This window comes from Streptomyces tamarix (assembly GCF_032423885.1).
GTDB lineage: Bacteria > Actinomycetota > Actinomycetes > Streptomycetales > Streptomycetaceae > Streptomyces > Streptomyces tamarix.
Genome location: NZ_JAWCTQ010000033.1, coordinates 1 through 56501 on the forward strand (window position 1 = coordinate 1; position 56501 = coordinate 56501).

At 73.7% G+C, this 56501-nt stretch carries 51 protein-coding genes (1 of these 51 running past the window's edge); 32 read left to right on the top strand and 19 right to left on the bottom strand.

Translation table 11 applies throughout. The features are described 5' to 3' along the window. Window positions 1-94: 94 nt before the first annotated feature. From RND61_RS22860 to RND61_RS22880, 5 genes are all read right to left on the bottom strand, one after another. On the bottom strand, window positions 95-1240 hold the full coding sequence (locus tag RND61_RS22860; protein WP_315879926.1) for a DUF475 domain-containing protein: 1146 nt from the start codon (window positions 1238-1240) through the stop codon (window positions 95-97). A gap of 100 nt (window positions 1241-1340) precedes the next feature. Then, window positions 1341-1916, bottom strand: a complete 576-nt coding sequence (locus RND61_RS22865) for a TerD family protein (RefSeq protein WP_315879927.1) — start codon at window positions 1914-1916, stop codon at window positions 1341-1343. Window positions 1917-2054: 138 nt separating this feature from the next. Beyond that, window positions 2055-2630 carry a TerD family protein gene (locus RND61_RS22870; protein ID WP_315879928.1) on the bottom strand — a complete coding sequence of 192 codons (576 nt, stop codon included), beginning with the start codon at window positions 2628-2630 and terminating at the stop codon, window positions 2055-2057. A 218-nt stretch (window positions 2631-2848) separates the two neighbouring features. Then, entirely contained in the window at window positions 2849-3307 is a 459-nt protein-coding gene (locus RND61_RS22875; RefSeq protein ID WP_315879929.1) for a peroxiredoxin, read from the bottom strand. Between the two features lie 103 nt (window positions 3308-3410). Further along, a complete protein-coding gene (locus tag RND61_RS22880; protein WP_315879930.1) occupies window positions 3411-3848 on the bottom strand; it encodes a DUF3052 domain-containing protein in 438 nt (145 codons plus the stop codon). 410 nt (window positions 3849-4258) lie between these two features. Here RND61_RS22880 and aceE point away from each other — a divergent pair, with 410 nt between their 5' ends. Together aceE and RND61_RS22890 are read left to right on the top strand one after the other, a co-directional pair. After that, the gene (gene aceE / locus RND61_RS22885) at window positions 4259-7006 is read left to right on the top strand and encodes a pyruvate dehydrogenase (acetyl-transferring), homodimeric type (protein WP_315879931.1); all 2748 of its coding nucleotides are present in this window, start codon (window positions 4259-4261) and stop codon (window positions 7004-7006) included. A gap of 75 nt (window positions 7007-7081) precedes the next feature. Beyond that, window positions 7082-7933 carry a potassium channel family protein gene (locus RND61_RS22890; protein WP_315879932.1) on the top strand — a complete coding sequence of 284 codons (852 nt, stop codon included), beginning with the start codon at window positions 7082-7084 and terminating at the stop codon, window positions 7931-7933. Here RND61_RS22890 and RND61_RS22895 read toward each other — a convergent pair. From RND61_RS22895 to RND61_RS22905, 3 genes are all read right to left on the bottom strand, one after another. Continuing rightward, window positions 7914-8306, bottom strand: a complete 393-nt coding sequence (locus RND61_RS22895) for a peptidase inhibitor family I36 protein (RefSeq protein ID WP_315879933.1) — start codon at window positions 8304-8306, stop codon at window positions 7914-7916. The two genes, RND61_RS22890 and RND61_RS22895, sit on opposite strands and share 20 nt — an antisense overlap. A gap of 210 nt (window positions 8307-8516) precedes the next feature. Further along, window positions 8517-10127 carry an MFS transporter gene (locus RND61_RS22900; RefSeq protein WP_315879934.1) on the bottom strand — a complete coding sequence of 537 codons (1611 nt, stop codon included), beginning with the start codon at window positions 10125-10127 and terminating at the stop codon, window positions 8517-8519. 68 nt (window positions 10128-10195) lie between these two features. Further along, window positions 10196-10480 carry a hypothetical protein gene (locus tag RND61_RS22905; RefSeq protein ID WP_315879935.1) on the bottom strand — a complete coding sequence of 95 codons (285 nt, stop codon included), beginning with the start codon at window positions 10478-10480 and terminating at the stop codon, window positions 10196-10198. 307 nt (window positions 10481-10787) lie between these two features. On the opposite strand from RND61_RS22905, the gene RND61_RS22910 reads away from it, so the two are divergent. The 6 genes from RND61_RS22910 to RND61_RS22935 all read left to right on the top strand — a co-directional run bounded on the left by RND61_RS22910 (window position 10788) and on the right by RND61_RS22935 (window position 17558). Beyond that, window positions 10788-12002 carry an alpha/beta hydrolase gene (locus RND61_RS22910; RefSeq protein ID WP_315879936.1) on the top strand — a complete coding sequence of 405 codons (1215 nt, stop codon included), beginning with the start codon at window positions 10788-10790 and terminating at the stop codon, window positions 12000-12002. Window positions 12003-12088: 86 nt separating this feature from the next. After that, the gene (locus RND61_RS22915; RefSeq protein ID WP_315879937.1) at window positions 12089-12949 is read left to right on the top strand and encodes a DUF4429 domain-containing protein; all 861 of its coding nucleotides are present in this window, start codon (window positions 12089-12091) and stop codon (window positions 12947-12949) included. A gap of 278 nt (window positions 12950-13227) precedes the next feature. Next, window positions 13228-14475 carry a sensor histidine kinase gene (locus RND61_RS22920; protein ID WP_315879992.1) on the top strand — a complete coding sequence of 416 codons (1248 nt, stop codon included), beginning with the start codon at window positions 13228-13230 and terminating at the stop codon, window positions 14473-14475. A gap of 19 nt (window positions 14476-14494) precedes the next feature. Next, window positions 14495-15175: a response regulator transcription factor gene (locus RND61_RS22925; protein WP_315879938.1), complete on the top strand. Its 681-nt coding sequence runs from the start codon at window positions 14495-14497 to the stop codon at window positions 15173-15175. A 161-nt stretch (window positions 15176-15336) separates the two neighbouring features. Then, window positions 15337-16368 (top strand): alpha/beta hydrolase, encoded by a 1032-nt coding sequence (locus RND61_RS22930; RefSeq protein ID WP_315879939.1) that lies wholly within the window; start codon window positions 15337-15339, stop codon window positions 16366-16368. Continuing rightward, a complete protein-coding gene (locus RND61_RS22935) occupies window positions 16365-17558 on the top strand; it encodes an acyltransferase family protein (protein ID WP_315879940.1) in 1194 nt (397 codons plus the stop codon). Before RND61_RS22930 ends, RND61_RS22935 begins: the two co-directional genes overlap by 4 nt. Before the next feature lie 17 nt (window positions 17559-17575). Here the strand turns inward: RND61_RS22935 and RND61_RS22940 are convergent, their stop codons facing one another. Both RND61_RS22940 and RND61_RS22945 read right to left on the bottom strand, forming a co-directional pair. Continuing rightward, complete coding sequence (locus RND61_RS22940) at window positions 17576-18595, bottom strand: aldo/keto reductase (protein ID WP_315879941.1); 1020 nt, start codon at window positions 18593-18595, stop codon at window positions 17576-17578. Next, window positions 18592-19062, bottom strand: coding sequence for a MerR family transcriptional regulator (locus RND61_RS22945; RefSeq protein ID WP_315879942.1), 471 nt, complete (start codon window positions 19060-19062; stop codon window positions 18592-18594). The genes RND61_RS22940 and RND61_RS22945 overlap by 4 nt, the downstream gene beginning before the upstream one ends. A gap of 67 nt (window positions 19063-19129) precedes the next feature. On the opposite strand from RND61_RS22945, the gene RND61_RS22950 reads away from it, so the two are divergent. After that, on the top strand, window positions 19130-19957 hold the full coding sequence (locus tag RND61_RS22950) for a serine hydrolase domain-containing protein (RefSeq protein WP_315879943.1): 828 nt from the start codon (window positions 19130-19132) through the stop codon (window positions 19955-19957). Here the strand turns inward: RND61_RS22950 and RND61_RS22955 are convergent. Next, entirely contained in the window at window positions 19954-20637 is a 684-nt protein-coding gene (locus tag RND61_RS22955; protein ID WP_315879944.1) for a pirin family protein, read from the bottom strand. The genes RND61_RS22950 and RND61_RS22955 overlap by 4 nt on opposite strands. A gap of 57 nt (window positions 20638-20694) precedes the next feature. On the opposite strand from RND61_RS22955, the gene RND61_RS22960 reads away from it, so the two are divergent. From RND61_RS22960 to fabF, 5 genes are all read left to right on the top strand, one after another. Further along, entirely contained in the window at window positions 20695-21879 is a 1185-nt protein-coding gene (locus tag RND61_RS22960) for a PucR family transcriptional regulator (RefSeq protein WP_315879945.1), read from the top strand. 90 nt (window positions 21880-21969) lie between these two features. Further along, window positions 21970-22893, top strand: a complete 924-nt coding sequence (locus RND61_RS22965) for an ACP S-malonyltransferase (protein WP_315879946.1) — start codon at window positions 21970-21972, stop codon at window positions 22891-22893. Between the two features lie 23 nt (window positions 22894-22916). Beyond that, window positions 22917-23918: a ketoacyl-ACP synthase III gene (locus RND61_RS22970; RefSeq protein ID WP_315879947.1), complete on the top strand. Its 1002-nt coding sequence runs from the start codon at window positions 22917-22919 to the stop codon at window positions 23916-23918. An 83-nt stretch (window positions 23919-24001) separates the two neighbouring features. Continuing rightward, window positions 24002-24250, top strand: coding sequence for an acyl carrier protein (locus tag RND61_RS22975; RefSeq protein ID WP_010475373.1), 249 nt, complete (start codon window positions 24002-24004; stop codon window positions 24248-24250). A 65-nt stretch (window positions 24251-24315) separates the two neighbouring features. Continuing rightward, a complete protein-coding gene (gene fabF, locus RND61_RS22980) occupies window positions 24316-25578 on the top strand; it encodes a beta-ketoacyl-ACP synthase II (protein WP_315879948.1) in 1263 nt (420 codons plus the stop codon). Between the two features lie 511 nt (window positions 25579-26089). On the opposite strand, the gene RND61_RS22985 is transcribed toward fabF, so the two are convergent. Next, entirely contained in the window at window positions 26090-26584 is a 495-nt protein-coding gene (locus RND61_RS22985) for a DUF3145 domain-containing protein (RefSeq protein WP_315879949.1), read from the bottom strand. A 310-nt stretch (window positions 26585-26894) separates the two neighbouring features. On the opposite strand from RND61_RS22985, the gene RND61_RS22990 reads away from it, so the two are divergent. Continuing rightward, the gene (locus tag RND61_RS22990; RefSeq protein WP_391653967.1) at window positions 26895-27767 is read left to right on the top strand and encodes an SGNH/GDSL hydrolase family protein; all 873 of its coding nucleotides are present in this window, start codon (window positions 26895-26897) and stop codon (window positions 27765-27767) included. 10 nt (window positions 27768-27777) lie between these two features. Beyond that, window positions 27778-28716 (top strand): aldose epimerase family protein, encoded by a 939-nt coding sequence (locus RND61_RS22995; protein ID WP_315879950.1) that lies wholly within the window; start codon window positions 27778-27780, stop codon window positions 28714-28716. Between the two features lie 20 nt (window positions 28717-28736). Here the strand turns inward: RND61_RS22995 and RND61_RS23000 are convergent, their stop codons facing one another. Beyond that, entirely contained in the window at window positions 28737-31169 is a 2433-nt protein-coding gene (locus RND61_RS23000; RefSeq protein ID WP_315879951.1) for a beta-glucosidase family protein, read from the bottom strand. A gap of 282 nt (window positions 31170-31451) precedes the next feature. Here RND61_RS23000 and RND61_RS23005 point away from each other — a divergent pair, with 282 nt between their 5' ends. From RND61_RS23005 to RND61_RS23015, 3 genes are all read left to right on the top strand, one after another. Then, a complete protein-coding gene (locus RND61_RS23005) occupies window positions 31452-32033 on the top strand; it encodes a TetR/AcrR family transcriptional regulator (RefSeq protein WP_315879952.1) in 582 nt (193 codons plus the stop codon). A 72-nt stretch (window positions 32034-32105) separates the two neighbouring features. Further along, window positions 32106-33425, top strand: a complete 1320-nt coding sequence (locus tag RND61_RS23010) for a pyroglutamyl peptidase (RefSeq protein ID WP_315879953.1) — start codon at window positions 32106-32108, stop codon at window positions 33423-33425. A gap of 94 nt (window positions 33426-33519) precedes the next feature. Further along, entirely contained in the window at window positions 33520-34242 is a 723-nt protein-coding gene (locus RND61_RS23015) for a carbon-nitrogen hydrolase family protein (protein WP_315879954.1), read from the top strand. Here RND61_RS23015 and RND61_RS23020 read toward each other — a convergent pair. Further along, a complete protein-coding gene (locus RND61_RS23020) occupies window positions 34239-35060 on the bottom strand; it encodes an EI24 domain-containing protein (RefSeq protein ID WP_315879955.1) in 822 nt (273 codons plus the stop codon). The genes RND61_RS23015 and RND61_RS23020 overlap by 4 nt on opposite strands. A 72-nt stretch (window positions 35061-35132) precedes the next feature. Between RND61_RS23020 and RND61_RS23025 the strand changes: the two genes are divergently transcribed. Further along, window positions 35133-36278 (top strand): serine hydrolase domain-containing protein, encoded by a 1146-nt coding sequence (locus tag RND61_RS23025; RefSeq protein WP_315879994.1) that lies wholly within the window; start codon window positions 35133-35135, stop codon window positions 36276-36278. 195 nt (window positions 36279-36473) lie between these two features. On the opposite strand, the gene RND61_RS23030 is transcribed toward RND61_RS23025, so the two are convergent. Further along, the gene (locus tag RND61_RS23030) at window positions 36474-36896 is read right to left on the bottom strand and encodes an organic hydroperoxide resistance protein (protein ID WP_315879956.1); all 423 of its coding nucleotides are present in this window, start codon (window positions 36894-36896) and stop codon (window positions 36474-36476) included. A gap of 63 nt (window positions 36897-36959) precedes the next feature. Next, window positions 36960-37979: an NADP-dependent oxidoreductase gene (locus RND61_RS23035; protein ID WP_315879957.1), complete on the bottom strand. Its 1020-nt coding sequence runs from the start codon at window positions 37977-37979 to the stop codon at window positions 36960-36962. Window positions 37980-38069: 90 nt separating this feature from the next. On the opposite strand from RND61_RS23035, the gene RND61_RS23040 reads away from it, so the two are divergent. After that, window positions 38070-38507, top strand: a complete 438-nt coding sequence (locus tag RND61_RS23040; protein WP_315879958.1) for a MarR family winged helix-turn-helix transcriptional regulator — start codon at window positions 38070-38072, stop codon at window positions 38505-38507. 18 nt (window positions 38508-38525) lie between these two features. Here RND61_RS23040 and RND61_RS23045 read toward each other — a convergent pair whose 3' ends face one another. Then, window positions 38526-39344, bottom strand: a complete 819-nt coding sequence (locus tag RND61_RS23045; protein WP_315879959.1) for an SCO2400 family protein — start codon at window positions 39342-39344, stop codon at window positions 38526-38528. A 681-nt stretch (window positions 39345-40025) separates the two neighbouring features. Between RND61_RS23045 and RND61_RS23050 the strand changes: the two genes are divergently transcribed. From RND61_RS23050 to RND61_RS23060, 3 genes are all read left to right on the top strand, one after another. Further along, window positions 40026-41069 carry a rod shape-determining protein gene (locus RND61_RS23050; protein WP_315879960.1) on the top strand — a complete coding sequence of 348 codons (1044 nt, stop codon included), beginning with the start codon at window positions 40026-40028 and terminating at the stop codon, window positions 41067-41069. A gap of 115 nt (window positions 41070-41184) precedes the next feature. After that, the gene (locus RND61_RS23055; protein WP_315879961.1) at window positions 41185-42657 is read left to right on the top strand and encodes an acyl-CoA synthetase; all 1473 of its coding nucleotides are present in this window, start codon (window positions 41185-41187) and stop codon (window positions 42655-42657) included. Continuing rightward, a complete protein-coding gene (locus RND61_RS23060; RefSeq protein WP_315879962.1) occupies window positions 42650-43990 on the top strand; it encodes a carboxyl transferase domain-containing protein in 1341 nt (446 codons plus the stop codon). Before RND61_RS23055 ends, RND61_RS23060 begins: the two co-directional genes overlap by 8 nt. A 34-nt stretch (window positions 43991-44024) precedes the next feature. Here the strand turns inward: RND61_RS23060 and RND61_RS23065 are convergent, their stop codons facing one another. Continuing rightward, window positions 44025-44603, bottom strand: coding sequence for a MarR family winged helix-turn-helix transcriptional regulator (locus RND61_RS23065; protein ID WP_315879963.1), 579 nt, complete (start codon window positions 44601-44603; stop codon window positions 44025-44027). A 99-nt stretch (window positions 44604-44702) separates the two neighbouring features. Here RND61_RS23065 and RND61_RS23070 point away from each other — a divergent pair, with 99 nt between their 5' ends. After that, window positions 44703-45116 (top strand): organic hydroperoxide resistance protein, encoded by a 414-nt coding sequence (locus RND61_RS23070; protein WP_315879964.1) that lies wholly within the window; start codon window positions 44703-44705, stop codon window positions 45114-45116. 93 nt (window positions 45117-45209) lie between these two features. Here the strand turns inward: RND61_RS23070 and istB are convergent, their stop codons facing one another. Beyond that, window positions 45210-46472 (bottom strand): IS21-like element helper ATPase IstB, encoded by a 1263-nt coding sequence (gene istB / locus RND61_RS23075; RefSeq protein ID WP_391653969.1) that lies wholly within the window; start codon window positions 46470-46472, stop codon window positions 45210-45212. Window positions 46473-46788: 316 nt separating this feature from the next. Here istB and RND61_RS23080 point away from each other — a divergent pair, with 316 nt between their 5' ends. From RND61_RS23080 to RND61_RS23110, 7 genes are all read left to right on the top strand, one after another. After that, on the top strand, window positions 46789-49203 hold the full coding sequence (locus RND61_RS23080) for an AfsR/SARP family transcriptional regulator (RefSeq protein ID WP_315879966.1): 2415 nt from the start codon (window positions 46789-46791) through the stop codon (window positions 49201-49203). A gap of 364 nt (window positions 49204-49567) precedes the next feature. Next, the gene (locus tag RND61_RS23085) at window positions 49568-50797 is read left to right on the top strand and encodes an MFS transporter (protein ID WP_315879967.1); all 1230 of its coding nucleotides are present in this window, start codon (window positions 49568-49570) and stop codon (window positions 50795-50797) included. A 9-nt stretch (window positions 50798-50806) separates the two neighbouring features. Then, window positions 50807-52360, top strand: coding sequence for an L-tyrosine/L-tryptophan isonitrile synthase family protein (locus tag RND61_RS23090; RefSeq protein ID WP_315879968.1), 1554 nt, complete (start codon window positions 50807-50809; stop codon window positions 52358-52360). Next, window positions 52357-53805, top strand: coding sequence for a hypothetical protein (locus tag RND61_RS23095; RefSeq protein WP_315879969.1), 1449 nt, complete (start codon window positions 52357-52359; stop codon window positions 53803-53805). The genes RND61_RS23090 and RND61_RS23095 overlap by 4 nt, the downstream gene beginning before the upstream one ends. 4 nt (window positions 53806-53809) lie before the next feature. After that, window positions 53810-55120, top strand: coding sequence for an aminotransferase class I/II-fold pyridoxal phosphate-dependent enzyme (locus tag RND61_RS23100; RefSeq protein WP_315879970.1), 1311 nt, complete (start codon window positions 53810-53812; stop codon window positions 55118-55120). A 95-nt stretch (window positions 55121-55215) separates the two neighbouring features. Further along, complete coding sequence (locus tag RND61_RS23105; RefSeq protein ID WP_315879971.1) at window positions 55216-55932, top strand: TenA family transcriptional regulator; 717 nt, start codon at window positions 55216-55218, stop codon at window positions 55930-55932. Between the two features lie 29 nt (window positions 55933-55961). Beyond that, window positions 55962-56501 carry the start of an O-succinylhomoserine sulfhydrylase gene (locus tag RND61_RS23110; protein ID WP_315879972.1) on the top strand. The gene runs 660 nt beyond the window's last position, so 540 of the gene's 1200 nt are visible here — the first part of the coding sequence; its start codon is at window positions 55962-55964; its stop codon lies beyond the right edge, outside the window.

Consider the following 56501-nt stretch of genomic DNA (forward strand, 5'->3'; position numbering starts at 1 on the left):
CTCCGGGGGGGGGCGGCGGGGCGCTCCCGCCCGCCCCGCTCAGAAGCGTTCCGCATTGCCGGAGCGGTCACACCCCGGTCTCACGCGGTGGTCGTCACACCCCGGAGGAGACCCCGGCCTTCTCGCCGGGGCCCCCCGCACCGCCTTCGGCCGCCTCGATGCGCTTGTTGCGGCGGACCGAGGAGAGGAAGGAGGCGGCGATGAGGAACACGCCGATGAAGCCGGTGATGAGCTCGCTGATCTCGTGCTGGATGGTGATCAGGAGGATCACGGCGAGGGCGCCGATGGCGTAGTGCGCGCCGTGCTCCAGGTAGACGTAGTCGTCCAGCGTGCCCTGGCGGACCAGGTAGACGGTGAGCGACCGGACGTACATGGCGCCGATGCCGAGGCCGAGCGCCATCCAGAAGATGTGGTTGGTGATGGCGAAGGCGCCGATGACGCCGTCGAAGGAGAACGAGGCGTCGAGGACCTCGAGGTACAGGAAGAGGAAGAACGCGGCCTTGCCGGCGAGGCCGACCGCGGAGACCTGCTTGCCCTCCCGCTTGGCCTTCTCCTCCTCCTCGTGCTCCCGCTCCTCCTCCTCTTCGAGCTTGTTCTCGAAGTAGCCGGAGAGGCCGCCGACGACCAGGTAGGTGATCAGGCCGGCGACGCCGGAGAGCAGTACCGTGGCGGACTTGTCGACGTGACCGCCGCTGGTGTGCGCCTCGGTGGCGAAGGTGACCGCGCTGATGAGGAGGACGATGAGCGCGATGCAGACCGACAGCATGTCGACCTTGCCGAGCTTGGCGAGCGGACGCTCCAGCCAGGCCAGCCACTTGTGCTCGCGCTCCTCGAAGATGAAGTCCAGGAAGATCATCAACAGGAACATGCCACCGAAGGCGGCGATGGCCGCGTGCGCGTCGGTGACCAGGTTCTTGTACTGCTCCGGCTGGTCGAGCGCCAGCTGCACGGCCTCGATCGGACCGACCTTGGCACTGATCGCGACGATGACGACCGGGAAGACCAGTCGCATGCCGAACACCGCGATCAGGATGCCGATCGTCAGGAAGATCTTCTGCCAGAAGGCGTTCATCTTCTTGAGGATTCCGGCGTTGACGACCGCGTTGTCGAAGGAGAGGGAGATCTCGAGGATCGACAGGATCAGTACGATCCCGAACGCCTCCCACCCCCACTGCCAGGCGGCGAAAGCGAGGCCGAGCGCCGTGACGGCGAACGACCAGCCGAAGGTTTTCAGAACCACTGACTACCCAATCGTGTTGGGGGTCCCCCCGGGCGAAACCTGCGGGAGGGTCCCCTCCACGCCGACTGCGCCGGGTCTTGAACGAACCCTGGGACGAGCTTTAGGAAACATTGACCCCGAAGTCTAGAGCGATGCCTCGGAGACCCGACGCGTACCCCTGACCCACGGCCCGGAACTTCCATTCGCCGCCGTAGCGGTACAGCTCGCCGAAGATCATCGCCGTCTCCGTCGAGGCGTCCTCGCTCAGGTCGTAGCGGGCCAGCTCCTGACCGTCGGCCTGGTTCACGACGCGGATGAAAGCATTGCTGACCTGGCCGAACGTCTGGCCGCGCTGGTCGGCCTCGTGGATCGAGACCGGGAAGATGATCTTGTCGCAGTGAGCGGGCACCTTGCCGAGGTCGACGATGAGGGACTCGTCGTCGCCGTCGCCCTCGCCGGTGAGGTTGTCACCGGTGTGCTGGACGGAGCCGTCGGGGCTGGTGAGGTTGTTGTAGAAGATGAACCACTCGTCGCCGAGGACCCTGCCGGACTGGCAGAGCAGCGCGCTGGCGTCGAGGTCGAAGGGCGCTCCGGTGGTGGAGCGCGCGTCCCAGCCGAGTCCGACCAGCACCTGGGTCAGATTGGGTGCGACCTTGGAAAGGGAGACGTTTCCTCCCTTGGCGAGCGTGACGCCCATGACGATGATCCTCCCCGGTGGCGTACTGCGTGGCGTGCGTCCGTGTGCCGCGCGGCGCCCGTGCGCCGAGCGGTGTGGAAAGGGCGCGTCCGGCGCCGCACCGGGTGGGTGCGACGCCGGACGGAGCTGCGGTACGGCTCAGACGTTCACGCCGAAGTCCTGCGCGATGCCGCGCAGGCCGGAGGCGTAGCCCTGGCCGATGGCGCGGAACTTCCACTCCGCGCCGTGGCGGTACAGCTCGCCGAAGACCATCGCCGTCTCCGTCGAGGCGTCCTCGCTCAGGTCGTAGCGGGCGAGCTCCTCGTTGTTGGCCTGGTTCACGACGCGGATGAACGCGTTGCGCACCTGGCCGAAGGACTGCTGGCGGGTCTCGGCGTCGTAGATCGAGACCGGGAAGACGATCTTGTCGACGTCGGCCGGGACCGTCGCGAGGTTGACCTTGATCTGCTCGTCGTCGCCCTCGCCCTCACCCGTGAGGTTGTCGCCGGTGTGCTCGACCGAACCGTCCGGACTCTTCAGGTTGTTGAAGAAGACGAAGTTGCCGTCGGTGGCGACCTTGCCCTGGGCGTTCAGCAGCAGAGCGCTCGCGTCCAGGTCGAAGTCCGTACCGGTGGTGGTGCGGACGTCCCAGCCGAGACCGACCGTGACCGCGGTCAGGTTGGGCGCGGCCTTGGTCAGCGAGACGTTGCCGCCCTTGCTGAGGCTGACTCCCACGAGTCCCTCCATAGGTTTCCAGGGGCAGCGCCCCCGTCGTGCGTTGGCATCGGATCAACGACTGGATCCTAGTGAGCGGTTCCCGCCTCGAGCACGCTCTTGGGCCGATGAAACAGGGGTTTCGGGTACGCGCACGCGCTTTCGCGCGGGCGCGGGGCCCCACTCGCCACGGTGGCAGTCCCGCGCCCCGCGGGCATCAGGCCCCACGCCCACGGGCATCAGAGGGCGTCGAGGGCCTTGACGTACTCGTTCAGGTCGCGGGCGTCGGGGAGGCCGTTGACGACCGTCCAGCGCACGACGCCCTCCTTGTCGATGATGAAGGTGCCGCGGACCGCGCAGCCCTTCTCCTCGTCGAAGACGCCGTAGGCGCGGGAGACCTCGCCGTGGGGCCAGAAGTCCGACAGCAGCGGGTACTCCAGGCCCTCCTGCTCGGCGAAGACGCGCAGGGTGTGGATGGAGTCGTTGGAGACGGCCAGCAGCTGCGTGTCCTCGTTGACGAAGCGCGGCAGCTGGTCGCGGAGCGCGCACAGCTCGCCGGTGCAGACGCCGGTGAACGCGAACGGGTAGAAGAGCAGCACGACGTTCTTCTCGCCGCGGAAGTCACCGAGCCGCACGGTGCGCCCGTGGTTGTCCTTCAGTTCGAAGTCCGGGGCCTTCGTGCCGACCTCGATCGCCATGGCAAAAGCATCCCTTCGGTGGGCGGATCGCTGGGGACCCACCCTACGCAACGAGCCCCCGCCGACGTGCTCGGCGGGGGCCCCTGGCTGCGGGAGCCTGCGGTCAGCGCTTCGGCTTGCCCGCCTTGGGGCTGACCAGGCGGCTGCCGACCCAGTCCTTGCCCGCGTTGATGCTCCGGGTCTGGGAGAGGCCGGCGGTCTGGGCGGCCTCGTTGATGTCGCTGGGCTCGATGTAGCCGTCACGCCCGGTCTTGGGCGTCATCAGCCAGATCTGGCCGCCCTCCTCGATCAGGCCGATGGCGTCGACCAGCGCGTCCGTGAGGTCGCCGTCCTCGTCGCGGAACCACAGCAGCACGACGTCGGCGACGTCGTCGTAGTCCTCGTCTACGAGGTCCTGGCCGATGACAGCCTCGATATCCTCACGGAGCTCCTGCTCGACGTCGTCGTCGTAGCCGATCTCCTGGACCACCTGTCCGGGCTCGAACCCCAGCCTTGCGGCTGGGTTGGTCCGCTCCTCCGCGTGGTCCGCGGTCGCGCTCACGGCTTGCCTCCTGATCATGGATGGGAAAGTGCTTCGGCCGCGCGCGTACGCGTGGCATTGGGCGTAGTCCACACGTGCTGGACGGATCGCGCAAGTACCCGACGACGTAGACCGCCGAAACGGTGACTTTTGGGGCCGTCCTGCCGCAACTCCGGGTACCCGCCCTCCCTCGCTCGTGACACACACCACACCTCTTGACCCACTTTAGGGGGTTGTATACGCCACGTCCCCACCGGGGCGCCGCACCGCCGCCCCGGGTACGGGAGCCGGGACCGGCGAAGACGGGTTACCGAGCGGTAGAGATGACGCGGGCGCCCACGGGGTAGACGATGGTGGCGACGCGACCGCAAAGCCGACACTCCATCCCGCATGTCATCACCCGTAGACACATCGAACAGCGAAGGAACAGCGTGGCTTCCGGATCCGATCGCAATCCGATCATCATTGGCGGCCTTCCCAGCCAGGTCCCGGACTTCGATCCGGAAGAGACCCAGGAATGGCTCGACTCCCTCGACGCCGCCGTCGACGAGCGGGGGCGGGAGCGGGCCCGTTACCTGATGCTCCGCCTGATCGAGCGGGCCCGCGAGAAGCGCGTGGCCGTGCCCGAGATGCGCAGCACGGACTACGTCAACACCATCGCCACCAAGGACGAGCCCTTCTTCCCCGGCAACGAGGAGATCGAGCGCAAGATCCTGAACGCGACGCGCTGGAACGCGGCCGTCATGGTCTCGCGCGCGCAGCGTCCGGGTATCGGCGTCGGCGGGCACATCGCCACCTTCGCCTCCTCCGCCTCCCTGTACGACGTGGGCTTCAACCACTTCTTCCGGGGCAAGGACGAGGGGGACGGAGGCGACCAGATCTTCTTCCAGGGCCACGCCTCCCCCGGCATCTACGCCCGCGCCTTCCTGCTGGACCGGTTGAGCGAGGCGCAGCTGGACGGCTTCCGCCAGGAGAAGTCGAAGTACCCGAACGGCCTGTCGTCGTATCCGCACCCCCGGCTGATGCCGGACTTCTGGGAGTTCCCGACGGTCTCCATGGGCCTGGGCCCGCTGGGCGCGATCTACCAGGCGCGGATGAACCGCTACATGGAGGCACGCGGCATCGCGGACACGTCGCGGTCGCACGTGTGGGCGTTCCTCGGCGACGGCGAGATGGACGAGCCCGAGTCGCTCGGGCAGCTCACCCTGGCCGCGCGCGAGGGCCTCGACAACCTGACCTTCGTCGTCAACTGCAACCTCCAGCGCCTCGACGGCCCGGTCCGGGGCAACGGCAAGATCATCCAGGAGCTGGAGTCGGTCTTCCGCGGCGCCGGCTGGAACGTGATCAAGCTGATCTGGGACCGCTCCTGGGACCCGCTGCTGGCCCAGGACCGGGACGGGATCCTGGTCAACAGGATGAACACGACGCCGGACGGGCAGTTCCAGACGTACGCCACGGAGTCCGGGGCGTACATCAGGGAGCACTTCTTCGGCGACGACCACCGGCTGCGCGCGATGGTCGAGGGCATGACCGACCAGCAGCTGCTCCACCTGGGGCGCGGCGGCCACGACCACCGGAAGATCTACGCGGCGTACGCGGCGGCCAAGGCCCACAGGGGTCAGCCGACGGTGATCCTGGCCCAGACGGTCAAGGGCTGGACGCTCGGCCCGAACTTCGAGGGCCGCAACGCGACCCACCAGATGAAGAAGCTGACCGTCGACGACCTGAAGCGGTTCCGCGACCGGCTGCACCTGCCGATCCCCGACAGCGAGCTGGAGTCCGGCCTTCCGCCGTACTACCACCCGGGCCGGGAGTCGGAGGAGATCCAGTACATGCACGACCGCCGCAAGGCGCTGGGCGGGTACGTCCCGACGCGGGTCGTGCGGTCGAAGCCGCTGACCCTGCCGGACGACAAGACGTACGCGGCGGTGAGGAAGGGGTCCGGGCAGCAGTCGATCGCGACGACGATGGCGTTCGTGCGGCTGCTGAAGGACCTGATGCGGGACAAGGAGATCGGCAAGCGGTTCGTCCTGATCGCGCCCGACGAGTACCGCACGTTCGGCATGGACTCGTTCTTCCCGAGCGCCAAGATCTACAACCCGCTGGGCCAGCAGTACGAGTCGGTGGACCGGGAGCTGCTGCTCGCCTACAAGGAGTCGCCGACCGGCCAGATGCTGCACGACGGCATCTCCGAGGCCGGCTGCACGGCGTCGCTGATCGCCGCCGGGTCGGCGTACGCCACGCACGGCGAACCGCTCATCCCGGTGTACGTCTTCTACTCGATGTTCGGTTTCCAGCGGACCGGTGACCAGTTCTGGCAGATGGCCGACCAGCTGGCGCGCGGATTCGTGCTGGGCGCGACCGCCGGTCGTACGACGCTGACCGGTGAGGGCCTCCAGCACGCGGACGGCCACTCCCAGCTGCTGGCCTCGACCAACCCGGCGTGCGTCGCCTACGACCCGGCCTTCGGGTACGAGATCGCGTACATCGTCAAGGACGGGCTGCGGCGGATGTACGGCTCCTCGGAGGAGCACCCGCACGGCGAGGACGTCTTCTACTACCTGACCGTCTACAACGAGCCGATCCAGCACCCGGCGGAGCCGGCGGACGTCGACGCGGAGGGCATCGTCAGGGGCGTCTACCGGTTCCGCGCCGGCGAGGCCGGCTCCATCCCGGCGCAGATCATGGCGTCCGGCGTGGCCGTCCCCTGGGCCGTCGAGGCGCAGCGCATCCTGGCCGAGGAGTGGAACGTCCGCGCGGACGTGTGGTCGGCGACGTCCTGGAACGAGCTGCGCCGCGACGCGGTGGAGGCCGAGAAGTACAACCTGCTGCACCCGGAGGAGGAGCCCCGCGTTCCGTACGTGACGCGGAAGCTGTCGGGCGCCGAGGGCCCCTTCGTGGCCGTCTCCGACTGGATGCGGGCGGTCCCGGACCAGATCTCGCGCTGGGTGCCGGGCCCGTACACCTCGCTCGGCGCGGACGGCTTCGGCTTCGCGGACACGCGCGGTGCCGCCCGCCGGTACTTCCACATCGACGCGCAGTCGATCGTGCTGGGCGTGCTGACGGAGCTGGCGCGGCTGGGCAAGGTGGACCGCTCCGCGCTGAAGCAGGCGGTGGACCGCTACCAGCTGCTGGACGTGGCGGCGGCCGATCCGGGCCCGGCGGGTGGCGACGCGTAAGGCGCACCACGGGGGGTCCGGGCGCTCCGGCGCCCGGGCCTCCGGTCCCCCCTCACGCCCCTTACGATGCGCGGCATGAAGGAACCGACGGCGCAGGTCCGGTGGGAGGGGCGCACGCAGAACCCGCTGCTGGTCCTGGCTGTGGCGTTCGGCGTCGCGTACGCGGTGCCGGTCGTCGCCCCCGACGCACAACCGTGGGCGCACGCGCTGTGCATGGGCGTGGAGTGGGTGGTGTGGGCGGCGTTCGCCGCAGACTACGCCGTACGGCTGTACCTGGCCCCGTCGCGGTGGTTCTTCGTACGCGCTCACTGGCTGGACCTCCTGGCGGTGCTGCTTCCGCTGATCCAGCCGCTGCGGCTGCTGCGGCTGGTGTCGACGCTGCTGCTGGTGGGGAATCGGGCCCGGATGGCGTCGCAGGTGCGCCTGACGACGTATGTGGCGGGCTCCGTGGTGGGGCTGATGATGTTCGGATCGCTGGCCGTGCTCCAGGTGGAGCGGGACGCGCCGGACGGGAACATCAAGACGCTGGGTGACGCGGTGTGGTGGTCGTTCACGACGATGACGACCGTGGGCTACGGCGACCACGCGCCGAAGACCGGGCTGGGCCGGCTGCTGGCGGTGGGCCTGATGCTGGCGGGCATCGCGCTGTTGGGTGTGGTGACGGCGAACATCGCCGCGTGGTTCGTCGCCCGCTTCGAGCGGGACGACGCCGAGGAACGGCGCCGGACGGCGGTCCTTGAGGCTCTGACGCGGGAGGTACGGGAACTGCGGGCGGAGGTCGCCCGGCTCTCGGGCGACCCGTCGGCGGTTGTGACGACGGGCATCCCGCCCGGGCCGTCCGGGCCGCCCGTCGCCGCGACGGGTCCCCAGGGGAGCCCCGTGCCCGGGCAGGACACGGGGCCCGACGTCAGTTCTCCCAGATCTTGATCGCCCGCACCTGGTAGGGCGAGCGCGGCACCCACGTACCGCTGCCGGGATACGTCTCGAACTCCCCGGTCTCCCCGCAGGTGGCGGACTGGTAGGTGGTGACGGGTCGCCCCGTGCGGTTGGCGAGCGCCGCCGCCGCGGTGCCGGCGGGGAGTGCGACGCAGCTGTCGACGTCCGTGGTCGCCAGCTCGTGCGTCTGCCGCTTGCCCTTGAAGGTCTCCTTCTCCCACAGGCACAGCTGTCCGCTGTCGCACGGGCCGAGTACGGGCGGCGCGGCGTCAGCGGGTGCGGCGCAGGTGGTCAGTGCGGCGATGGTGACCGCGGTCATCCCGAGTGCGGCGGCGGCAAAGAAGGGCCGTGAGGACGTACGCATATGGATCAACCCCCGATTGGTGACACTCCGTATCGATGTCTGACCCAAGCCTGACGCTGTGTGACTGGCGAAGGGAAGAGTTATCGGCTCGATCCACCCGGACGGGTGATGGAAGGAGCTTCGGGTGAGACCGCGAGGGCATGTCGAGGGCCCCGGCGCCAGGACGCGCCGGGGCCCTCGACCCCGTGTTTCGGCGGCGGTGCCGCCGGGTCAGATGTGAACGCCGCCCCCGCCGGCCTCCGCGTTGGCCCCGCGCTTGGTGAGCGTCGCGACGAGGGCCGCGGCGACCGCCACGACACCGGCGACGGTGAAGGCGAGGCCCATGCCGGACATGAACGTGTCGTGGATGACCTTGGTGATCGCGCTCAGGACGTCCGGCGTCATTCCGGGAGCCTTGGCGAGCTCCTGGGGGACGGCACCGAACTCCGCCGCCTGCTCCAGCTCGGGCGCGGGCGGGACCGGGATGCCGGCGTCCTTCCAGTTGTCCGAGAACTCGGAGTCGACCTTGGAGGACATCACGGCACCGAGCACCGCCGTACCCAGCGCGCCGCCGACCTGCATGGCGGCCTGCTGCAGACCACCGGCCACACCCGACAGCTCCAGCGGGGCGTTGCCGACGATGACCTCCGTCGCACCCACCATGACGGGAGCGAGCCCCAGGCCGAGCAGGGCGAACCAGAGCGACGTGGCCGGCGTGCCGGTCTCCGGCGTGAGGGTGAGCATGCCGAACATCGCACCGGCGGTGCAGAGCATGCCGCCGACCAGCGGGATGCGCGGACCGAACTTGGTGATCAGCGCGCCGGCGAGCGGCGAGGAGACGATCATCATGGCCGTGAGCGGCAACAGGCGCAGACCGCTGTCGACGGGGCTGAGGCCCCTGACGCCCTGGAGGTAGAACGTCACGAAGAACAGGCCGCCCATGAAGGCGAAGGCCATGAGGACCATGAGGACGACACCCGCCGAGAGCGGGACGGAGCGGAACATGCCCAGCGGGACGAGCGGCTCGCGGACCTTCTGCTGCCAGGCGGCGAAGAGGCCGAAGAGGACGACGGCGCCGAGCAGGAAGCCCCACGTCCTGCCGCTGCCCCAGCCCCAGCTCTCACCGGCCTTGATGATGCCCCAGATCAGGGAGGCCATGGCGGCGGACAGCAGGACGATGCCCAGGAGGTCGAAGGAGCGCGGCGCGTTCTGCGCCCGGTGGTCCTTCAGGATCACCAAGCCCAGGACGAGGGCGAGCGCACCGACCGGCACGTTGATGAAGAACACGGACTGCCAGCTGACGTGCTCAACGAGCAGACCGCCGACGATCGGGCCGCCCGCGGTCGAGGCGCCGATGACCATGCCCCAGATGCCGATGGCCATGTTGAGCTTCTCGGCGGGGAAGGTGGCGCGGAGCAGACCGAGCGCGGCCGGCATCAGCAGCGCGCCGAAGAGCCCCTGGAGCACGCGGAAGGCGATGACCAGGGCGATGGAGTCGGACAGGCCGATCGCGGCGGAGGAGGCCGCGAACCCGGCGATGCCTATGAGGAACGTCTGGCGGTGGCCGAAGCGGTCGCCGAGCTTGCCCGCCGTGATGAGCGCGACGGCCAGGGCGAGCAGATAACCGTTGGTGATCCACTGGACGTCGGAGAGGGAGGCGTTCAGGTCCCGCTGGATCGCGGGGTTGGCGATGGCGACGATCGTGCCGTCGAGCGCGACCACCATCACACCGACGGCGACGCTGAACAGCGTGAGCCACGGGTGGCCCCGCAGTCCCTTGGCCGGTGCGGGCACGGGTTCGGGACTCTGTGACGCCTTGTGAACGGTGGTCTGACCAGTCATACCGCGAGGCTAGTGACAGCAACTGACAATAAACAAAGCATTTCATAGGCTGACAACTGTCATCTGGCTCACATCGAGGCCGAGTTGGTGAAGGGCGGGAAACGGGGACATGACGTGACGGCTGGGTGGTCGGCCGCGTCGGGCCCCGCCGCGGGCCTGCGCGAGCGGAAGGAACGGCGCACCCGCGCCACCCTGCTGCGCGCCTCGTGGGAGTTCTTCACGGCCAAGAAGTACGAGGAGACGACGGTCGACGAGATGCCGACGCCGTCGAGATCCCGCAGCGCACCTTCTCCCGCTCCTTCGCGAGCACGGAGGAGGCCGCCTTCACCGCGCAGCGGATGGCGGAACAGCACCCCGTCGACGCCCCTGCATGCCCACCCCGCCCAAGAGGGCCCCTTCGACGCCCTGCGGGCCCTGACCGCGAGCCGCCTCGGCCCACCTCGCCCCGACGCTCACCACGGACTGGCGGAAAACCGCCCCCTTTGAGGCCCACCGACGCGCCGGAAACGCGAACAGGGCGTGACCACGGCCCTCCGGAGGAAGCACACGGGGTGACTCCGCCGTACGGGGTGCGGCCTCTTCCCCGGATTCGCGCAACAAACCATGATCTACGTCACAGCTCACCCGGAGGTCGTCCGGTCTCTCCTAGGGTGTCTCGTAGTGACTCCCTTCATCGCCCCCTCCTCCCTCACCGTCTGGCGGACCCTGCTGGCCCTCGCGGTGATCCTCGTTCTCCTCGCCACGACGGGCTGGACCGGCCCGCATCGCGCGCGTGCCGTGCCACTGGACTCGTGGGACGCGGCGACGGCGTCGTGGCGTGCCGACCGGATCGGCGGCCGCGCGCTTCCCGACCCCGCGTCACCGCCGACGGCCGTGGCCGCGTTCTTCGCCTCACTCAGGCCGAGGCAGCGCACGCGGCTCGCCGAGGAGCACCCGCTCGTCGTCGGCAACCTCGACGGGGTTCCGGTGGCCCTGCGGTACCGCGCCAACCGGCACGCGCTCCGCCGGGCGCTCGCCGCCGAACGCGTCCGCGTCGCCGACCGGCGGCTCTCCGCCGAGGGCCACCGCGAGGCCCTCCGGCGGACGCACCGTTTCTCCTCGCTCATGTCCGGTGGGCGCCAGATCCTCGCGTTCGACCCGTCGGGGCAGGGCCGGGTGGCGGAGGTGTTCGGCGACCTCGGGCGTGCCGAGCGGATCTCGGTGGTCGTGCCGGGCGTCGACACGCATCTGCTCACCTTCCAGAAGACGGCCCGCCGGTACACGGCCCCGTACGGGATGGCGGAGTCCCTGTACGCCGCCGAGCGCGAGGCGGCGCCGGACGTGCGGACCGCGGTCATCGCCTGGGCCGACTACACCGCGCCGACCGGTGTAGGGATGGACGCGGTGACCGGGCGGCTCGCCTCCGAAGGCTCCGTACGGCTGGTCTCCCTGGTCCGGGCGCTGCCCGGCACGTCGCACGTCTCCCTGTTCTGCCACAGCTACGGCTCCGTGGTCTGCGGGCTCGCCGCGCGCCGGCTGCCCCGGCGGGTCACCGACATCGCCGTGGCCGGCAGCCCCGGCATGCGGGCGGAGAGCGCGGCGGCGCTCGGTACGCGGGCGCGGGTGTGGGCCATGCGGGACGCCGACGACTGGATCGCCGACGTGCCGTACCTGGACGTCGGCGGACTGGGGCACGGCGCCGACCCGGTGGCACCCGAGTTCGGGGCGCGACTGCTGTCGGCGGACGGCGCCGCGGGGCACGCCGGGTACTTCGTTCCGGGCACGGACAGTCTGCGGAACTTCGCGGAGATAGGGGTCGGAGCGTACGCGGGCGTGCGCTGCGCCGATGCCACGGACGCCTGCCGTAGCGGAATTTACGGCGCCGCATCGGTCTGACCCGCGTAGAAGTCGGGCAGGGCAGTCCATTTCCACTCGTCTTCCAGGGGGCGACGCGCGGACGCACGCCGCATACGATGAGGCGTATGGGTGATGTGCTGGCCGGAATTCATGCCACCTGGGAGTTCGAAACCGACGCCGTGCTCATCCGCTTCGAACGGGGGATCCGCGCGCCGAAGCTGTTCCAGACGCTGCGCGAAAGACGTATTCCGCACGAGGCGCTGGCATCGGTGACGCTCTCCCCGGGCAAGCGGGGCACGGTGGTGCTGCACGCCGTGCCGCGGGTGGGCGCCGACCCGCTGATGGCCGTGGCTGACGGCCAGTTGAAGGAGGGCTGCGACCCCTACCGGCTGGTGCTGCCCGCCGACCGGGAGGCACGCGCCGAGTCCCGCGCGGACGAACTGCGGGCGTGTCTCGGGCCGGAGCGCGGGGAGCCCGCCGAGCGGTTCCTGGTGACCGCCCCCGAGCCGCCGCTGCAGTTCAAGGCGTACGACGGCAAGGCGTCCTTCGATGGCCGGAACATTTCCTTCCGCTGGTTCTGGACGGGTGCGTCGACCGCCAAGTGGAAGGCCGGTGACCAGTCCTTCGCGGTGAGCGACCTCAGCGGGGTGGAATGGCGGTCGCCCGACGTGCTCGACGGCTGTCTGCGGCTGGTGCGGCGCGGTGTCGGCACGGCGCCGGTCCAGCCGGATCAGGACCCGGCGGCGGTCGTGTTCGGCCTCGGCTACGGCGCGGTTCACGAGTCGCTGCCGTTCGCGGCCGCGGTGCTCCAAGCGGTGCGGGACACGGACCGCGCGGTGCCGGTGCCGGTCCCCGCGGGAGCCGGCCGGCGCGATCCGGCGGACATAGCGGACCGGATCAGACACCTGGGGGATCTGCACCAGGCGGGTCTGGTGACGGACGAGGAGTTCACGGCGAAGAAGGCCGAACTGCTCGCCGAGCTGTAGCGGCGGGGCGGCGGGGCGGCGGGGCGGCGGGGCGGCGGGGGCCTCATACCGGGGTATGAGGCGGGGAACTGGCTCCCTGGTATGACGCCCGTGCGACGGCGCGTGCCTACGCTGGCGAGACCATGAGCAGCCTTCCCCCACCCCCCTTCCCGGCGAAGGATCCGCCCGGCCGCCCGGCGGTGGATCCGTTTCCCTTCCCGCCGAGGCCCTCGGCCACCCCCGCGTCCGGCGCCGGTGGCACGCCCGCCGACCGCGCACGACGCTTCGTACGGGAGGCGGTGCGCGCGGTCGGCGCGGCTCTGTCGACCCCCACGGAACCGGGGGCGCCGCTGCTCGGGCATGCCTCGACGCGATGGGTGCGGCTCACACCGTACGCGCTGGCGCTGGCACTCGTCGCGTCGCTGCTGCCGATCACGGTCGTGGTGCTCGTCAACGACTACGGCGTGAACGGCGGCATCGCCGGCCTGCTCGCCACGGCGCAGACGGCGCCGCTGCTCATGGCTGTGACACGGCCGCTTCAGGCGTGGTGGGTGGTCTTCGCCGCCGACGTGCTCGGCGCCCTGGTGACCATGAACACGGAGGTCATGGAGGGCCGACCGTGGCCGTGGACCCCGATGGTCGTGGTCGGTTATCTGGGGCTGATGCTCACCGTGGGGCTGCGTGAGCAGCGGCGGGCCCTGGTGAGCGTGTGGCTGGTGACCGGCGCCGCCGGGTTCGCGTTCGAGCTGTTCGGCGAGGCGCACGGGGGCGGCGGCATCCACCTGGTGCTGTTCGTGCTGAGCGGTGTCGTGCTGCTGATAACCGGCATGCTCCGGGAGCGCGGCGACGCCCAGCGGCGGCTCGTGGAACAGGAGACCATCAACGAGGCCGAGCGGTCCCGGCGGACGCTGCTGGAGGAACGGGCCCGCATCGCCCGCGAGCTGCACGACGTGGTCGCCCACCATATGTCGGTGATCACCGTGCAGGCGGATTCGGCGCCCTACCGGATCGAGGGGCTTCCGGACGCCGCGCGCGAGGAGTTCTCGTCCATAGCGGCGTCCGCGCGGGAGTCCCTGACCGAGATGCGGCGGCTCCTGGCGGTGCTGCGCAGTGAGAACACGGAGGGCGAGCGGGCGCCGCAGCCGGGTATCGCCCGGGTGCAGCAGCTCGTCGAGGCGACGATACGGGCGGGGTTGCCGGTGGAGCTGTCGTTGGCGGCGGACCTGGGTCCCGTGCCCCAGGCCGTGGACCTGTCGGCGTACCGGATCGTGCAGGAGGCGCTGGCCAATGCGGTGCGGCACGCCCCGGGTGCCAGGACGCGGGTGTCCATATCGAGGTCGCCCAACCAGGAATGGCTGATCGTCCTCGTGGTCAACGGCTCACCGGCAGAGCCGACTTCGCCCCTGGAGGCGTCCGGTACGGGACACGGTCTGGTCGGGATGCGGGAGCGCGTACGGTTGACCGGCGGGATGCTCGACACCGGACCGCTGCCGGACGGCGGCTTCCGCGTGGCGGCACGGCTGCCGCTGATCGCACCGCTTCCCTGACCCGTCAGAAGGGACCCTCGTGACCATCCGCGTGATCATCGTCGACGACCAGGCCATGGTGCGGGCGGGGTTCGCCGCCCTGTTGTCGGCGCAGCCCGACATCGACGTCGTGGGTGAGGCGCCGGACGGGCGGGCCGGTGTCGAGGTGGGCAGGTCCACGCATCCGGACGTGGTGCTGATGGACGTGCGCATGCCGGAGATGGACGGGCTCGCGGCGGCACGCGAGCTGCTGAATCCGCCGCCCGGGGTGACGCACCGGCCGAAGGTCCTCATGCTGACGACGTTCGACGTGGACGATTACGTGTACGAGGCGCTACGCGCCGGGGCGTCCGGCTTCCTCCTCAAGGACGCCCCACCGGCCGACCTGATCGCCGCCGTTCGGGTGGTGGCGGGGGGCGAGGCGCTGCTCGCCCCGTCGGTGACGCGGCGGCTGATCGAGGACTTCGCCGCCCAGCGGCCCGCGCCGCGCAAGGAGCGCTCCGTACGGCTGAACGGGCTGACGCCGCGCGAGACGGAGGTCCTGGAGCTGGTCGCGCGAGGGCTGTCCAACCAGGAGATCGCCGCGCACCTCGTCCTCGCGGAGCAGACGGTGAAGACGCACATCGGGCGCGTCCTCGCCAAACTCGGCCTGCGGGACCGGGCGCAGGCGGTGGTGTTCGCCTACGAGTCCGGGCTCGTCACGCCCGGCGAGGCGGCCTGACCGTCCGGGTCCCTCTCACCGCACCGGTCTGCGGCGTCGGCGTAGGACACCCCCTACCCCGGTATCACCCAACAGTTGGCTCCGCAGGGTGACGATCACCCGGGTGTCGTCTTCCTACCTTCCTCCTCGTCACACCGCACGAGGCAGAAGAGGGGGGCGTCATGCGCCGCTACAAGAGGACCCTGGTGGCCGCCGCACTGGCGACGACCGTCGTCACCGGGACCGCCGGATGGGCGTCGGGAAGCGCCCAGCAGGCCATGGCCGGTCCGCCTCCGGGGAGCTCCGCCTGGCTGGCCGACACCTCGCTGGGGCGGCCCCTGCCGGATCCCGCACGGACCGCGCCGACCGAGGTGGCCGCGTTCTTCCGGAGCCTCGACGGGCGGCAGCAGCGCCTGCTGGTCCGACGGCACCCGGGTGTGGTGGGGAACCTGGACGGGGTTCCGGTGGCCCTGCGGTACGAGGCCAACGCCCTCTCCGCGAGCCGTGACGCGCGGTACGCGCACCTCGCCGGCCGTCGCCTCCTCGCTTTCGACCCGCGCGGCCGCGGTCTGGTCGCGGAGGTCTTCGGGGACCTGGAGCGCAGCCGCCGGGTCGCGGTCGTGGTACCGGGGTCCGACATCGACGCAGGGTCGTACGACCGGGCGCGCGACCCGTACGGCGCGCCGGCCGGCATGGCCCGGCAGCTGCGGGTGGCGGCGGGTGGGCGTACGGCGGTGATCGCCTGGGCCGGCTACACCACGCCGGTCGGGGTCGGCCTCGACGCCGCGACCGGCGGCCTCGCCGAGGCGGGGGCCAAGCGGCTGGTCCGCCTCACCGAGGGGCTCGCCGCGGCGGGCGCCGCCGCCCCGTCGCTGTTCTGCCACAGCTACGGATCCGTGGTGTGCGGGTTGGCCGCCGCCGAGATGAAGGCCAAGGACGTGGTGGTCTTCGGCTCCCCCGGGATGCGCGCGGCGAACGTCGCGGAGCTGGGTACGGCCGCGCGCGTGTGGGTCGCCAAGGACCCGACGGACTGGATATCCCGGGTGCCCAACGTGGCGTTCCTGGGCCTGGGGCACGGTACGGACCCGGCGTCCGAGGAGTTCGGCGCCCGTCGGGTGCCCGCCGGGGACGCGCGGGGCCACAGCGGTTACTTCGCACCCGGCACCGCCTCGCTCCGCGCGTTCGCCGCGATCGCCCGGGGGGAAGCCGCATGAGGTTCGTCGACCGCATCGAACAGCGCACTCCGGCCCACCGCGACCGGGCCGTTGACGGTCTGCGGGCGCTGGCCCTGCTGGCCGTGCCGACCGGGCACTGGCTGCTCGGCGGGTTCACCCTGGACGGTGAGGGGGCGATCCACAACGCGAGTCCGTTGTCGACGTTCGGGTTCCTCGCGCCCGCCAGCTGGGTCCTGCAGATGCTCGGCATCTTCTTCCTCGTCGGCGGTTACGCGTCCGTGCTCTCCTACCGGCGCCGGCCGGGCGGCACCGGGGAGTGGCTGCGCGGCCGGATCGCCCGGCTCGGCCGGCCCGTCCTGGGGGTGACCGCCGTGTGGGCCGCGCTGATAGCGGCCGGCTCCGCGGTGGGCGTACCCGGCGACACCCTGCGGACCGGGGCGACACTGGTGATACAGCCGCTGTGGTTCGTGGGCGTGTACACGGTGATCACCGCGCTCACTCCCTCGTGCGTGCGGGCCGCGCGGGCCATGGGCGCGTGGGCCGCGGTGCCGCTGCTCGGTTCCGTCGCCGTCGTCGACCTGCTGCGGTACGGCCCGTACGCCGAGGCCGTGCCGTCGTGGTTGGGTCTGCTCAATGTGCTGCCGGGCTGGCTGTTCGCCTACCAGCTCGGGGTGTCGTGGGGTGAACGCCGGATCGGCCGGCGGGAGGCGTGGGTGCTGCTCATGGGCGGTGTGGTCCTCTTCACGACGCTGCTCGCGGTGTTCCACTACCCGGCGTCGATGGTCGGTGTGCCCGGTGCGGCGCGTACCAACTCGCACCCGCCGTCATTGCTCGTCCTCGCGCTGGCAGCCGCCCAGAGCGGTGCCGCGATACTGCTGCGGGACCGGCTCGGGGCCCTGCTGCGGCGGCCCGCCCTGTGGGCGCCGGTCGTGGTGGTCAACCTGTCGGCGATGACCGTCCTGTGCTGGCACCAGACGGCGATGCTCGCGGCGGCCGTGCCCGCGTCCCTGACGGCCGGTGCGGTTCCCGGTCTGACCACGGCGCCGGACACGCTCGGCTGGATAGCGGCGCGGGTGGCGTGGCTGCCGGTGTTCGCGGTGCTGCTGGTGCTCATAGCCCGGTACGCGCGGGGCTTCGAGTCGCCATGGACGAAGGCCACCAGGACGCGTCGCGCGGCGGCGGGCATCCTGGCGGCCGGTTTCACGGCCTTCGCCCTGGGCCTGGCCTGAGGGGAGGGTGCGGGTGGCTAGTCCTCGCGGGCGGCGGAGGTGAGGGACATGTCGGAGTAGCGGCTGCCGGCCACCTGGGTGGCGATGGGTTCGAGGAGGTCGAGTTCGGATTCGGTGAGGACGATGCGGGTGGCGGCGACGTTCTCCAGGAGGCGGCTGCGCTTGCGGGTGCCGGGGATGGGGACGACGGGCAGGCCGTGCACGGCCGCGCGCTGCTGCACCCAGGCCAGGGCGATCTGGGCGAGGGTGGCGTCGTGGGCGGCGGCGAGGGAGCGGACGGGTTCGAGGAGTGCGGCGTTGCGGCGGGCGTTGTCCCCGGAGAACCGCGGCTGGGAGCGGCGGAAGTCCCCTTCCGAGAGGTCCTTGGAGGCGTCGGTGAACGCACCGGTGAGGAAACCGCGGCCGAGCGGGGAGTACGGGACGAGCGCGACGCCCAGTTCGACGGCCGCGGGGACGGCGCTCTGCTCCACGTCGCGGGAGAACAGCGACCACTCGGACTGCAGGGCGGCGATGGGGTGGACGGCGTGGGCCTCACGCAGTTCCTGCCCGGTGACCTCGCTGAGGCCCAGGTGCTTGACCTTGCCCTCCCGTACGAGGTCGGCCATGGCGCCGACGGATTCGGCGAGCGGCACGGCCGGGTCGCGGCGGTGCATGTAGTAGAGGTCGATGACGTCGACGCCGAGGCGGCGCAGGCTGTCCTCGACGGCGGACTTGATGTAGGCGGGGTCGTTGCGAACGGCCCGGTAGGAGGGATCGTCGGTGCGGATGATGGAGAACTTGGTGGCCAGGGTGATCTGGTCGCGGTGGGCGGCGACGAAGGGGGCGAGGAATTCCTCGTTGGCGCCGCGCCCGTAGATGTCGGCGGTGTCGATGAGGGTGACGCCGGCTTCGAGGGCGGCTTCGAGGGTGTCACGGGCGGCGGCCTCGTCGGTGTCGCCGTAGAACTCGCTCATGCCCATGGCGCCCAATCCCTGGACGCCGACCACGGGGCCCGTCGCACCGAGCCGCACCTGGGGGATCGTCTGTTCGGAGGTCATCGTGCAGTCCTTTCCGACGCCGGTCGGGCGCCCGCATAAAAGTCGATCTTGTAGTCGAGTACGGCGAGGGTCTCGTGGAGTTCGGTGATGCGGGCCAGGACGTCGCGGCGGGTGGCCTCCAGGAGGGCGCGCCGCTCGTCGAAGGTGTGGTCGCCCTCGCGGACCAGTTCGGCGTAGCGGACCATCGCCGCGACGGACATGCCGGTCAGCCGCAGTTTGCCGACCAGGGACAGCCAGTCCAGGTCCCGGTTGGTGAAGCGGCGCTGGCCGGTGGCGGACCGGTCGACGTGGGGCATCAGACCGATGCGTTCGTACCAGCGGAGGGTGTGGGCGGTGAGGCCGGTCCAGGCGGCGACCTCGCTGATCGTGTAGTGGTCCTGTCCGTCGGGGCGGGGGTGGCGGGGCGGTGGGGCAGCGCAGACGTCGATGGTCCGGGTGGCCGCCGGAGTGCTCTCGATCACCGTCATGCCCCCACGCTAGGACCTTCGAGCGCACTCGAAGCAAGCGCCACGGCGAGCAAGTACCCTCGTCCGCATGCAGAGCCTGGCGATGATCGAGAACTGGCCCGTGCCGACCGCTGCCGCCGCAGTCGTCCGCGCGGACGGCACCCTCGCGGGCACCCGCGGGCCCACGGCGCGGCGGTTCCCGCTCGCTTCGGTGACGAAGCCGCTGGCCGCGTACGCCGTGCTCGTCGCCTACGAAGAGGGCGCCGTCGAGCTGGACGAGCCGGCCGGGCCGGAGGGGTCGACCGTGCGGCACCTGCTCGCGCACACGTCGGGCCTCGCCTTCGACGAGCACCGGGTGACGGCGGCGCCCGGTACGCGGCGGATCTACTCGAACACCGGCTTCGAGGTGTTGGCGGACCACGTGGCGAAGGCCACCGACATCCCGTTCGCGGAGTACCTGCGCCAGGCGGTGCTGGAACCGCTCGGGATGACGGCGACGACGCTGGAGGGCTCGCCCGCGAAGGACGGGGTGTCGACGGTCGACGACCTCGTGCGGTTCGCCGCGGAGGTGCAGGCCCCCCGACTGCTGGACGCGCGGACGGTGCTGGAGGCGATGACGGTCGTCCACCCGGGCCTGACCGGAATCCTGCCCGGGTACGGGCACCAGCGGCCCAACGACTGGGGGCTGGGCTTCGAGATCCGGGACGGCAAGTCGCCGCACTGGACGGGCGGTTCGTCGTCGCCGCGGACGTTCGGGCACTTCGGGCAGTCGGGCACGTTCCTGTGGGTCGACCCGGACGCCGGGGCGGCGTGCGTGGCGCTGACGGACCGGGCCTTCGGGCCGTGGGCGATCGAGGCGTGGCCGCCGTTCACCGACGCGGTCCTCGCCGAACTGCGCCGGGGCGGGAGCTCCTAGGGGGCCGGTGCCGGCCGGGTCATCTCCCAGATCAGCACCTCGGCGGCCGTGGCGGCGGCCAGCTCCACGCCCCGCGCGCCGGTGATCCGGGCCGCGTCGCCCGCCGACAGCTCCCGCGCCTCGCCGTCGCCGGTCAGCCGGACGTCGCCGCGCACCACGTGCACGTACACGTGGTCCCCGTCCGGGACGGCGGCGCGCTCCCCCGCGTCCGGGCGGCGCACGTGGAGCGTCGCGCCCGCGGCGGGCACCGCGTACGGGGCCGTGCCGGCGAGGTCGCGGACGATCCCGTACGACGGGTCGCCGCCGGGCTCCAGCGGGGCGAGCCACATCTGCACGAAGACCAGCGGTGCCGCCCCGTCGTTGCGCTCCACGTGCCGGACGCCGCCCGCGGAGCTCAGGTGCTGGACGTCTCCGGGGCGGACCAGGGTCGCGTGTCTGGCCGAGTCGCGGTGCGTCAGCTCGCCCTCGACGACCCAGGTGACGATCTCGGTGTGGCTGTGCGGGTGTTCGTCGAAGCCGGCGCCCGGTGCGAGCCGCTCCTCGTTGCAGGCGATGAGCGCGCCGAAGCGGAGGTTGTCCGGGTCGTAGTGCGGGCCGAACGAGAAGGCGTGCCGGGTCTCGATCCCGGCGTCCGGGTCGCCGCCCGGATAGCGGTCCCCGGCCCTGTGTATGGAGATCACGGATCCAACGGTAGACCGGCTGGACGGGCCGCCGTCCCGATAAGGCAGTCTTGTCCCGTGCCTGATCCCGCAGTGAACGACGCCCACCCGCACGCAGCGACCCTCAAACGACTCGAACAGTCTTCCGGGCGGCTCGCCGCCAGCGCCATCGCCCGCATGGACGAGACGCTGCCGTGGTACCGGGCGATGCCTCCGGAGAACCGGTCCTGGATCGGCCTGGTCGCGCAGGCCGGCATCGCCGCGTTCACCGAGTGGTTCCGGCACCCCGAGGCCCCGCAGGCGATCTCCACCGACGTGTTCGGCACGGCGCCGCGCGAGCTGACCCGGGCGATCACGCTGCGCCAGACCGTCGAGATGGTCCGCACGACCATCGAGGTCATGGAGTCGGCGATCGAGGAGGTCGCCGCCCCCGGTGACGAGTCCGTGCTCCGCGAGGCGCTGCTCGTCTACGCGCGGGAGATCGCCTTCGCGACGGCGCAGGTGTACGCGCAGGCCGCCGAGGCTCGCGGCGCGTGGGACGCCCGGCTGGAGTCCCTCGTCGTAAACGCGGTGCTGTCCGGCGAAGCCGACGAGGGCGCGGTCAGCAGGGCCTCCGCCCTCGGCTGGAACTCGCCGGAGCACGTGTGCGTGATCCTCGGCACCGCCCCGGACGGCGACAGCGAGCTGACCGTCGAGGCGATCCGGCGCGCGGCCCGTCACGCCAAGCTGCAGGTCCTCACCGGTGTGCTCGGCGACCGCCTCGTCGTGATCGCGGGCGGCAGCGACAACCCGCTGGCCGTGGCGAAGGCGCTGATCGGCCCGTACGCGGCCGGGCCCGTCGTGGCCGGCCCGGTGGTGCCGGACCTGCAGGCGGCGACCCGGTCCGCGCAGGTGGCGGCGGCCGGACTGAAGGCGTGCTCCGCCTGGCAGGACGCCCCCCGACCGGTCCTCGCGGACGATCTGCTGCCGGAGCGCGCGATCGCGTCGGACCCGTCCGCGCGCGAGCAGCTGGTGGAGGAGATCTACAGACCGCTGGAGGAGGCCGGCTCGGCTCTTCTGGAGACTCTGAGCGTGTACCTGGAGCAGGCGAGTAGCCTCGAAGGGGCCGCCCGGATGCTGTTCGTGCACCCCAACACCGTGCGCTACCGGCTCCGACGTGTGACCGACGTCACGGGTTGGTCGCCGTCCGATGTACGGTCGGCGTTCACGCTGCGGATCGCGCTGATCCTGGGGCGTCTGGCCGACAGCGAGGCACAGCCCTAGGGTTTTTGTGGGGGATCAACAATTCACCCGACGGTTCTTCGTCCTAGTCCCCACGGGCGTCCGGGACCGTCCACAAGAGAGAGTGTGAGGGTGCTCGTACTCGTCGCTCCCGGCCAAGGCGCTCAGACGCCCGGCTTCCTGACTCCCTGGCTCGATCTTCCGGGCGCCGCCGACCGTGTCGGTGCGTGGTCGGACGCCATCGGGCTGGACCTGGTCCACTACGGCACGAAGGCCGACGCGGAGGAGATCCGCGACACGGCGGTCGCCCAGCCGCTGCTGGTGGCCGCGGGCCTGCTCTCCGCCACCGCGCTCGGCGAGGTCGTCCCGGACGCCGTCGCGGGCCACAGCGTCGGTGAGATCACCGCCGCGGCGTTCGCGGGCGTCCTCGACGACACGGCGGCGCTGCGTCTCGTACGGACCCGCGGCCTGGCGATGGCCGAGGCCGCGGCCGTGACCCGCACCGGCATGTCGGCACTGCTCGGCGGCGACCCCGAGGTCACCGTGGAGCACCTGAAGAAGCTCGGCCTGACCCCGGCGAACGTCAACGGCGCCGGTCAGATCGTCGCCGCCGGCACCATGGAGCAGCTGGCCGCGCTGGAGGAGGACAAGCCCGAGGGCGTCCGCCGCGTGGTGCCGCTCAAGGTCGCCGGCGCGTTCCACACGCACCACATGGCACCCGCCGTGGCCGCGCTGGAGGAGGTCGCCCGGGGCCTCGCCCCGGCCGACCCGAAGGTCGCCTACGTGTCCAACAAGGACGGGCAGACCGTCGCCACGGGTGCCGACGTCGTCACCCGGCTCGTGGGCCAGGTCGCGAACCCGGTCCGCTGGGACCTGTGCATGGAGACGTTCCAGCGGCTCGGCGCGACCGCGCTGATCGAGGTGTGCCCGGGCGGCACGCTGACCGGTATCGCCAAGCGGGCGCTCCCCGGTGTCAGGACGCTCGCGCTCAAGACCCCCGACGACCTCGACGCGGCACGCGCGCTCATCGCCGAGCACGCCGGCGCCGCCTCCTGAACCGGAGCAAGGAGCCGTAGAGCATGGCGAAGATCAAGCCCAGCAAGGGGGCCCCGTACGCGCGCATCCTGGGTGTCGGCGGCTACCGCCCGACCCGGGTCGTGCCGAACGAGGTGATCCTCGAGAAGATCGACTCGTCGGACGAGTGGATCCGCTCGCGCTCCGGCATCGCGACCCGCCACTGGGCCTCGCCCGAGGAGACCGTGACCGCGATGTCGGTCGAGGCGGCGGGCAAGGCCCTCGCGGACGCCGGGGTGAGCCCCGAGCAGATCGGTGGCGTCATCGTCTCCACCGTGTCGCACTTCAAGCAGACCCCGGCCGTCGCCACCGAGATCGCCGACAGGATCACCCCGAGCAAGCCGGCCGCGTTCGACATCTCGGCGGGCTGCGCGGGCTTCGGCTACGCGCTGACGCTCGCGAAGGGCATGGTCGTCGAGGGCTCCGCCGAGTACGTCCTCGTGATCGGCGTGGAACGGCTCAGCGACCTGACCGACCTGGAGGACCGGGCCACGGCCTTCCTGTTCGGCGACGGCGCGGGCGCGGTCGTGGTGGGCCCGTCCGAGGAGCCGGCGATCGGCCCCACCGTCTGGGGCTCCGAGGGCGACAAGTCGGAGACCATCAAGCAGACCGTGCCGTGGACGGACTACCGCGACGGCACGGTGGAGCGGTTCCCCGCCATCACGCAGGAGGGCCAGGCGGTGTTCCGCTGGGCCGTCTTCGAGATGGCCAAGGTCGCCCAGCAGGCGCTCGACGCGGCCGGCATCACCGCGGCCGACCTGGACGTCTTCATCCCGCACCAGGCCAACATGCGGATCATCGACTCGATGGTGAAGACGCTGAAACTGCCGGAGCACGTCACGGTGGCCCGCGACGTGGTGACCACCGGCAACACCTCGGCCGCCTCGATCCCGCTCGCGATGGAGCGGCTCCTGGCGACCGGGCAGGCGAAGAGCGGTGACACCGCGCTCGTCATCGGCTTCGGGGCGGGACTCGTCTACGCCGCGACGGTCGTTACCCTCCCCTAGGCAACTGTTCCGGTCTCCGTACCGGGCGGAACGCCGTCCCATCCTCTGACAAGCACAGAGCTACACACTGAAGGAGCGCCAACATGGCCGCCACCCTGGAAGAGATCGTCGAGGGTCTCGCCGAGATCGTCAACGAGATCGCCGGCATCCCCACCGAGGACGTCGAGCTGGACAAGTCCTTCACGGACGACCTGGACGTGGACTCCCTGTCCATGGTCGAGGTCGTCGTCGCCGCCGAGGAGCGCTTCTCGGTGAAGATCCCGGACGACGACGTCAAGGGCCTCAAGACGGTCCGCGACGCCGCCGAGTACATCCTCAAGCACCAGGCCTGATCGGTTCGCCACCCAGCGGTGGCGCCGGATTCACGCATACCTCTACACGTGGAGAAAGAATTCCTGTGAGCTCGACCAATCGCACCGTGGTCGTCACCGGTATCGGCGCAACCACACCGTTGGGTGGCGACTCCGCCTCGACCTGGGAGGGGCTGGTGGCCGGGCGCTCCGGTGTCAGGCCCCTCGAAGGCGAGCGCTTCGCCGACCTGCCCGTCCGGATCGCGGCCCGCGTGGCCGTCGACCCGCTGGAGGTCCTGCCGCGGCCGCTGGCCCGCAAGCTGGACCGCTCCGCGCAGTTCGCGGTGATCGCCGCGCGCGAGGCGTGGGCGGACGCCGGTTTCTCCGGCCCCGCCGGTGAGGACGCGCAGATCAGCCCGGAGCGGCTCGGTTCCGTCATCGCCTCCGGCATCGGCGGCGTGACGACCCTGCTCGACCAGTACGACGTACTGAAGGAGAAGGGCGCCCGGCGGGTCTCGCCGCACACGGTGCCCATGCTCATGCCGAACAGCCCCTCCGCCAACGTCGGCCTGGAGGTGAACGCCCAGGCGGGCGTGCACACCCCGGTGTCGGCGTGCGCGTCGGGCGCCGAGGCGATCGGCTACGCCATCGAGATGATCCGCACCGGCCGCGCCGACGTGGTCGTGGCGGGCGGCACCGAGGCGGCCATCCACCCGCTGCCCGTCGCGGCGTTCGCCAACATGATGGCGATGTCCAAGAGCAACGACGAGCCCGAGAAGGCCTCCCGCCCGTACGACAAGGCCCGTGACGGCTTCGTGCTGGGCGAGGGCGCGGGTGTGATCGTCCTGGAGTCCGCGGAGCACGCCGCGGCGCGCGGCGCCCGCGTGTACTGCGAGGCGCTGGGCCAGGGCCTGTCCGCCGACAGCCACCACATCGCGCAGCCCGAGCCGACCGGCCGCGGCATCGCCGCCGCCCTGCAGAACCTGCTGGACGGCACGGACCTCAAGCCGTCGGAGGTCGTGCACCTCAACGCGCACGCCACGTCGACGCCGCAGGGCGACGTCGCCGAGGTGAAGGCGCTGCGCAAGGTCCTCGGCGAGGACCTCGACCACGTCGCGATCTCCGCGACCAAGTCGATGACGGGTCACCTGCTGGGCGGCGCCGGCGGTGTCGAGACCGTCGCGACGGTCCTGGCGCTGTACCACCGCACGGCCCCGCCGACCATCAACGTCGACGACCTGGACGAGGAGGTCGACGCGGACATCGTGCGCGACGAGGCCCGTCCGCTGCCGGAGGGCACGATCGCGGCGATCAACAACTCGTTCGGCTTCGGCGGCCACAACGTGGTCCTCGCCTTCCGCACGGTCTGACGCGCTCCCCGTACGACGCGAGAGGCCCCCGCCCGTCCGGGCGGGGGCCTCTCGCGTGCCCGGGGCCGGGAAGGGCGGGAGGCCCGGGCCCATGGACCGGATCGGGAGGGGCAGAAGACCGGGGCCGGGAGCCCGGGGCCGGGAAGGGTGGGAGGTCGGGACGGGAAAGCCCGGGCCGGGACGGACGGGAGGCCGGGCGCCGGGACAGGCGGGCGCGGGAAGGGCGGGAGGCCGGGGCCGGAGAGGGCGGGAGGCCCGGGCCGGGACGGACGGAAAACCGGGCGCCGGGACAGGCCGGCCCGGGAAGGGCGGGAGGCCCGGGCCGGGAAGGACGGAAGACCGGGCCCGGGGGGCCGGGGCCGGGGGGCCGGGGCCGGAAAACCCGGCCCGGAAAGGGCAAGGAGGCCGGAATCGGGGGCCGGGGTCAGGGCCCGGGGCCAGGAAGCCGGACCGGGAGACCGGGATCAGGGGCCCGGGACCAGGGGCCCGGGGCAGGACGGCCTCGCGGGGTTCAGACGACCTGGTGGAGCCAGCGGACCGGGGCGCCCTCGCCGGCGTACCGGAAGGGCTCCAGTTCGTCGTCCCAGGGCTTGCCGAGGAGCTTGGCGACCTCCGCCTCCAGCCGTGTCTCGCCCTGTGCGGAACGGACGAGGGCGGCGCGCAGCCGGTCCTCGGGGATCATGATGTCGCCGTGGATGCCGATGACCGCGTGGAAGATGCCCAGGTCGGGGGTGGCGCTGTAGCGCTCCCCCTCGGCGGTGGAGCAGGGTTCGGCGGTCACCTCGAAGCGCAGCATCTGCCAGCCGCGCAGGGCGGAGGCCAGCTTGGACGCGGTGCCCGGTTCGCCCTGCCAGGAGAACTCGGCTCTCCACGTGCCCGGTGAGGCCGGTTGCCGGATCCAGTCGAGCTGGACCCTCGTGCCGAGCACCCCCGCGACCGCCCATTCGACGTGCGGGCACAGCGCGCGCGGCGCGGAGTGGACGTACAGGACTCCACGTGTCGTCACCGGGACCTCCAGTGTGGGACGAGGTTCGCCTTTTCCCAGCGGCCTCAGTAAACAGCATCGGGAGCGAAACTCCGCAAAAGGGACAGCTTGTGACGTGATGTAATTTACCGGAGCCGGTCGGCCAGGCGCCTCTGGTTCGACGGGGAAAAGCTACCGTGCGCCGGGGCGCTTGGGATGACGTACGGTCGGTCCCGTGGTCCGTCGACACGAAGCTTTCACCCGCCAGGAGGCCGCCTCCGCCCCGGCCCCCGCGTTCCCCGCGCGCGCGGCCGCTGTCGGACGCGTCCGCCGCGGTGCCGCTCTCGCCGCGGTGGCGGCGCTGATCTGCGGCGCGACCCTGTCCGGGTGTGTCGCTTCCCCCGAAAGCCGCAACGCCGCCGACACGGTGCGGCGTCCCGCCCCGGTGCGACCCAGCCCCTCCCCCACGCCCCCGTGGAACCCGCGGCCGGCCTCCGTCGCCGCGGTCGGCGACTCCATCACGCGCGGCTTCGACGCCTGCGGGCTGCTGACGGACTGTCCGGAGGCGTCGTGGGCCACCGGTTCGGACACCCGGGTGAACAGCCTGGCGCTGCGGCTGCTCGGCGCGCCCGCGCTCGCGGCCCGCAGTTGGAACCTGGCCCGGTCGGGCGCGCGCGTCGCCGAGCTGCCCGAGCAGATGGCGCTGGCGGCGCGGAAGGACCCGGGCCTGGTGACGGTGATGGTCGGGGCGAACGACGCCTGCCGGCCCTCCGCCGACCTGATGACGCCGGTCGCGGACTTCCGGGCGTCGTTCGAGGCGGCGATGGCCCGGCTGCGGCGCGCGGCGCCCCGGGCGCAGGTGTACGTGGCGAGCGTCCCGGACCTGCAACGGCTGTGGTCGACGGGCCGGGACCACCCGGTCGGCCAGCGGGTGTGGCGGCTGGGGGTCTGCGCGTCGATGCTGGCCGACGCCCACGACCTGGGCCCGGCGGCGCAGGAGCGCCGCGAGCGGGTCAGGGAGCGGGTCGTCGCGTACAACGAGGTGCTGCGGGAGGTGTGCGCCCGCGACGAGCGGTGCCGGCACGACGGGGGCGCCGTCTTCGCGTACGTCTTCGACGGGACGCAGCTGAGCCCCTGGGACGCGTTCCACCCGAGCCGGGACGGGCAGGGGCGGCTGGCGGAGATCGCCTACCGCACCGTCACCGCCGCGCGGCCCCCCGCGTAGGCTCCGGGGCATGATCACAGGGGTTGAGGAGTGGGGCCGGCTCTCCGACGGCACGGTGGTGCACCGCTGGACGCTGGAGCGGGCCGGGACCCGTGCGCGGATCCTGACGTACGGCGGGATCGTGCAGTCCGTGGAGCGTCCGGACCGGGACGGGGCGGTCGCCGACATCGTGCTGGGCTTCGACCGCGTGGCCGGGTACGAGGAGCGGCCGGAGCCCTACTTCGGCGCGCTCGTCGGGCGGTACGCGAACCGGATCAGGGACGGGGTGTTCCCGCTGGACGGCCGGACCCACCGGCTGGCGCGCAACGGCGGGCCGAACAGTCTGCACGGCGGTGAGCGGGGCTTCGACAAGCGCGTGTGGCGGGCGCGGGAGGTGGACGGCGGCGTACGGCTGTCGCGGGTGAGCCCGGACGGCGAGGAGGGGTTCCCGGGCCGGCTGGAGGTCTCCGCGACGTACACCCTCGACGGACAGGGGGCGCTGCGGATCGCGTACGAGGCGGTGACGGACGCCCCGACGGTGGTGAACCTCACCAACCACACGTACTGGAACCTCGGCGGCGCGCCCGAACTGCGGATCGCCGCCGACCGGTTCACCCCGCTGGACGGGACGGGCGTGCCGACCGGCGAGCTGGCCCCGGTGGCCGGCACGCGGCTGGACTTCCGCACCCCGCGGCCGGCGGGCACGGGCATCGACCACAACTTCGTCCTGGACGCGCCCGGCGGCACGGAGCCGGTCGCCGAGCTGTACGCGCCGGCGACGGGCCGCGTGGTGACGGTGTGGACGACGGAGCCGGGGCTCCAGGTGTACGCGCCGGACCACCTGGACGGGGTCGCGCTGGAGACGCAGCACTTCCCGGACTCCCCGAACCGGCCGGAGTTCCCGAGCACGGTGCTCCGGCCGGGCGAGGTGTTCGCGTCGGAGACGCGGTACGGCTTCGGCCTGCGCTGACCGGCCCGTCCGACGGGGCGTCAGTCGAGCTCCAGGGTGACGGCGAGTCGGATGTCGGTGAGGGAGCGGCCGGCGCGGATCTCGTACGGGCCGGGGACGGTGGTCCAGGCGCCGGCGTCCTCGTCCCAGATGTCGAAGAGGCGGGGCGCCAGCCGGATCTCCGCCTCCGTGGCCGCGCCGGGACCGGCCTGCACCTGCGCGAAGCCGACCAGCCAGCGGGCGGGGCGTTCGACCAGGTCGGCGCGGGGGGCGGCGTACAGCTGGACGACCTCGCGGCCGGGGCGGGCCCCCGTGTTGCGGACCCGGACCCGGGCCGTGGTGGGGGTGACGTCCAGGGACTCGTACTCCCAGGTGGTGTAGCCGAGGCCGTGGCCGAAGGGGTACGCGGGCGCGGGGCCCGCGGCCCGGTCCCAGGCGCGGTAGCCGATGAACAGGCCCTCGTCGTAGCGCAGTTCTCCGCCGACGGGGGTGACGTCGGTGACCGGTGCGTCGGCGAGGGCGGCCGGCCAGGTGGTGGGCAGGCGCCCGCCGGGCTCCTCGGCGCCGAGGAGGACGTCGGCGAGGGCGGCGCCGCCCTCCTGGCCGGGGAACCAGGTGAGGAGCACGGCGGCCACCTCGTCGCGCCAGGGCATCTCGACGGGCGCTCCGGCGTTGACGACGACGACCGTGCGGGGGTTGGCGGCGGCGACGGCGCGTACGAGGTCGTCCTGACGGCCCGGAAGCCGCAGGTCGGCGCGGTCGAAGCCCTCGGACTCGACGCGTTCGGTGGTGGCGACGACGACGATCGCGGTGTCGGCGGCGCGGGCGGCGCGGGCGGCCTCGGCGATCAGCTCGTCGGGGTCGCGGCGGGGCGGGCGGTGCAGCAGCGAGAAGACGACGGCGGGCAGCGGCGCGGGACGGCCGTGGTCGACGGTGTGGCGGAGGGACACCTCGACGGGCACGCCCTCGGTGAGGTGCGCCGTGCCGTGTTCGACGGGGGCGCCCGCGAACACCTCGAACGGGTCGCCCTCCGTGGCCGCCTCCCGCACCCCGTCGTACAGCACGCGCCCGGCGACGGTGAGCGTGAACGCGCCGAGCCCGCGCGTGCCGAAGCCGTGGCCGCCGCTCTCGCGGGGGGTGAACGTGCCGGTGACCTCGACGCTGTGCAGCGCCTCGTGGGTGACCCCGGCGGGCAGGTCGGCGCCGACCCACTGGATCTGGCCGGAGGGCAGCGGGGTCTCGGCGAGCACGGCGCCGGAGGCGTCGCGGCAGACGGCGCGCAGGGTGAAGCCGGGGCCCGCGGGTTCCGGTTCGTCGGAGAGGTCGGCGCCGGGGGCGTAGGTGAGGGCGGTGCCCTCGGGCAGGGCGGCGGTGAGGCCGTCCAGCGGGGAGACGGTGCGGGCGGGGAAGACCTGGGCGGAGCCGCCGCCGAGGACGCGGGCGTCTCGGGCGGCGGAGCCGACGAGGGCGACGCGGCGGGTGCGGGCGGGGTCGAGGGGCAGGACGCCGTCCGCGTTGCGGACGAGGACGAAGGAGCGGTGGGCGACCTCCCGGGCCAGTGCCTCCCCGTCGACGGGCTCCGGCGGCTCCGGGACGGCCGGTGCGGCGCCGGCCAGGGCGCCGACGCGGGCGGCGAGGCGCAGCACGCGGCGTACGGCGCGGTCGACCAGCGCCTCGTCGAGCTCCCCGGCCCGTACGGCGGCGGCGAGGGCCTCGCCGTACACGGTCCGCGGGCCCGGCATGGCGACGTCGAGGCCGCCGAGGAGCGCCCCGGCGGTGGAGCGGGCGGCGAACCAGTCGGAGACGGTGACCCCGTCGAAGCCCCACTCCTCGCGCAGCACCTCGCTCTGGAGGTACCGGTGTTCGGTCATCGTGACGCTGTTGACCTGGTTGTACGCGGCCATGACGGCCCAGGGGCGGGCGCGGGTGACGATCGTCTCGAACGGGGCGAGGTACAGCTCGCGCAGGGCGCGGGGCGGAACGGCGTTGTCGACGGTGAAGCGGTCGGTCTCGGCGTCGTTGGCGACGAAGTGCTTGACGGTGGCGGCGACGCCGCCCTCCTGGACGCCGCGCACGTAGCCGGTGCCGATCTCGCCCGTGAGGTACGGGTCCTCGCTGTACCCCTCGAAGTGGCGGCCGCCCAGCGGTGAGCGGTGGAGGTTCACGGTGGGGGCGAGCAGGACGTGGACGCCCTTGCGGCGGGCCTCCTGGGCGAGGAGGCGGCCGGCGCGGCGGGCGAGGTCCGGGTCCCAGCAGGCGGCGAGCGCGGTCGGGGAGGGCAGGGTGACGGACGGGTCGTCGGCGGTCCAGCGGACGCCCCGGACGCCGACGGGGCCGTCGGACATGACGAGGGACGCGAGGCCGATCGCGGGGACGGCCGGGAGGGTCCACATGTCCTGCCCGGCCAGGAGCCGGGCCTTGGTGTCCAGGTCGAGGGCGCCGAGCGCCGCCTCCACCGCTTCGTCGGCCGTCATGGTCGTCCCTCCTGTCGCCGGGTGGCGTCCATGGTGAACCGGTGCCTGACGGACGGTAGGCGTTGTTACCTCTTCGTAATTTCCCGGACGGCCGGATGCCGTACGGTCCTGTCGCGGACATGCGGACCCTCAGGCACCCAGGCACTCGGATGCCCAGACACCCGGACACCCGGACACCCGGACACCCGGACGGGGCCGGAGGGGCGCGTGGACGCCGGGGGCACGGGGTCCGGTCGGGCGGGGCCGGACCGGGGGAGGAACGAGCCGGGAAAGCAGGGGCACATGACGGCTGCCAGACCCAGGAGCGCGGAGCGGCGCGCGGACATCCTGCGCGCGGCGTTCGAGGTGATCGCCGCGCGCGGCTACCGGGGCGCGTCGCTCGCGGCGGTCGCCGAGCGGGCGGGCCTCACCCAGCAGGGGTTGCTGCACCACTTCCCCAGCAAGGCCGCCCTGCTCGTGGCGGTGCTGGAGGAGCGCGACCGGTGGGACACGGGCGGCGGCGCGGCCGGGCGGGCGGACTGGCGGTTGGACCTGCTGGCGACGCTCGTCGACTACAACGCGATGCGGCCCGGTGTCGTGCAGACGTTCTCGGCGCTGCTCGGGGAGAGCGTCACGGACGGCCACCCGGCGCGGGACTTCTTCACCCGCCGCTACGCGCGCGTACGGGCGGACATGGCGGGGCTGCTGCGGGCCGAGTTCGGTGAGCGGCTGCCCGGCGGGCTCACCCCGGAGCGGGCCGCGCCGCTGCTGACGGCGGTGCTGGACGGGTTGCAGTACCAGTGGCTGCTGGACCCCGGGGCGGTGGACATGGCGGCGGCGTTCCGGGACTTCCTGGGGCTGCTGGGGGTGGAGGAGGCGAAGTAGACGCCTGGTGGCGGGAGTCGCGAGAGGGCCGGGATACTGCCGGCACCCGACGGAAGGACTCCCGTGTCACGGATGCGCGCCACCGCCCTCGGTCCGGCCCTCGCGGCCCTCCTCACCGCCCTCTCCCTCGACACCGCCTCCGCCCCCGCCTCCGCCTCCGCCTCCGGAACGGCCACCGCGGCAGGTGCCCCCGCCGGGACGGCCCCCGTGGAGGGGCCCCCCGCCCGGACGGCCGCCGTGGAGGGGCCTGCCGTCGAGGAGGCCCGTCTCGACCGGGACGTGCCGCGGGAGATCCTGCGGCGCTCCGGGTTCGACGGCGAGGCGCCGCGGTTCGCCGCCGCGCTGCGCGGCGCGGGGTCGTACGCGCGGGCCGAGCGGGTCGTCGTACGGCACGGCGCGGCGCTGTGGCGGCGGGCCGTGGACCGGGCGCAGGGCCGGGGGCCCGCGGGCGGCGACCTGGCGCGGGACGACGACCGGCCGCTGTACTGGGCGCGGCTCGGCATGACGCGCGAACTGCGCGCGTGGGACCCCCCGTTCGGGCTTCCGCAGGAGGCGCGGGCGCGGCTGCTGGACCGGCTGGAGTCGGCCTCGCGCGGCCAGGACGCCATCCGCTTCCCGCGCGGGCGGGGCGTGAGGCGCGTGCTGATGACCGGGTTCGACCCGTTCACGCTGGACCGGGACATCCGGATCGGCAACCCGTCGGGGGCGGCGGCCCTCGCCCTGGACGGGACGCTGGTGCGCACGCCGGACGGCGGGTGGGCGCGGGTGGAGGCGGCGGTCTTCCCGGTGCGGTGGCGGGACTTCGCGGACGGCGTGGTGGAGCGGGCGCTGCGGCCGCACCTGCCGCGCGTGGACCTGTTCGCGACGGTGAGTCAGGGGCGGGTGGGCCGTTTCGACGTGGAGCGGTTCAACGGTGCCTGGCGGGGCGGCTTCCCGGACAACGAGAACGTCTCCGCGACCGGCCCCGTCCCGGTCGGCGACCCGGCGGCGCGGCCGCAGTGGACGGTGACGAGCCTGCCGTACGCGGCGATCACGGCAGCCGGCACGGGACCGTTCCCGGTCTACGACAACACGCAGGTGACCGAGGTTCCGGCGGGCGGGAGCGAGCCGGTGGTCCGGGCGGACGGGCCGACGCCGGGCTCGGCGGCCCGCGCGGGCGGGGGCGGCGACTACCTGTCGAACGAGATCGCGTACCGGGCCACGCTGCTGCGTGACCGGCTGGGCCTGGCAGGGCTGCCGGGCGGTCACGTGCACACGCCGGTGCTGCGGTTCGGGGCGGGCAACGCGGACGCGGTCGAAGACCCGGAGCTGCTGCGGAACCGGGCGGCGATCACGGCGCAGGTCCGCGCGATCGTCGCGGTCGCGGCCGGGGAGGCGCGCCGGGGGCGGTGACGGCGGTCGCCCCGGTCGCCCGGCCGTACCCGCCCACGGGCACCCGGCCGTACCCGCCGGGGAACGTACGACCGCGGCCGGGGAGAATCACCGCATGATCGTTGCAGCGGGTCAGTTCGGCGCCGTCCCCGGGGACGTGGGCGCCAATGTCCGGACGATGGCGGGGATGGTCCGCGCGGCGGGCGGGGCGCGGGTGGTCGTCTTCGCGGAGCTGGCCCTCACGGGCTACGAACCGGAGCTCATCGCCGCCGACCCGGGCCTGTGGGTGACCGCCGACGACCCGCGCCTCGACCCGGTGCGGGAGGCGTGCCGCGCGGCCGGCGCGGCGGCCGTCGTCAACGGGCCGGCGCCGGGCCGGGAGCCGGGCGGGCGGCGGCCGTACCTCACCTCGTACGTGATCGGCCCGGACGGGGCGACGCTCACGCGCTACGACAAGCAGCACCTGTACGAGGCGGAGCGGGAGGTGTTCGCGGCGGGCACCGGCGACGGGCGGTTCGCCCTCGACGGCCGTCGCTTCGCGCTGGCCACCTGCTTCGACAGCCACTTCGCCGGACCGGGCGAGCGGGCGGCGGCGGACGGCTGCCGGGTGTACCTGGCGAGCACGCTGTACGGGACGGGCGACGGCGTGCACGAGCGGGCGACGGTGTATCCGGACGTCGCCCGGCGGAACGGGCTGTACGTGGTCCTCGCGAACCACGTGGGTGCCGCCGGGCCCTGGACCGGCTGCGGGCGCAGCGCGGTGTGGGGCCCGGACGGCGGGCTGCTGGCCGAGGCGGACCCGGTCGCGCCGGGGCTGGTGCGCGCCGACGTCGGCTAGTGGGGCCCGGGCCGGTCCTTGTGGAGCCCGTACGGGGCGGGGGCGGGTCCGGCGGCGGGCCCGGGGCTCGGCTCGTCCTCGGGCTCCGGGACCAGTTCGCGGGCCATCAGGGTGGCGCCCGCGACGGCCCCCGGCATGAGGAAGACGGCGACGAACGGCACCAGGTACGCCAGGGTCAGCGGCACGCCGAAGCCGAGGGCCATCATGCGGCGGCCGCGCAGCAGCCGCAGCCGCTCCTTCAGGTCGAGGCGGCGGCGCTGGAGCGCGACGGCGGTCAGCTCCTCGGTGAGGAAGTAGCCGGAGACGCAGAAGCCGAGGACGGGGACGACGGTCTGGCCGACCACCGGGATGAACCCGAGGGCGAACAGCAGGACGCCGTAGAGGACGACGCGCAGGACGATGCGCACGCTGTCGCGGGCGGAGATCCACAGCTCGCGCCAGAACGGCAGCCCGGACTCCGGGACGCGGCCGCCCTCGGAGCGGTCGACCTCCTCGGAGAGCGACTCGTAGAAGGGCTGTCCGACCAGCAGGGTCACCGCCGTGAAGGTGATCACCGCGAGGAACAGTCCGAGGGCGAAGACCAGGGCGGTGAGGAAGCCCCGGAACAGGCCCTGCCAGGGCGACGACCAGTCGTCGGCGAACGGGGTCGCCCACGCGGTCAGGTCGTCGGCGCCGTAGGCGAGGCCGATCAGCGCGCCGGCGTACAGGACGAGCGTCACGAGGCCGGGCAGCAGCCCGATCCCGAACCAGCGGCCGTGCCGGCCGACCCACCGCTGTCCCTGTAGGAGGAAGCCGAAACCCTTTCCGAGATCACCCATGGAGTCACCCTATCGGGCGAGGTGGTTAGTCTCTGGCCAGCATCGTTTCGGGAGGGAACACGAGTGTCTGACATGTCGAACGCCGTGCGGGGTGTCGTAGCCGAGGGGTACGAGGAGGTGCGGGACGCCTTCGCGGCCGTGGTCGCGGAGGAACGACCGGACTACGCCGGGCAGTTGACCGCCTACGTGCGGGGGCGGAAGGTCGTCGACCTGTGGGCGGGGCCGGACACGGACGGCGACACGCTCTTCGGGGTGTTCTCCTCCACCAAGGGCGCCGCGCACCTGGTGGTGGCGCTGCTCGTCCAGGAGGGCGTGCTCGACCTGGACCGGGCGGTGGCGCACTACTGGCCGGAGTTCGCGGCGGGCGGCAAGGGTGAGGTCACGCTGCGGCAGTTGATGGCGCACCAGGCCGGTGTCGTGGGCGCCGAGGCGGGGCTGACGCTCGCGGAGCTGGCGGACGACCGGGTGATCGCGGAGCGGGTCGCGGGCCAGCGGCCGTACTGGCGGCCGGGCGCCGCGTTCGGGTACCACACGCTGAACATCGGGGCGTTGACCGGTGAGGTGGTGTTCCGGGCGACGGGGCTGACGCTGCACGAGGTGTACGCGTCGCGGATCCGCGAGCCGTACGGGCTGGACTTCTTCCTGGGGCTGCCGGAGGAGCACGAGCCGCGGTTCCGGTCCCTGCTGCCGATGGACCCGACACCGGAGCAGAGGGCGGTGCTGGAGGCCGCGCCGGACGGGCCGCACACGCTGGCGGTGATCGCCTGCAACCGGCACGGCGAGGAGCCGACGGACCTGGAGTCGCTGCCGAACTCCCGGCTGGTCCGCGCCAAGGGGCCGGCGTCGGTGGGCGGCGTGGCGTCGGCGCGCGGGCTGGCGGGGCTGTACGCGGCGGCGATCGGCGCGCTGGACGGGCAGCCGCCGCTGCTGAAGGAGGACATGCTCGCGGAGGTCGGGCAGATCCACTCGCACGGCTTCGACGTGGTGGCCCGCGCGCACAAGTCGTTCGTGCTGGGCTTCCAGGACCCGACGCAACCCTATCCGTGGCTGGGCGCCGGGTCGTTCGGGCACAGCGGGGCGGGCGGCTCGCAGGCCTTCGCCGATCCCCGGGCGGGTCTGGCGTACGGGTACGCGCGGCGGCGGTACGCCTTCCCGGGCGGGGCGGCGCCGGAGAACGACCGCCTGGTGGCGGCGGTCCACCGGGCGGCCACCCGCTGACACCTCCACCGGCGGCGCGGCACCCGGCGGCCGGTGGCGCGGCCCGGCCCATCGACGCGGCGGGCCGGCGGCGCTGCGCCCGGCGGCCGTACGGCGAGGGGCCGCGTCCCGGTGCGGGACGCGGCCCCTCCCGCCCTGCGGGCGGGTGCCTTCGCCCGGCCCCCGCGAAGGGGCCGGGCCGGTGCCTCACGGGCGTCAGACGGCCAGTTCGACCGTGATGTTGCCGCGGGTCGCCTTGGAGTACGGGCAGACCTGGTGGGCCTTCTCGACCAGGTCCCGGGCCGTGGCGGCGTCGACGTTCGGGATCGTCGCGGAGATCTTCACGATGATCCCGAAGCCGTCGTCGTTCTTCCCTATGCCGACCTCCGCCGTGACCGTCGAACCGGACACGTCGACGTTCTCCTGCCGGGCGACCACGCCGAGCGCGCCCTGGAAGCAGGCGCTGTAGCCGGCGGCGAAGAGCTGCTCCGGGTTGGTGCCCGCGCCGGAGCCGCCCATCGCCTTGGGCGGGTTGACGACCACGTCGAGCGCCCCGTCATCCGTGGCCACGCGGCCGTCCCGCCCGTTCTCGGCGGTGGCGGTCGCGGTGTACAGGACGTCGGACTGCTGGATGGACATGTAGAGGTTCCTCCTGTGATGCGCCGCGACTCGCGCCCACGATCGCGACGGCCTGGAGGGAGCCTAGCGGGTGAGCGAAACGATCATCTTGCCGGTGTTGTCACCGCGCAGCAGGCCGAGGAAGGCGTCCACGCCGTTCTCCATGCCCTCGACGATCGTCTCGTTGTACTTCAGGGCGCCCGAGCGCAGCCAGCCGGAGACCTCCTCGACGAAGCGGGGCTGGAGGGCGGAGTGGTCGCCGACCAGCATGCCCTGGAGGCGCAGCCGCTTGCCGATGACCAGCGCCAGGTTGCGCGGGGCGGGGGTGGGCTCCGTGCTGTTGTACTGGGCGATCATGCCGCAGATGGTGACGCGGCCGTGGACGTTGAGCGAGGAGATCGCGGCCTCCAGGTGCTCGCCGCCGACGTTGTCGAAGTAGACGTCGATGCCGTCGGGGGCGGCGGCCTTCAGCTGCTGGGCCACCGGGCCGTTCTTGTAGTTGAAGGCGGCGTCGAAGCCGTACTCCTCCACCAGCAGCTTGACCTTCTCGTCGGAGCCGGCCGAGCCGATGACGCGGGAGGCGCCCTTCAGGCGGGCCATCTGGCCGACCTGGCTGCCGACGGCGCCGGCCGCGCCGGAGACGAACACGGCGTCGCCCTCCTTGAAGGAGGCCGTCTCGAAGAGGCCCGCGTAGGCGGTCAGGCCCGTCATGCCGAGCACGCCCAGGTAGGCCGTGAGGGGCGCGAGGGAGGCGTCGACCTTGGCGGCGCGCTTGGCCTCCACCTCGGCGTACTCCCGCCAGCCCAGGCCGTGCAGCACGTGGTCGCCGACCGCGAAGCCCTCGGCGTTGGAAGCCACGACCTCGCCGACCGCGCCGCCCTCCATGGGCTGGTCGAGCTGGAACGGCGGGACGTACGACTTCACGTCGTTCATCCGGCCGCGCATGTACGGGTCGACCGAGAAGTAGAGGTTGCGGACGAGGACGCGACCCTCGCCGGGCGCGGCGACGGGCGCCTCGCGGAGCGCGAAGTCCTCCGGGGCGGGCCAGCCGTTCGGGCGGGAGACGAGGTGCCATTCACGGCCGGACGTCGGGAGTGCGGACATGCTGCGTACCTCCAAGAGATGTTTCATGACCTGAAACAACCATGCTCCTAGATATTTCAGGTTGTCAAGTAAGTGGGTACGCTGGTGGGCATGGCCAGTACACGCACGGACCCGCTCACCCTCGAGGTCGTGGATCTCATCGGCACGGTCGTGGCCCGCTACCACGAGGAGTACGAGCTCGCCGCCGCGCAGCACTCGCTGACCGGCGCGCAGGCGCGCGTCCTGGGTCTGCTCGCCCTGGAGCCGCTGCCGATGCGGCGCATAGCCGTGTCGCTGCGGTGCGAGCCGTCCAACGTGACGGGGATCGTCGACCGCCTGGAGGCGCGCGGCCTCGTCGAGCGGCGGCCGGACCCGGCCGACCGCCGCGTCAAGCTGGCCGTCCCGACGGACGAGGGCCGGGCGACCGCGCGCCGACTGCGGGAGTCCCTGGAGTTCGCCCGGGAGCCGCTGGCCGGCCTCTCCGTGGCGGAGCGGACCCTGCTGCGGGACCTCCTCCGCCGCATGCTGGGCGAGCCGGTGGCACCGTGACCGGCCGGCCGTGACCGGCTAGACGCACCACCAGAGCCAGCGCGTGCACTCCTCCGACGGCTCGGGCTCCGGCGTCGGCGTCGGCTCCGGGTCGGGCGCGCCGCCGGTCGCGGTGGGCCGCGCGTCCGGGGCGCCGCCGGTCGGGGGCGCGGCCGTGGACGACGCCGGGGCGGACGGGGTCGCCTCCCGCCCCGCCGGATCCTCCGGCTCGCCCTTGTAGCCCTTGCCGTCCCCGTCCGAGCCCGAGCCGGAGTCGCCGGAGCCGGTTCCGGGCCCCGGCCCGTCACCGCCGGAAGCGGGGGCCGCGGCCCCGGGCGTACCGGAGGCGTCGCCGGGGCCGTCCCCGGCGGGCGCGGAAGAGCCGCCCGGGGGGTTCGACGCGGAGGGCGCCGCCTCCACCGCCCCGGGGTCCGCCGCGCCGCCCCCGCTGTGCGAGGGGTCGGGCAGCGGCGCCGGCAGGGCCACGTCCTCCTGCCGTACGGAGGTCGCCGGCTCCCCGCCGCCGTTCTCCACCGCCAGCTCGGCCAGGCTCAGGGCGCCCGCCGCCAGGACGAGCCCGGTCGCCGCGAGCAGCGCGGCGCGTCCCCGCCGCCGGCGCGCGCGGCGGCCGTTCGCCGCCCGGGCCGCCCGCGCGGCGCGGCGCGCCCCAGGGCGGGCGGGCGCCTGGGCGCGGCGGGGCGCCGCGGGGGGCGCCTCCTCGTCCCGGGCCAGCTCGAAGACACGGTCCGCCGCGGACGCTTCGGGGTCGCCGTGTCGCAGCTCCTCGGCGGGCCGGCCGCACCCGGCACAGGCCAGGGCCCCGTTGAGGTGCCGCCGGCACTCGTGGCAGTAATCCATGGCGCCCGCAGAGTATGCGCCACACGGGTACCTCACCTGGGAGGTCGCGTGAGGATCTTGTGCGAAAGCCCCCGTCCGCGCGCGTACGACGGCCCGGCCCCGCCGGACGCGTACGGATACGGAGGGATGCGTACGGGTGCGCCGGTGCGCGCCTCCGTGTGCGCGGGTGCCTCCGTACGCGCGCACGGATCCCGATCGGCCCCTCGTGGATCTTGTCGGTCCCGTGCCCGGTGGCCTCGTGGACGCGCCGCACGGCCTCCTTCGACGGCCCCGCGGGAGACCCCGCCCCGGGGCCCGGAGCCCACCGGACCCGCTCGGCGCGCACCCCCGCCGTCGAGGCCCGCCCGGTGCGCCGCCCCCGGCCGCTCCCCGGTGGCGCCCTCGCCCCCCGGGGCGAACGCTCGCCTACGCGCCCGTGGCGCCCGCGCCCCCGCCCGACCGCGTCCCCCTCCCCCGGTGCGCCCGCCCGGCCCGCACGGCCCGCCCCACCCGTCCGGCCCGCATGGTCCGCATGGCCCGCGCGGCCTCCCGACCCGCCCGGCGCGCGGGACCGGCGGCCCGGCCCCTCCCCCCGCCCTGACCCTCCGTCAGGTCCGTACGCCCGACCGGCTCAGCCCAGCGCGCGCGGCACGCCGGGCGGCCGGACGATGCAGGCATACACCGCTCCCGGGAGGATCCGCCGTGACCGTCAGTCTTGAGCAGCTGCGCCGCTGCCACGTCGCCGTCGACCTCGGGGCCGCCAGGACCCGCGTCTTCGTGAAGGGGGCGGGGCTCGTGGTGGACGAGCCGAGCGTGGCCGCCGTGAACACCCGCACCGGCGCGCTGATCGCGGTCGGCGCGTTCGCCGAGCAGATGACCGGACGCACCCCCGGCTACATCCGGGTGGTCCACCCCGCGTCGGGCGGCAGCGTCGTCGACATCGAGATGGCGCAGCGGATGCTCCGCAGCCTCCTCGGCGAGAAGCTCCGCCGCCAACTGCGCCGCAAGCCGCTGCTGCGCGCCGCCGCCTGCACCCCGCACGACTGCGACCCGCTCGCCCAGCGCGCGACCGTCGAGACGCTGGTGGGACTGGGGGCCCGGCGGGTCGAGCTGGTCGACACCCTGATCGCGGCGGCGGTCGGCTGCGGGCTGCCGGTGGCGCAGCCGACCGCCACCATGATCCTGGTGTGCGGGGCGGCGACGACCCAGGTGGCCGTGTTGTCGCTGGGTTCGATCGTCACCGCGGAGCGCATCCCGGTCGGCGGGCACGCCATCGACCACGCGGTCATCCAGTACCTGCGCCACCAGCACCAGCTGATGCTGCCCAGCCAGTCCGTACGGCCGCTCCACCTGGCCCTGCACGGCAACGGCCTCACCGCCCAGGGCCCCGCCGCCACGGAGATCCACGGTCGGGACGTGGCCACGGGCCTGGCGCGCTCGGTCGTCGTGGAGACCGCCGCCGTGCGCCAGGCGATCCACACGCCGCTCACCACCGTGCTCGACGGCATCGGCAGGGTGCTGCGCGACTGCCCGCCCGACCTGGTCGCGGACCTCGCGGAGCGCGGGATCACGATGGTCGGCGGCAGCGCGCGGCTCCCCGGCCTCGACCAGATGCTGCGGAACGCGACCGGGATGCCCGTGCGGATCGCGGACCGCCCGGACGTCTGCGCGGTCCTCGGGCTGGGCGAGATGCTGGAGGGCCGGGTCGAACCGCTCACGCTCGACCCGCTCGCGGGCACCCGCTGAGCCCGCCGCCGGGCCCGCGGCGGGGCCCGCCCGCGGCGGGGCCCGCCCGCGGTGGGGCCGCGGGCTGCTGGGACCATGGCGGGACAACCGTGCAGCGATGCGAGGAGGACGACCCGTGAGCTCCCTCTTCCCGGCGCTCGCCGCCGGCCGGGACGACCCCCGGCCGGCCCTGCGGTTCGGCGGGCGCGTCCTCTCCTACGGCGGGCTCCGCGCGGCCGCCGGGGCACTGGTGCCCCGCCTGACCGGCGCCCGGCGGGTCGCGGTGTGGGCGACGCCCTCGGCCGAGACCGCCGTCGCGGTGGTCGCCGCGCTGCTCGCCGGCGTTCCGGCCGTGCCGCTCAACCCGCGGACCGGCACGCGCGAACTCACCCACATCGTCACCGACAGCGCGCCCTCCCTGGTGCTCGCCGCGCCCGGCGACGACCTCCCCGCCCCGCTCGACGGCCTGCCGCGCGTCGACGTCGCGCCCCACGCGCGCGAAGGCGGCGCCCCGGAGACGTGGCCGCCCGCCGAACCCGGTGGCGAGGCGCCCGCCCTGGTCGTCTACACGTCCGGGACGACCGGCCCGCCGAAGGGCGCCGTCCTGCCGCGCCGCGCCCTGGCCGCGTCCCTCGACGCCCTCGCCGACGCCTGGGCGTGGACCGCGGACGACGTCCTGGTCCACGCCCTGCCGCTGTTCCACGTCCACGGGCTCGTCCTCGGCGTCCTCGGCCCGCTGCGCCGGGGCGGCAGCGTCCGGCACCTCGGGCGGTTCACCACCGGGGGCGTGGCGCGCGCGCTGGCGGACGGCGGGACCATGCTGTTCGGCGTGCCGACCATGTACCACCGCCTCGCGGAGGCGCTCGACACCGACGAGGAACTGGCCCGGGCGCTCGCCGGCGCCCGGCTGCTGGTCTCCGGTTCCGCCGCGCTGCCGCTGCCCGACCACGAACGGATCACCGCCGCGACGGGGCGGCGGGTCGTCGAGCGGTACGGGATGACGGAGACGCTCATGCTGTGCTCCGTGCGGGTGGACCCCCTGGGAGCCGAGCCGCCGCACCGGCCCGGCTCCGTCGGCACGCCCCTGCGCGGCGTCGAGCTGCGGCTGGTGGGGGACGACGGGACGCCGCTCATCGCGTACGACGGGGAGACGATCGGCGAGGTGCAGGTGCGCGGCCCGAACCTGTTCACCGCCTACCTGAACCGGCCCGACGCCACGGCCGCCGCGTTCGACGGGGACTGGTTCAAGACCGGCGACATGGCCGTGCGGGACCCGGACGGTTCGCTGCGGCTCGTGGGGCGCAGGGCCACGGACCTCGTCAAGAGCGGCGGCTTCAAGATCGGCACCGGGGAGATCGAGAACGTGCTCCTCGCCCACCCGGGCGTACGGGAGGCCGCCGTGACCGGCGAGCCGGACGCGGACCTGGGCGAGCGGGTCGTGGCGTGGATCGTGCCGGCGGACCCGGCCGCGCCCCCGCCGGCCGGTGAGCTGGCGGACCACGTGGCTGCGCAGCTCGCCCCGCACAAGCGACCGCGTGCCGTCCGGTACCTGGAGGCGCTGCCCCGCAACGACATGGGCAAGGTCATGAAGCGGGCCCTGCATGGCTGAGGGGGCGGCCCGGCTGACGGCGCGCGCGGCGATCGCGCTGGTGGCCGACGCGTTCACGGAGCACGCCCCGCCCCCGCCCGGCCCGTCCACGGCGCCGGACGGGCCGCTGGCGTGGGACGGGTACGACGCGGCGCGCGCCCGGGCGGGGACGCGGACCGGCGAGAGCGAGTCCGTCGTGTTCGGCGAGGCCGTCGTGTCGGGGGTGCGGTGCGCGGTGCTGGCGTTCGAGTTCGGCTTCCTCGGCGGGTCGCTGGGCGAACGCACCGGCGACCGGCTGTGCGCCGCGTACCGGCTGGCGCGGGAGGGGGGCGTGCCGCTGGTGTCCCTGGTGGCGACGGGCGGCAGCCGGATGCAGGAGGGCATGGTCGCGCTGACGCAGTTGCAGCGGGTGGCCCGCGAGTCGGTGCTGCTGCGGGAGGCGGGCGTACCGCACGTCTCCGTGCTGCGGGACCCGGTGACCGGGGGCGGCTGGGCGACGGTCGGGGCGGGCGCGGACGTCGTGCTGGCGCTGCCCGGCGCGCAGATCGGGTTCGCCGGGTCGCGGGTGCGGCCCGTGGACGCGGACCCGGCGGCGTACACGGCGGAGGGGCAGCTCGCGGCGGGGCACGTCGACGCGGTGGTGCCGGCCGACGCTCTCCGTACGGCCCTGGGGCGCTGGCTCACCGCGCTGACCCGCCCGGCGCCCGGCCCGGTGCCCCCGCCGTCGGTGCCGGGCGGGACCGGCGGGCTGCCGGGGAGCGGCTGGGAGGCGGTGCGGCGGGCGCGCGACGCGGCGCGACCGCGCGCGGAGGCGTACCTGGAGGCGTACTTCGAGGAGCGGCTGCCGCTGACCGGCGACCGGTGCGGCGGCACGGACCCCGGCCTGTTGTGCGGGGTCGGGCTGCGCGAGGGGCGCGGCGTCGTGTACGCGGCGCAGTGCGGCACGGCGACCCGGCCGGCCGGGTACCGCACGGCCGCGCGGGTGATCCGGCTCGCGGACCGGCTGGGCCTGCCGGTGCTGACCCTGGTGGACACGCCGGGCGCGGCCAACGACGCGGAGGCGGAGCGGGCCGGCGCGGGCGCGGCCATCGCGGAGGTGTTCGCGGCGGTGGCCGGGGCGCGGGTCCCGGTGACGACGCTGGTGGTCGGGGAGGGCGGCTCGGGCGGCGCGCTGGCGCTGGCGGCGCCCGGCAACACCTGGGCGACGCGCGACAGCTACTTCTCGGTGATCGCCCCGGAGCTGGCCGCGGCGATACTGAAGCGCCCGCCGGAGGAGGCCCCGCACACGGCCGAGCAACTGCGGCTGCGGCCGCAGGACCTGGTGGAGCTGGGGGTCGTGCGCGGCATCGTGTGAGGCGCGGCGGGGGTGCGGACCGCCGGGCGGGGCCCTACCGGGCGCCGCCGCCCGCGCTTCCGCCGCCCGTGCCGCCGCCGTCCGCGCCCCCACTGCCCGCGCCTCCGCCGTCCGCGCCGACACCGCCCGCGCCGCCGTCGAGGGCCCGCGCCGCCCCGTCCAGGGCGGCGGCCAGGTCCCGCAGCCGGGCGCGCAGGTCGCGGATCTCGTCCAGGCCCATCCCGGTCGCCTCCGCCATCCGGCGCGGCACGCCGAGCGCCCGTTCGCGCAGGGCCGCACCGGAGGCGGTGGGGCGCACGGTGACGGACCGCTCGTCCTCCGGACTGCGGCGGCGCTCCACGTACCCGGCGGCCTCCAGCCGCTTCAGCAGCGGGGAGAGCGTGCCGGAGTCGAGGCGCAGGTGCTCGCCGATGCGCTTCACGGGCAGTTCGCCGTGCTCCCACAGCACCAGCATCACCAGGTACTGGGGGTAGGTGAGGCCCAGCTCCTTGAGGGCGACGCGGTAGACGCCGTTGAAGGCCCGGGTCGCGGCGTGCAGCGAGAAGCAGATCTGGTGGTCGAGGCGGAGGAGTTCCTCGTCCCGTACGCCTCCGCGCGGGTCCGTGTGGTCCATGCCACCAGGCTACCGCCCCCCAATTGAGTTGTGCGCAATTAAATTGATTGCTACAAATGATGGCGACGCACTCCACGACCGAGAAGGACGGGACCCCCCATGGACGCCCTGTACACCGCCGTTGCCACCGCCGTCGGCCGCGAAGGCCGCGCCGTCAGCTCCGACGGCCGGATAGACCTGCCGCTCGCCTTCCCGGAGGCCCTCGGCGGCGACGGCCGGGGCACCAACCCCGAGCAGCTGTTCGCCGCCGGTTACGCCGCCTGCTTCGCCAGCGCCATGGGCGCGATCGGCCGCCAGGAGAAGATCGACGTCAAGGACGCCTCCGTCACCGCCGAGGTGAGCATCGGCAAGGACGCGGACGGCGGCTTCGGCCTCGCGGTCGTGATGCGCGTGGAGCTGCCGGACCACCTCCAGGGCGAGGCCGGCCGCGACCTGCTGGAGAAGACCCACGCGTACTGCCCGTACTCCAAGGCGACGCGCGGCAATATCGACGTGAAGATCGTCGTCGAGTGACCCACCGGCCGGCGCGCGCGGCGACGCGGCGTGGAGCACGGCGCGCGGGGCCCGGGACCCCACCGGCCCCGGGCCCCGCGCCGCTCGGCGGGCTCACGCGTCCAGCGCGGCCCGCCCTCCGGCCGGCGCGCCGGCCAGCCCCCGCGTGCGGTAGCTCTCCCCCTCCAGCGTGACGATCTCGGCGTGGTGGACGAGCCGGTCCACCGTCGCGGAGGCGGTGCCGGCGTCGCCGAACACCTCGGCCCACCGCCCGAAGGGGCGGTCGCTCGTGACGATCATCGAGGCCCGCTCGTAGCGGTGCGCGACCAGTTGGAAGAAGAGGTTCGCGGACTCTCCGTCGAACGGGACGTAGCCCAGTTCGTCCACGACGATCAGCGCGTACGCGTCCAGCGCGGTCAGCTCGTCGGTGAGCCGGTCCGAGGCCTTGGCGCGGCGGAGCCGGTCGCCCCACTCCAGGGCCGTGGCGAACAGGACCCGCTGCCCGGCCTCGCAGACCCGCACGCCGAGGGCGACCGCGAGGTGCGTCTTGCCGGTGCCGGGGCCGCCGAGGAACACGACGTTCTCCCGGCGGGCGACGAAGTCGAGCCGGCCCAGCCGGTCGAGCACCAGCGGGTCGAAGGAGCGCAGGTGCGCGGCGTCGAACGCCTCCAGCTCCTTGCGCGCCGGGAACCCGGCCGCCTCGATCCGCGCCTCCGCCTCCACCTCCGCCAGGGTCCGCCCGGGCGTGGCCTGCCGCGGTACGAGGGCCGACCCGGCGCCCTCCTCCGCCGCCGCACCGCCGTCCTCCCGGATGGAGCCGTCCGCGCGGAAGGCCGCCGGGTCGAACGGGGAGCCGCCTCTCCCGTCCGCCCTGGCGCCGTGCTCGTGCGCCGCCATGGGGCCGGACATGTAGGCCAGGATCAGGGCCGAGACGATGAACGCCATGTGGATCACCGTGCCCCACAGCAGGTCGTGCTCCGGCGTGTGGTGCACGTCCACGAACATCTGGAGCAGGTGCACCGACGAGATCCCGACGATCGCCGTCGCCAGCTTCACCTTCAGCACGTTGGAGTTGACGTGCGACAGCCACTCCGGCTGGTCGCGGTGGCCCTGGAGGCCGATGCGCGAGACGAACGTCTCGTACCCGCCGACGATCACCATGATCAGCAGGTTGGCGATCATCACCGCGTCCACCAGCTTGAGCACCGCCAGCATGACGTGGGTCTCGTCCACCTCGCCGTCGAGGACGTGCTCGGCGAGCTTCCACAGCTCGTTGAAGAACTTGTAGACGTACACGCCCTGCGCGGCCACCAGGCCGAAGTACAGCGGCGCCTGGAGCCAGCGCGTGGCGAACAGCGCGTACCCGAGCGTCGTCATGTGCGACGCCTCGGTCTCGGTCTCGGGGGTGGGGGTGGGGGGCGAGGACGACGAATCGTGACGGGACACCGGCATCTCCTGCATCTCGTGCGAAGTGACGGGACTCGCCATTCTTCTGGGAAACGATAGAAAATCTGAATTCCCACCACTCGTTGGGATGAATAGACATTCAGTAGGACAGACCCGACGCCCCGTCTCTGTCCGTGGATCCCCTGTGGCTCAGGTGGGCATGTTGTGCGAATGTCGCCGGATGAGGTGTTCGACCTGTCGACAGTGGTTCGGGTACGCGAACGATCGATGAGGGGGCGACGCGAAGATGGGGCAACTCCCGGGCGCCGCAGTGGAGTTCCGGCTCCTCGGGCCGCTGGAGATCCGCGTCGCCGGCCGGCTGCTCCCGCTCACCGCGCCCCGCCTGCGGCACCTCCTCGCCCTGCTCCTCCTCCACGCCAACCATACGGTGCCGGTGGCCGAGTTGGCCCGGGGCATCTGGGAGGACCGGCTCCCCGCCGACCCCGCCAACCAGGTCGCCGTCTGCGTGTCGCTGCTGCGCCGGCGCCTCGGCCAGGCCGGCGTGGACCCGCGGCGCGTCCTCACCGTGCCGCCCGGTTACGTCCTGACCGCCCGTGACGCCGAGCTCGACACCGCGCTCGTCCGGCGGCTGCGGGCGTCGGCCGACGCCTGCGCGGCGGACGGACGGCTGGAGGAGGCGGCCGCGCTGCTGCACCGCGCCCTGTCCCTGTGGCGCGGGCCGCTGCTCAGCGGCATGGACCGGCGCGCCTGGCGCCCGGAGGCGCGCGCCTGGGAGGAGGAGCGGGTCGCGCTGCGCGAGAGGTGGGCGGAGGTGCACCTGGCGCTGGGCCGGTACGAGCGGGTCACCTCGGAGCTGGCCGCCTTCGTCCAGGAGCACCCGTTCTCCGAACGGCCGCGCGCCCAGCTCATGACGGCCCTGTACCGCTCGGGGCGGCGGGCGGACGCGCTGCGGCTGTACCGGGACACGGTCCGGCTGTTCGAGGACCGGCTGGGCGCGGCACCCGGGCCCGAACTGCGGCGCCTCCAGCGGGAGATCCTGCGCGGCGCCCCGCCCCCGGCCCCTTCCGTCCCCGGCGGCCCGGAACCCGGCGGTACGGAACCCAGCCACCCGGAGCCGGAGCCCGGCGACCCGGAGCCGGAGCCCAGCGGTGCGGAACCCGGCGGCGCGGCGGCGGCCCGGGCCCGGACGCCCGCGCCCTCCGCGCCCCGGACGCCCGCGCCCCGGACCTCCGCGTCCCGCGCGGACGCGCGCCCCGGCCGCACGGACGGCGAGGCGCCCCGCGGTACCGGCGACCGCGCCCGCACGGCCCCGGCCGCACCCGACGGCGTACCGCGACCGCGCCCCGCGCCGTGCGCCCCTTCCCCCGCCCGGCCGGCACCGCGCCGCTTCGCGCCCGCGGCCCCGCCGGAGCCGCGCCCGGCCCTGCGGCCCCCCTCCTGGGCGCCCCGGCTGCCGTCCCTCGCCCGGCGGACACCGCCCCCGGCCCCGCGGTCCCGGACCCCGGGCCCGCAGCCGCCCCCCACCCGGCCCGTCGGCCCGCCGTGCCCGGCGCCCGGCCCGGCCGGCGCCGACCGGCGGCGGGCGGCCGGGGCGCAGACGCCGGCCGGGCCGTGCCTCCTCCCCGGCGACCTGCGCGCGTTCGTCGGCCGCGAGCGCGAGACCGCCGCGCTCGCCGAGGCGCTGACCCCGGCGGCCGGCGGCCACGTCCCCGTCGCGGCCGTGGCGGGCGGGGCCGGGACCGGCAAGACCGCGCTCGCCGTCCACGTCGCCCACCTCCGCCGCCCCGCCTTCCCGAACGGCCAGCTCTACGTCGACCTGCGCGGCACGCACCCCCGGCCCGTACCGCCGGAGGAGGCCCTGGGCCGGTTCCTGCGGCGGCTGGGCACGCCGGGCTCCGCGCTCCCCAGCGGCCTGGAGCAGCGCGCCGAGGCGTACCGGGCGCTGCTCGCCGACAAGCGGGTGCTGGTCGTCCTCGACGACGCGGCGTCCGCCGCGCAGATCCGGCCCCTGCTGCCCGGCACCGGTAGCTGCGCCGTGCTGGTCACCAGCCGCGCGCGCGTGGCGTCCTCGCTCGCCTCGCTCGTGGTGGAGCCGGGCCTGCTGACGCCGGAGCAGGCCCTGGAGCTGCTGCGGCGGAGCGCCGGGGAGGCGCGCCCCGCCGCGGAGCCCGAAGCGGCCCGGCGCGTCGTGGAGTTCTGCGGGCGGCTGCCGCTCGCGCTGGGCGTCGTCGGGGCGAGGCTCGCGGCCAGGCCGCACTGGACGCTGGGCCGGGTCGCCGCCCGGCTGGCCGACGCGCGGCGGCGGCTCGACGAGCTGGAGCACGACGGCGTCGCGGTCCGCGCCCGCATCGCCCTGTCGTACGACGCCGTCGGCGCCGACGCCCGGCGGATGCTGCGCCGCCTCGCCCTGCTGCCCGTGCCGGAGGTCGCGGACCGGGTGGTGGCGGGGCTGTTCGGCGCCGGCCGGGAGGCCGCGGAGGCCGCGGAGGCGGCGGTCGAGCAACTGGTGGACGCCCGGCTGGTCGTGGCCGTCGGCCCGGACGGCGCGGGCGGGCCGCGCTACCGGCTCCACGACCTCGTGCGGCTGTTCGCCGCGGAGCGCGCGGTGGAGGCGGACGCGGTGGTGCCGGCCACCGGCCCGGCGCACCCCACGGCGGCGTTCCCCGACGAGGACCTGCCGCACCACCCGGTGGTCCCCTGACCGCGGCGGTCGCCGCGAAACTCCCGCGCACCGCACTCGTACGCATTTCCCGAGCGGTCTTTTCGCGGTCGCCGCCGCACCCTTTCCCCGTCATCCCGGAGACATCGCGCAGCGGTCCTTTCTCTTCGGTTCCATTCCGATGTCACTCACCCTTTGCCCAGTTCAGGACAGGCGTGACGAGAAATCGACCCCCCGCCGGGCCGGGACTTGACCGGCGCATTTGCAGGCCGGTCATGATGGGGGCCGAAACCGCGGAAGCCGCGAATGGCACGCGAAAAGGAACGTCGCCGCACCCGGAATGGGCCGGTGTTTTCTCCGGCCGGACGGCGCGGCGGACGGAAAAGTTCTCCGGAAAGGGGCGGACGTGGGAGAGGCCGGCGACAAGGGCGGGAACGGCGGGTCGGGAGCCGGCGCCGCCGTGAGCGTGGCGCTGATCACCGTACTGACCTCCCTGCCGCTGTTCCTGGTGGGGGCGACGAGCACGCTGGTCAACCGGGAGCTGGGCTGGGACGCGGGCGACACGGGGCTGCTGCTGGCGGCGTACTGGCTGTCCTCGCTGTCCGGCGCGTACCTGAGCCGGCGGGTCGACACCCCCGTGTCGGCGGAGACGACGGTCGGTTCGGCGGCGCTCGTGACCGCCGCGGCGCTGTCCCTGTCGGCCTGGGCCGGCAGTGGGGGGCTCGTCGTGGGCACGGCCGTCGGCGGGCTCGTCTACGGATACACCCAGCCGCACACCAACTCCCTGCTGATGAAGCGGTGTTCCCCGTCCGTCCAGGGCTTCGCCTTCGGCCTGAAGCAGGCCGCGATCCCCGCGTCGACGCTGTTGGGCAGCCTGGCCGTGCCCGCCGTGGCCGTGCCGTTCGGCTGGCGGGCGGTGTTCGTCGCGTCGGCCGCCGTGTGCGTGGCGTACGCCCTGCCGGGCCTGGTGCTGCGCCACCGGGCGTCCGGCGGGCGGCGGGCGCCCGCCGTCCCGGCGCCGCCGCTGCGGATGAACGGGCACCTGCTGGGCCTGGCCGTCGCGGGGCTGTGCGGGGCGATGGTCGGCAACGCGATCGGCGGGTTCCTCATCGCCTCCGGTGTCCACGAGGGCATGACGCTGACCTGGGCGAGCATGCTCGCCGCCGCCGGCTCGGTGACGAACATCGTGGTCCGCCTCGTGGCCGGGGTGGTCGTGGACCGGGGCCGGTACGCGCCGCGCTCGCTGCTGTGGCAGCTCTACCTCGCCGGCGCCCTCGGCACGCTGCTGCTGGCCGTGGGCGGCGGGCCGTGGGTGACGACGCTGGGCGGCCTGCTCGCGTTCGGCGGCGGCTGGGGGTGGGCGGGGCTGCTGCACTACGTGGCGGGCGCGGCCTTCCCGGGCCGGGCGGCACGCGCGACGGCGGTCACGCAGATGGGCGTCTCCCTCGGGGGCGCCACCGGCCCGATGCTCTTCGGCCTGCTCGTCGACCACGCCGGGTTCGGTGCCGCCTGGCTGGCGCTCACCGTCGTCGGCGGCACCGCCGCGGTCGTCGTCCGCTTCCTGCGCGAGCCCCCCGCCGATGCCGCGTCCGCCTCCCCCGGGGCGTCGTCCCCCACCACGTACACGAGGAAGTGAGGCACAGTCATGACCACCGTCACCACCGAACCGTCCGCCTCGGGGTTCGTGACGAGCCGCAGGGAACGGGCGCTGCGGGACCTCTCCGCCGAACAGCGGCGAAGCCAGATATCCGACGGGCACCGGCTCATCCGCGCCGTCCGCGCCCGCCCGTTCCAGCTCTACGCCGCCCGCCGGCACGCCACGCGCGCGGTGACCGTCGACGCGGAGGCGTGGCTGGCCGCGGTCATGCCGGCGCTGCGCGCCGCGGTCAGCCGCACGGCGTCGGCCCGCCTGGACACGGCGCTGGCCCGGGCCCGCAAGCGGATGTCCGAGTACGGGGTGCGGCGCGTCGGTTCCGCCGAGGCCGTGGCGGAGGCGCTGTCGGACGGGAAGTGGTTCCGCACGCAGCGGGAGCACATGGGGCGGGCGGAGCTGCGCGACCGCGTGGCGGAGGCCCTGCGCCACGGCGAGCCGGTGGAGCTGGTCTTCCCGATCTTCTCGCGCAAGCCGTTCTCGCCCGTCAAGAACCGGGGCGTCAGCCCGGACACGGCCGAGCTGCACTCGCTGGCCCGCTGCGCGGCGCTCGCGCACACGGTGGCCGCCCTCTCCCCCACCGGCTGCCGCTTCACCGTCCTCGCGGACGGCCGCAAGTACAACAGGGCCTGCCGCACGCCCGATCCGGTCGTCGACGCCTACCAGGACACGCTGCGCCGGTGGGTGGGCGAACTGGGCGCGGACGGCGTCCTCCACGTCGCCGACTACGAGGAGTGGGTCGCCCGCGGGTTGGGCGCGGGGGACCTGCGCACCCGCGAGGAGTACTACCTGCGGCGCTCCGCCGACCTGGTCGACCGCTACGGGCGGCTGTTCTCCCCGGTGACGCCCCGCGAGAGCCTGGAGCGGCTGGCCGGCACGGACGGCACCGGGGAGCAACTGGCCCACACGTTCTGGTCCATCGCGACGTCCGTGCGCTACACCGCGCTCGGCTCCGGCCACGGGGGCCTGCCGGACGGGCCGTGCTACTCCGACGCGCACCAGGACGCGTACGCGCTCTACGTCGCCCACCTGGGCCGCCCGCTGACCGGGACGGGCGTCGGCGGGCAGCTCCCGGCGACCCCCTACGGGCGGACCGCCGCCGACCCGGACCTGCACCGCGCGCTGCGGGAGGAGGCGTGGGGGGCGGCCTGCCGGTACGTGGCGATCTCGCTGACCGACCGGGACCTGAACCTGATCAAGGAGACCGCCCCGCGCGCGGTGAAGCTCACCATCCACGGCAAGCCCGGCGAGCTGCACTTCACCACCGCGGCCTCCCGTGACGCCAACATGACGGCCCAGCACTCCACGGGCGGCTACGCTCTGCGGGACGGCCGGGCCCGCCCCACGTTCCGCTACCGCATCGAACGCGAGGCCGCCGGGGAGACGCCCGTACTCCTCCACGGCGCGGCCGGACGCGGCAGCCACGAGCTCCCCTACCTGCCGCTGGCCCGGCTGGAGCGGACGCAGCAGCCCATCGCGTACGTGGACGATCCGGCACCCTTGCTCGACGGCACCTTCTCCCGACTGCTGGAGGCCATGGAGATATGACGACCGCGACCACCACCCCGACCTACCAGCCGGACCGCATCGTCAGCGGCAGCGGACTGCCCGCGCTGCTCAAGGAGAGTCCCGACGCGGTCCCGCTCTTCCCGTCCTCCCCCGAGCCCATCGGCTTACTGACGGCGCGTCAGCTCCGCGACGAGCTGCTGCCCCGCTGGCGCGAGGGCGTCGAGCGGCAGGCCAAGGCCCTGGTCCGACGCTCCCGCGGCACGCTCGAAGTGCTGTCCGGGGAGACCCTGTACGACGGGCTGGACGACCCGGCGCTCCGGCGCGCCGCCCTCGTCGCGGAGCTGTTCCGCAACCACCAGATCAGCGCCAACGCCGGGCGCCTGGACACCCGGGCGCTCCAGCGCCGCATAGCCGGCGCCCTGTCCGCCGACGCGCCGCCGCGGTTCGAGCTGGCCTGGGGGCAGTCCAAGCGGGACGTCGGCGGGCTGAAGACGGCCGGCCGGTGGGCGGACCTCGCCGAGGTGTACGCGGTGGGCCGGCTGGTCGCCCTCGTCCTGGCCGCCCGGGAGCTGGCCGGGGACGAGCGGATCGGCATGACGGTGTACTCGGGCGGCAACCGGTTCGCCGCGGCGCTGTTCGCCGAGCCGGAGCTGCTGCTGGAGTACGACGCGCAGCGGGGCCGCATCGCCGACGCCCTGGGCTCGCCCGGTGCCGTGGACTTCCAGGACTTCGCGGCGGCCAAGCGGTCCGACCCGGCCGCGCGGGAGGCGCACGAGGAGCGGGTGCGCGAACAGCTCGCCGCGCTGACCGACGCGGACGTCGACGCGCAGATGCCGGTCATGCTGTTCAACGTCGACTGGCCGCGGGTCCTGCCGCTGGCCGCCTCCGGCGAGGCGCCGCACGGGGTACCGATGGCGCCGCACGTCGCCCGGTGGCTGCGGGAGTCGCCGCAGGACCGCACGCCGCTGCTGACCCGGGCCGCGGTGTCCTGCGCGGTGTCGCCCGCCCTTCAGGCGCGCTGGCTGGAGGTGTTCGGCGACCGGCCGGAGGTGCTGGAGGACGCCGTCGCGTTCGCCCTGGCGGTGGGGCGCGCCTCGGCCGCCCGCTACACGGCGATCGCGCGGGCCGACCGGAACGCCCCGGGGCTGGCGGGCGGGCCGCACACCGTGCGGCTGACCGTCCACGAGAAGCGGGACCGGCCGGAGGTGCCCGCCCTGCTGACCCTGGGCGTCCGGGGCGGCGGGCAGCTCTCGCAGCACGTGGTGGCCCGGGTGCCCGCGGAGGGGCCCGTCACCTTCGGTTCCGTGGCGGAGACCCTCGTCCAGGCCCCGGACTCCGCGCCGGTGCTGCTCGAACCGGACGACGGAGAACCGCGTCTCTTCGACTGGCTCTCCCGGGACGGGCAGCCGCTGTGCTTCGCCTCCGGGCCCGAGCCGAGCGTCCGCCGGGCGCTCGCCCACATCCTCGACCCCGAACACGGGTGACACCATGACACTGCGCACCACCGGTACCACCAGCACCACCGGCACGAACAGCGCCCCCGGCACCGCCGGCGCCGCCCGCCTCGCCGACCTGGCCGAGGGGATCCGCGCCGACTACGCCGCGCTGAAGGGGCGGGGCCTCGCGCTCGACCTGACGCGCGGCAAGCCGTCCCCGGCCCAGCTCGACCTGTCGACGGGCCTGCTGGACATCGGCGCGGCCGCCCTCGGGCCCGCCGGCGCGGGCGCGGACCACCGCAACTACGGGGGCCTGCACGGGCTGCCCGAGCTGCGTGCGATCTTCGCCGAGGTCCTGCGGGTGCCCGTCGACCAGTTGCTGGCGATCGGCAACTCCAGCCTGGCCCTCATGCACGACACGCTGGTGCACGCCGTGCTGTTCGGCGTGCCGGGCTCCGCGCGGCCGTGGGGCGCGGAGCGGACGGCCGTGCTGTGCCCCGTGCCCGGCTACGACCGGCACTTCGCGCTCTGCGAGAAGCTCGGCATCGAGATGATCCCCGTGCCGATGGGCGAGGACGGGCCCGACATGGACGAGGTGGAGCGGCTCGCCGCCGAGGACCCCCGCGTCCGGGCCATCTGGTGCGTCCCCACGTACAGCAACCCGACGGGCGCCGTGTACGGCGAGGAGACCGCGCGCCGGCTGGCGGCGCTCCCCGCCGCGGCGCCCGACTTCCGGATCCTGTGGGACGACGCGTACGCGGTGCACCACCTGACCGACGAGCCGGCGGCGGCGCCGGACATCCTCGCCCTGTGCGCCGAGCACGGCCACCCGGACCGCGCGTTCGTCTACGGCTCCACGTCCAAGATCACCTTCGCGGGGGCCGGCGTGGCGTTCTTCGGTTCCTCCCGGGCCAACGTGGAGTGGCTGACCGGCCACCTGTCCCGCCGGACCATCGGGCCGGACAAGCTCAACCAGCTCCGGCACGCCCTGTTCCTGCGGGACGCGGAGGGCCTGCGGGCGCACATGGCGGAGCACCGGGCGCTGCTGCGGCCCCGTTTCGACCTGGTCGAGCGGGTGCTGCGGGAGCGGCTGGGCGGCCTCGGCGCGACCACCTGGTCGCGGCCCCGGGGCGGTTACTTCGTCAGCCTCGACGTGCCGGACGGCTGCGCGCGACGCACGGTGGAGCTGGCGGCGGAGGCGGGCATCCGGCTGACCCCGGCGGGCGCCACCTTCCCGTACGGGAAGGACCCCCGCGACCGGAACATCCGGATCGCCCCGACCTACCCGGGTCTCGACGAGCTGGAGACGGCGATGGAGGGCCTCGCCGCGTGCGTGCTGCTCGCCGCCCTCGAACGGTCGTAGACGAGCGCGTCCAGGATCGTCCACGAAGTCGGACCGGCCGCTCCCCGGCCCTGATGCTGGGGAGCGGCCCGAGTCAACGACCAAGGAGTCCGGACATGCTGACCGATCGTGACGAGTTCCGCGACCAGCTGGAGCGGACGCTCCACGACAAGCTGACGCTGAACCACCCGATGTTCGACATCCTCTTCGACGCGGAGAAGCGGGACCTGCACACCCTGCAGAAGGTGGCGCTCCAGGGGTACCAGCTCACGAAGCACTTCCTGGACTACATCGAGACGCTGTTCTACTTCTGCCCGAAGGAGGGCAAGCACAAGCGGCGCCTGCTGTTCAACCTCTACGAGGAGGAGACCGGCCGCATCTCCAAGACGAAGAACCACGTCGAGCTGATGCAGGACTTCATCCGCGCCATCGGCGTCGACGACGCCACCCGCGACGCCGAGACGGCCCTGCCGAACACGCAGGAGCTGATCGACTACCGCATGAAGGCGTGCAAGAACCCGGAGACGTACCACATCGGTGCCGCCGCGGTGATGATCGCCAGCGAGGGGCAGAACCTGGAGACCCGCGGCGCCGAGGCCCGCGACAGCATCTTCAAGCGCGTGTACGGCCTGAAGGACGAGGACCTGCTGTTCTTCTCCGTGCACCAGGCGGAGGACGTCCACCACGTCCGGCACGGCCTGGACCTGGTCTCCGACATCTGCACCACGGAGAAGATGCAGGAGGAGGCGCTGTACGCGGTCTCCCACACGTGCGACCTCTTCTACAACATGTACGAGGGCATCTACCAGGAGTACAAGGCCGGCCGGCTCTGACCGCGGACGACGGAGGAGCAGGAGTGCCCGTGAATCAGCCGCCCAGGCCGTACTCCCTGGCCACGCACGCCGTGCGCGCGGGGCAGTACCAGGATCTGTCGGATCTCCACAGCGAGGGGCTCGCCCTGACGGCGAGCTACGTGTTCGCGGACGCCGAGGACGCCGCCGAGAAGTTCGCCGGCCGTCGGCCCGGGAACGTGTACGTCCGGTTCAACAACCCGACCACGGCCGCCTTCGAGCAGCGGATCGCCGCCATGGAGGGCGCGGAGGCGGCGGTCGCGGTCGGCTCCGGGATGGCGGCGTACACCGCCGTGGCGCTCGGGCTCCTCTCGGCCGGCGACCACGTGGTCCTCGGCGACGGGATGTTCGGCACGACGCCCCGGTTCTTCCGCACCTACATGGAGAAGTTCGGGGTGTCCGTCTCCATCGCGGACGTCCGGGACATCGGCCAGTGGCGCGAGGCCGTCCGGGACGAGACCGCCATGTTCGTGCTGGAGTCCCCGACCAACCCGATGATGCACGTCGCCGACCTGCGCGCCCTGTCGGCCCTCGCGGCCGAGCGGGGTGTC

What these genes read in the sequence shown, in the direction of transcription:
- RND61_RS22865 (WP_315879927.1), bottom strand. Translation starts at nt 1,916, where the DNA reads ATGGGCGTCACGCTCGCCAAGGGAGGAAACGTCTCCCTTTCCAAGGTC.
- RND61_RS23060 (WP_315879962.1), top strand. Translation starts at nt 42,650, where the DNA reads ATGGCTGAGGGGGCGGCCCGGCTGACGGCGCGCGCGGCGATCGCGCTG.
- RND61_RS22895 (WP_315879933.1), bottom strand. Translation starts at nt 8,306, where the DNA reads ATGCGTACGTCCTCACGGCCCTTCTTTGCCGCCGCCGCACTCGGGATG.
- RND61_RS22935 (WP_315879940.1), top strand. Translation starts at nt 16,365, where the DNA reads ATGAGGTTCGTCGACCGCATCGAACAGCGCACTCCGGCCCACCGCGAC.
- RND61_RS22875 (WP_315879929.1), bottom strand. Translation starts at nt 3,307, where the DNA reads ATGGCGATCGAGGTCGGCACGAAGGCCCCGGACTTCGAACTGAAGGAC.
- RND61_RS23100 (WP_315879970.1), top strand. Translation starts at nt 53,810, where the DNA reads ATGACACTGCGCACCACCGGTACCACCAGCACCACCGGCACGAACAGC.
- RND61_RS23030 (WP_315879956.1), bottom strand. Translation starts at nt 36,896, where the DNA reads ATGTCCATCCAGCAGTCCGACGTCCTGTACACCGCGACCGCCACCGCC.
- RND61_RS23080 (WP_315879966.1), top strand. Translation starts at nt 46,789, where the DNA reads ATGGGGCAACTCCCGGGCGCCGCAGTGGAGTTCCGGCTCCTCGGGCCG.
- RND61_RS23015 (WP_315879954.1), top strand. Translation starts at nt 33,520, where the DNA reads ATGATCGTTGCAGCGGGTCAGTTCGGCGCCGTCCCCGGGGACGTGGGC.
- RND61_RS23040 (WP_315879958.1), top strand. Translation starts at nt 38,070, where the DNA reads ATGGCCAGTACACGCACGGACCCGCTCACCCTCGAGGTCGTGGATCTC.
- RND61_RS23010 (WP_315879953.1), top strand. Translation starts at nt 32,106, where the DNA reads ATGCGCGCCACCGCCCTCGGTCCGGCCCTCGCGGCCCTCCTCACCGCC.
- RND61_RS22950 (WP_315879943.1), top strand. Translation starts at nt 19,130, where the DNA reads ATGCAGAGCCTGGCGATGATCGAGAACTGGCCCGTGCCGACCGCTGCC.
- RND61_RS23020 (WP_315879955.1), bottom strand. Translation starts at nt 35,060, where the DNA reads ATGGGTGATCTCGGAAAGGGTTTCGGCTTCCTCCTACAGGGACAGCGG.
- RND61_RS23065 (WP_315879963.1), bottom strand. Translation starts at nt 44,603, where the DNA reads ATGGACCACACGGACCCGCGCGGAGGCGTACGGGACGAGGAACTCCTC.
- RND61_RS23035 (WP_315879957.1), bottom strand. Translation starts at nt 37,979, where the DNA reads ATGTCCGCACTCCCGACGTCCGGCCGTGAATGGCACCTCGTCTCCCGC.
- RND61_RS23005 (WP_315879952.1), top strand. Translation starts at nt 31,452, where the DNA reads ATGACGGCTGCCAGACCCAGGAGCGCGGAGCGGCGCGCGGACATCCTG.
- RND61_RS23105 (WP_315879971.1), top strand. Translation starts at nt 55,216, where the DNA reads ATGCTGACCGATCGTGACGAGTTCCGCGACCAGCTGGAGCGGACGCTC.
- RND61_RS22890 (WP_315879932.1), top strand. Translation starts at nt 7,082, where the DNA reads ATGAAGGAACCGACGGCGCAGGTCCGGTGGGAGGGGCGCACGCAGAAC.
- RND61_RS22995 (WP_315879950.1), top strand. Translation starts at nt 27,778, where the DNA reads ATGATCACAGGGGTTGAGGAGTGGGGCCGGCTCTCCGACGGCACGGTG.
- RND61_RS22900 (WP_315879934.1), bottom strand. Translation starts at nt 10,127, where the DNA reads ATGACTGGTCAGACCACCGTTCACAAGGCGTCACAGAGTCCCGAACCC.
- RND61_RS23070 (WP_315879964.1), top strand. Translation starts at nt 44,703, where the DNA reads ATGGACGCCCTGTACACCGCCGTTGCCACCGCCGTCGGCCGCGAAGGC.
- RND61_RS23095 (WP_315879969.1), top strand. Translation starts at nt 52,357, where the DNA reads ATGACGACCGCGACCACCACCCCGACCTACCAGCCGGACCGCATCGTC.
- RND61_RS22945 (WP_315879942.1), bottom strand. Translation starts at nt 19,062, where the DNA reads ATGACGGTGATCGAGAGCACTCCGGCGGCCACCCGGACCATCGACGTC.
- istB (WP_391653969.1), bottom strand. Translation starts at nt 46,472, where the DNA reads ATGACGACGCTCGGGTACGCGCTGTTCGCCACGCGCTGGCTCCAGGCG.
- RND61_RS23000 (WP_315879951.1), bottom strand. Translation starts at nt 31,169, where the DNA reads ATGACGGCCGACGAAGCGGTGGAGGCGGCGCTCGGCGCCCTCGACCTG.
- RND61_RS22940 (WP_315879941.1), bottom strand. Translation starts at nt 18,595, where the DNA reads ATGACCTCCGAACAGACGATCCCCCAGGTGCGGCTCGGTGCGACGGGC.
- RND61_RS23025 (WP_315879994.1), top strand. Translation starts at nt 35,133, where the DNA reads ATGTCGAACGCCGTGCGGGGTGTCGTAGCCGAGGGGTACGAGGAGGTG.
- RND61_RS22915 (WP_315879937.1), top strand. Translation starts at nt 12,089, where the DNA reads ATGGGTGATGTGCTGGCCGGAATTCATGCCACCTGGGAGTTCGAAACC.
- RND61_RS23045 (WP_315879959.1), bottom strand. Translation starts at nt 39,344, where the DNA reads ATGGATTACTGCCACGAGTGCCGGCGGCACCTCAACGGGGCCCTGGCC.
- RND61_RS22975 (WP_010475373.1), top strand. Translation starts at nt 24,002, where the DNA reads ATGGCCGCCACCCTGGAAGAGATCGTCGAGGGTCTCGCCGAGATCGTC.
- RND61_RS22970 (WP_315879947.1), top strand. Translation starts at nt 22,917, where the DNA reads ATGGCGAAGATCAAGCCCAGCAAGGGGGCCCCGTACGCGCGCATCCTG.
- RND61_RS23090 (WP_315879968.1), top strand. Translation starts at nt 50,807, where the DNA reads ATGACCACCGTCACCACCGAACCGTCCGCCTCGGGGTTCGTGACGAGC.
- RND61_RS22930 (WP_315879939.1), top strand. Translation starts at nt 15,337, where the DNA reads ATGCGCCGCTACAAGAGGACCCTGGTGGCCGCCGCACTGGCGACGACC.